The 57,671-nt window shown below is 36.4% G+C and carries 51 protein-coding genes and 1 riboswitch (1 of these 52 running past the window's edge); of the genes, 21 read left to right on the top strand and 30 right to left on the bottom strand.

Going from position 1 to position 57,671, the window contains the following annotated elements; all coding sequences use genetic code 11:
• A protein-coding gene (locus M899_RS08375) for an ammonia-forming cytochrome c nitrite reductase subunit c552 (protein ID WP_021270983.1) crosses the window boundary here: on the bottom strand, window positions 1–1,076 show its 5' portion. It extends 283 nt beyond the left edge of the window; only the first 1,076 of its 1,359 coding nucleotides appear in the window; it begins with the start codon at window positions 1,074–1,076; its stop codon lies off the left edge, out of view.
• On the bottom strand, window positions 1,073–1,525 hold the full coding sequence (gene nrfH / locus M899_RS08370; protein ID WP_034728554.1) for a cytochrome c nitrite reductase small subunit: 453 nt from the start codon (window positions 1,523–1,525) through the stop codon (window positions 1,073–1,075). The genes M899_RS08375 and nrfH overlap by 4 nt, the downstream gene beginning before the upstream one ends.
• A 147-nt stretch (window positions 1,526–1,672) precedes the next feature.
• Between nrfH and M899_RS08365 the strand changes: the two genes are divergently transcribed.
• Window positions 1,673–2,425, top strand: coding sequence for a type 1 glutamine amidotransferase domain-containing protein (locus tag M899_RS08365; RefSeq protein ID WP_021270991.1), 753 nt, complete (start codon window positions 1,673–1,675; stop codon window positions 2,423–2,425).
• Here M899_RS08365 and M899_RS08360 read toward each other — a convergent pair.
• Complete coding sequence (locus M899_RS08360; RefSeq protein WP_021270986.1) at window positions 2,415–2,750, bottom strand: translation initiation factor; 336 nt, start codon at window positions 2,748–2,750, stop codon at window positions 2,415–2,417. The two genes, M899_RS08365 and M899_RS08360, sit on opposite strands and share 11 nt — an antisense overlap.
• A 99-nt stretch (window positions 2,751–2,849) precedes the next feature.
• Between M899_RS08360 and M899_RS08355 the strand changes: the two genes are divergently transcribed.
• Window positions 2,850–3,515, top strand: a complete 666-nt coding sequence (locus tag M899_RS08355) for a thermonuclease family protein (protein ID WP_021271002.1) — start codon at window positions 2,850–2,852, stop codon at window positions 3,513–3,515.
• Here the strand turns inward: M899_RS08355 and M899_RS08350 are convergent, their stop codons facing one another.
• From M899_RS08350 to M899_RS08295, 12 genes are all read right to left on the bottom strand, one after another.
• Window positions 3,516–4,463 (bottom strand): FecCD family ABC transporter permease, encoded by a 948-nt coding sequence (locus M899_RS08350; RefSeq protein ID WP_021270961.1) that lies wholly within the window; start codon window positions 4,461–4,463, stop codon window positions 3,516–3,518.
• Window positions 4,460–5,233, bottom strand: a complete 774-nt coding sequence (locus tag M899_RS08345) for an ABC transporter ATP-binding protein (protein ID WP_021270962.1) — start codon at window positions 5,231–5,233, stop codon at window positions 4,460–4,462. Before M899_RS08345 ends, M899_RS08350 begins: the two co-directional genes overlap by 4 nt.
• Complete coding sequence (locus tag M899_RS08340) at window positions 5,226–6,026, bottom strand: ABC transporter substrate-binding protein (RefSeq protein WP_021271021.1); 801 nt, start codon at window positions 6,024–6,026, stop codon at window positions 5,226–5,228. The genes M899_RS08345 and M899_RS08340 overlap by 8 nt, the downstream gene beginning before the upstream one ends.
• Window positions 6,023–6,532 carry an energy transducer TonB gene (locus tag M899_RS17675; RefSeq protein WP_021270978.1) on the bottom strand — a complete coding sequence of 170 codons (510 nt, stop codon included), beginning with the start codon at window positions 6,530–6,532 and terminating at the stop codon, window positions 6,023–6,025. Before M899_RS17675 ends, M899_RS08340 begins: the two co-directional genes overlap by 4 nt.
• A complete protein-coding gene (locus M899_RS08330) occupies window positions 6,532–8,295 on the bottom strand; it encodes a TonB-dependent receptor plug domain-containing protein (protein ID WP_021271012.1) in 1,764 nt (587 codons plus the stop codon). The genes M899_RS17675 and M899_RS08330 overlap by 1 nt, the downstream gene beginning before the upstream one ends.
• A gap of 14 nt (window positions 8,296–8,309) precedes the next feature.
• A riboswitch (cobalamin riboswitch) is annotated at window positions 8,310–8,426 on the bottom strand.
• A gap of 5 nt (window positions 8,427–8,431) precedes the next feature.
• Window positions 8,432–9,460 (bottom strand): ABC transporter permease subunit, encoded by a 1,029-nt coding sequence (locus M899_RS08325; RefSeq protein WP_021271004.1) that lies wholly within the window; start codon window positions 9,458–9,460, stop codon window positions 8,432–8,434.
• On the bottom strand, window positions 9,457–10,491 hold the full coding sequence (locus M899_RS08320) for an ABC transporter permease subunit (RefSeq protein ID WP_034728550.1): 1,035 nt from the start codon (window positions 10,489–10,491) through the stop codon (window positions 9,457–9,459). The genes M899_RS08325 and M899_RS08320 overlap by 4 nt, the downstream gene beginning before the upstream one ends.
• 25 nt (window positions 10,492–10,516) lie before the next feature.
• Window positions 10,517–12,157 carry an ABC transporter substrate-binding protein gene (locus tag M899_RS08315; protein ID WP_021270994.1) on the bottom strand — a complete coding sequence of 547 codons (1,641 nt, stop codon included), beginning with the start codon at window positions 12,155–12,157 and terminating at the stop codon, window positions 10,517–10,519.
• 90 nt (window positions 12,158–12,247) lie between these two features.
• The gene (locus M899_RS08310) at window positions 12,248–12,931 is read right to left on the bottom strand and encodes a hypothetical protein (protein WP_021270993.1); all 684 of its coding nucleotides are present in this window, start codon (window positions 12,929–12,931) and stop codon (window positions 12,248–12,250) included.
• Window positions 12,932–12,946: 15 nt separating this feature from the next.
• A complete protein-coding gene (locus tag M899_RS17670) occupies window positions 12,947–13,654 on the bottom strand; it encodes a class I SAM-dependent methyltransferase (protein WP_021271010.1) in 708 nt (235 codons plus the stop codon).
• On the bottom strand, window positions 13,651–14,319 hold the full coding sequence (locus M899_RS08300; protein ID WP_021271008.1) for a hypothetical protein: 669 nt from the start codon (window positions 14,317–14,319) through the stop codon (window positions 13,651–13,653). Before M899_RS08300 ends, M899_RS17670 begins: the two co-directional genes overlap by 4 nt.
• 11 nt (window positions 14,320–14,330) lie before the next feature.
• Window positions 14,331–14,762 (bottom strand): hypothetical protein, encoded by a 432-nt coding sequence (locus M899_RS08295; RefSeq protein ID WP_034728548.1) that lies wholly within the window; start codon window positions 14,760–14,762, stop codon window positions 14,331–14,333.
• Window positions 14,763–14,902: 140 nt separating this feature from the next.
• Between M899_RS08295 and M899_RS08290 the strand changes: the two genes are divergently transcribed.
• From M899_RS08290 to M899_RS08270, 5 genes are all read left to right on the top strand, one after another.
• On the top strand, window positions 14,903–15,733 hold the full coding sequence (locus M899_RS08290) for a trypsin-like serine peptidase (protein WP_021270998.1): 831 nt from the start codon (window positions 14,903–14,905) through the stop codon (window positions 15,731–15,733).
• Between the two features lie 421 nt (window positions 15,734–16,154).
• On the top strand, window positions 16,155–16,454 hold the full coding sequence (locus M899_RS18375; protein ID WP_231370265.1) for a hypothetical protein: 300 nt from the start codon (window positions 16,155–16,157) through the stop codon (window positions 16,452–16,454).
• A 176-nt stretch (window positions 16,455–16,630) separates the two neighbouring features.
• Window positions 16,631–17,110 carry a hypothetical protein gene (locus M899_RS08280; protein WP_021270997.1) on the top strand — a complete coding sequence of 160 codons (480 nt, stop codon included), beginning with the start codon at window positions 16,631–16,633 and terminating at the stop codon, window positions 17,108–17,110.
• 165 nt (window positions 17,111–17,275) lie between these two features.
• On the top strand, window positions 17,276–18,049 hold the full coding sequence (locus M899_RS08275; RefSeq protein ID WP_021270964.1) for a transcriptional regulator: 774 nt from the start codon (window positions 17,276–17,278) through the stop codon (window positions 18,047–18,049).
• A gap of 5 nt (window positions 18,050–18,054) precedes the next feature.
• Window positions 18,055–18,573 (top strand): hypothetical protein, encoded by a 519-nt coding sequence (locus tag M899_RS08270; protein ID WP_021270973.1) that lies wholly within the window; start codon window positions 18,055–18,057, stop codon window positions 18,571–18,573.
• Window positions 18,574–18,606: 33 nt separating this feature from the next.
• Here M899_RS08270 and lepB read toward each other — a convergent pair whose 3' ends face one another.
• The 3 genes from lepB to M899_RS08255 form a co-directional block, all read right to left on the bottom strand.
• Window positions 18,607–19,368 (bottom strand): signal peptidase I, encoded by a 762-nt coding sequence (gene lepB, locus M899_RS08265; protein ID WP_021271014.1) that lies wholly within the window; start codon window positions 19,366–19,368, stop codon window positions 18,607–18,609.
• Between the two features lie 218 nt (window positions 19,369–19,586).
• Window positions 19,587–21,230 carry a chaperonin GroEL gene (groL, locus tag M899_RS08260; protein ID WP_021270984.1) on the bottom strand — a complete coding sequence of 548 codons (1,644 nt, stop codon included), beginning with the start codon at window positions 21,228–21,230 and terminating at the stop codon, window positions 19,587–19,589.
• A 40-nt stretch (window positions 21,231–21,270) separates the two neighbouring features.
• Complete coding sequence (locus tag M899_RS08255; RefSeq protein ID WP_021270960.1) at window positions 21,271–21,558, bottom strand: co-chaperone GroES; 288 nt, start codon at window positions 21,556–21,558, stop codon at window positions 21,271–21,273.
• 219 nt (window positions 21,559–21,777) lie between these two features.
• Between M899_RS08255 and M899_RS08250 the strand changes: the two genes are divergently transcribed.
• Window positions 21,778–23,598 (top strand): chloride channel protein, encoded by a 1,821-nt coding sequence (locus M899_RS08250; RefSeq protein ID WP_021270974.1) that lies wholly within the window; start codon window positions 21,778–21,780, stop codon window positions 23,596–23,598.
• An 82-nt stretch (window positions 23,599–23,680) separates the two neighbouring features.
• Entirely contained in the window at window positions 23,681–25,405 is a 1,725-nt protein-coding gene (locus M899_RS08245) for a FecR family protein (RefSeq protein ID WP_021271022.1), read from the top strand.
• Here the strand turns inward: M899_RS08245 and polA are convergent.
• Together polA and M899_RS08235 are read right to left on the bottom strand one after the other, a co-directional pair.
• Window positions 25,397–28,120, bottom strand: coding sequence for a DNA polymerase I (gene polA / locus M899_RS17665; protein WP_021270956.1), 2,724 nt, complete (start codon window positions 28,118–28,120; stop codon window positions 25,397–25,399). The genes M899_RS08245 and polA overlap by 9 nt on opposite strands.
• Window positions 28,121–28,169: 49 nt before the next feature.
• On the bottom strand, window positions 28,170–28,667 hold the full coding sequence (locus tag M899_RS08235) for an RDD family protein (protein ID WP_021271000.1): 498 nt from the start codon (window positions 28,665–28,667) through the stop codon (window positions 28,170–28,172).
• Between the two features lie 153 nt (window positions 28,668–28,820).
• On the opposite strand from M899_RS08235, the gene trxA reads away from it, so the two are divergent.
• The 6 genes from trxA to M899_RS08205 all read left to right on the top strand — a co-directional run bounded on the left by trxA (window position 28,821) and on the right by M899_RS08205 (window position 32,672).
• Window positions 28,821–29,144 carry a thioredoxin gene (trxA, locus tag M899_RS08230; RefSeq protein ID WP_021270990.1) on the top strand — a complete coding sequence of 108 codons (324 nt, stop codon included), beginning with the start codon at window positions 28,821–28,823 and terminating at the stop codon, window positions 29,142–29,144.
• 74 nt (window positions 29,145–29,218) lie between these two features.
• Window positions 29,219–29,800: a D-sedoheptulose 7-phosphate isomerase gene (gene gmhA / locus M899_RS08225; RefSeq protein ID WP_021270967.1), complete on the top strand. Its 582-nt coding sequence runs from the start codon at window positions 29,219–29,221 to the stop codon at window positions 29,798–29,800.
• A 105-nt stretch (window positions 29,801–29,905) separates the two neighbouring features.
• Complete coding sequence (locus M899_RS08220; protein ID WP_034728543.1) at window positions 29,906–30,826, top strand: ChaN family lipoprotein; 921 nt, start codon at window positions 29,906–29,908, stop codon at window positions 30,824–30,826.
• Window positions 30,827–30,925: 99 nt separating this feature from the next.
• The gene (locus M899_RS08215; protein WP_021270958.1) at window positions 30,926–31,585 is read left to right on the top strand and encodes a MotA/TolQ/ExbB proton channel family protein; all 660 of its coding nucleotides are present in this window, start codon (window positions 30,926–30,928) and stop codon (window positions 31,583–31,585) included.
• A 31-nt stretch (window positions 31,586–31,616) separates the two neighbouring features.
• A complete protein-coding gene (locus M899_RS08210; protein ID WP_021270965.1) occupies window positions 31,617–32,147 on the top strand; it encodes an ExbD/TolR family protein in 531 nt (176 codons plus the stop codon).
• 9 nt (window positions 32,148–32,156) lie between these two features.
• The gene (locus tag M899_RS08205) at window positions 32,157–32,672 is read left to right on the top strand and encodes a biopolymer transporter ExbD (RefSeq protein WP_021270996.1); all 516 of its coding nucleotides are present in this window, start codon (window positions 32,157–32,159) and stop codon (window positions 32,670–32,672) included.
• On the opposite strand, the gene M899_RS08200 is transcribed toward M899_RS08205, so the two are convergent.
• The 9 genes from M899_RS08200 to M899_RS08160 form a co-directional block, all read right to left on the bottom strand.
• On the bottom strand, window positions 32,669–33,106 hold the full coding sequence (locus M899_RS08200; RefSeq protein ID WP_021270976.1) for a hypothetical protein: 438 nt from the start codon (window positions 33,104–33,106) through the stop codon (window positions 32,669–32,671). The genes M899_RS08205 and M899_RS08200 overlap by 4 nt on opposite strands.
• 129 nt (window positions 33,107–33,235) lie before the next feature.
• Window positions 33,236–35,302, bottom strand: a complete 2,067-nt coding sequence (locus tag M899_RS08195; RefSeq protein ID WP_021270972.1) for an AgmX/PglI C-terminal domain-containing protein — start codon at window positions 35,300–35,302, stop codon at window positions 33,236–33,238.
• An 8-nt stretch (window positions 35,303–35,310) separates the two neighbouring features.
• Complete coding sequence (locus tag M899_RS08190; RefSeq protein WP_021270971.1) at window positions 35,311–35,562, bottom strand: hypothetical protein; 252 nt, start codon at window positions 35,560–35,562, stop codon at window positions 35,311–35,313.
• Window positions 35,559–36,476, bottom strand: coding sequence for a tetratricopeptide repeat protein (locus M899_RS08185; RefSeq protein ID WP_021271015.1), 918 nt, complete (start codon window positions 36,474–36,476; stop codon window positions 35,559–35,561). Before M899_RS08185 ends, M899_RS08190 begins: the two co-directional genes overlap by 4 nt.
• Window positions 36,473–39,349: a tetratricopeptide repeat protein gene (locus tag M899_RS08180; RefSeq protein ID WP_021271019.1), complete on the bottom strand. Its 2,877-nt coding sequence runs from the start codon at window positions 39,347–39,349 to the stop codon at window positions 36,473–36,475. Before M899_RS08180 ends, M899_RS08185 begins: the two co-directional genes overlap by 4 nt.
• A complete protein-coding gene (locus M899_RS08175) occupies window positions 39,346–40,761 on the bottom strand; it encodes a hypothetical protein (RefSeq protein ID WP_021270959.1) in 1,416 nt (471 codons plus the stop codon). Before M899_RS08175 ends, M899_RS08180 begins: the two co-directional genes overlap by 4 nt.
• A 10-nt stretch (window positions 40,762–40,771) precedes the next feature.
• Window positions 40,772–41,473, bottom strand: coding sequence for an outer membrane beta-barrel domain-containing protein (locus tag M899_RS08170; RefSeq protein WP_021270952.1), 702 nt, complete (start codon window positions 41,471–41,473; stop codon window positions 40,772–40,774).
• A gap of 102 nt (window positions 41,474–41,575) precedes the next feature.
• On the bottom strand, window positions 41,576–44,851 hold the full coding sequence (locus tag M899_RS08165) for a UvrD-helicase domain-containing protein (RefSeq protein ID WP_021270985.1): 3,276 nt from the start codon (window positions 44,849–44,851) through the stop codon (window positions 41,576–41,578).
• Complete coding sequence (locus M899_RS08160) at window positions 44,848–47,208, bottom strand: PD-(D/E)XK nuclease family protein (RefSeq protein ID WP_021270988.1); 2,361 nt, start codon at window positions 47,206–47,208, stop codon at window positions 44,848–44,850. The genes M899_RS08165 and M899_RS08160 overlap by 4 nt, the downstream gene beginning before the upstream one ends.
• A 77-nt stretch (window positions 47,209–47,285) precedes the next feature.
• Between M899_RS08160 and M899_RS08155 the strand changes: the two genes are divergently transcribed.
• Window positions 47,286–48,137: an Hsp33 family molecular chaperone HslO gene (locus M899_RS08155; protein WP_021270987.1), complete on the top strand. Its 852-nt coding sequence runs from the start codon at window positions 47,286–47,288 to the stop codon at window positions 48,135–48,137.
• Here the strand turns inward: M899_RS08155 and M899_RS08150 are convergent.
• Window positions 48,134–49,150: a hypothetical protein gene (locus M899_RS08150; RefSeq protein ID WP_021270999.1), complete on the bottom strand. Its 1,017-nt coding sequence runs from the start codon at window positions 49,148–49,150 to the stop codon at window positions 48,134–48,136. The genes M899_RS08155 and M899_RS08150 overlap by 4 nt on opposite strands.
• 171 nt (window positions 49,151–49,321) lie before the next feature.
• Here M899_RS08150 and M899_RS08145 point away from each other — a divergent pair, with 171 nt between their 5' ends.
• The 5 genes from M899_RS08145 to M899_RS08125 all read left to right on the top strand — a co-directional run.
• A complete protein-coding gene (locus M899_RS08145) occupies window positions 49,322–51,349 on the top strand; it encodes a heterodisulfide reductase-related iron-sulfur binding cluster (RefSeq protein WP_021270954.1) in 2,028 nt (675 codons plus the stop codon).
• Window positions 51,303–53,243, top strand: a complete 1,941-nt coding sequence (locus M899_RS08140; RefSeq protein ID WP_155897153.1) for a hypothetical protein — start codon at window positions 51,303–51,305, stop codon at window positions 53,241–53,243. The genes M899_RS08145 and M899_RS08140 overlap by 47 nt, the downstream gene beginning before the upstream one ends.
• Complete coding sequence (locus M899_RS08135) at window positions 53,230–54,294, top strand: hypothetical protein (RefSeq protein WP_021270953.1); 1,065 nt, start codon at window positions 53,230–53,232, stop codon at window positions 54,292–54,294. Before M899_RS08140 ends, M899_RS08135 begins: the two co-directional genes overlap by 14 nt.
• Window positions 54,291–55,190: a hypothetical protein gene (locus M899_RS08130; RefSeq protein ID WP_021270975.1), complete on the top strand. Its 900-nt coding sequence runs from the start codon at window positions 54,291–54,293 to the stop codon at window positions 55,188–55,190. Before M899_RS08135 ends, M899_RS08130 begins: the two co-directional genes overlap by 4 nt.
• A gap of 82 nt (window positions 55,191–55,272) precedes the next feature.
• A partial coding sequence (locus tag M899_RS08125; protein ID WP_021270969.1) for a valine--tRNA ligase occupies window positions 55,273–57,671 on the top strand: 2,399 nt, incomplete at its 3' end.

The following is a 57,671-nucleotide window of genomic DNA, read 5'->3' as shown; positions in this document are numbered from 1 at the left end:
TTTTCAGAAACATTGTGACATGTTTGACAAGCTCTATTGATATTAAGCATCGGGCTTCTAACATGGTGATCAGAATACTTCTTCGCCCCAACTCTCTTATATGGCATATGACAATCAGTACAACTTACACCGGCCTTTGCGTGAGTTCCCTGAGACCACATTTCAAATTCAGGGTGCTGGGCCTTTAGCATATTAGCACCTGTTGTTTTATGAACCCAGTCTTTGAACTTTACGTCTTCGTAATAAGATAAAATCTCGTCTGCTTTAAGACCTTTATGCCAAGGAAACGTTAGACGTTTATCTTCACCTTTAAAATAGTACTCAACGTGACATTGAGCACAGACAAAAGTACGCATTTCTTGTCTTGTAGCCATTTTATTAACGTCATAATTATGAACACCAACTGTCTTCTTATATTCAGCGATACCTTCAATAAATCCAGGTCTAGTTACACGCAAAGACATATCTTTCGGATTGTGACAGTCAATACATGAGACGGGGTGTTTAACGTTTTTAACGGCCTCATGATAAGGCAACTTATTTAATGCCTCGAAACCTTTATTTAAATTCCCATCACCAAGAACAACCATCGCCTTATATGTTGAGGCGTGACAGTTTAGACAGGTCCCAGGCTGAGGAACACTTTGTCTTCCTGTATAAATTTGATCTTCAAGCATATAAGCGTGGCCTCTTTCTTCTCTAAAATCTTTTGAGAATGCATAGCCGAGCCACATCGTGACTAGTCTGTGATCTTCTTCAAGTTTTGATTGAGAGACCTGAACTCTTGGATCATTTTTTGTTGGCATTTGAGGAAGGGCCTCACTACCACCATGCTTAGTTCTGACTTGGTCAACAGTCTTTAAATAATCTTCATACTGTTGCGGAAAGCTTTCTCCCCAAACTTTAGGATCATCCTCTAGATCTCCTATCTCCTTAATGATGAAGTTAGAATGTTTTGCTTCATTCTTTTTCTCCATGATATTCAAAGCGAGAAGGAAAATTCCTCCAGAAAGAAGTGAAACAATAATTCCGAGGAAGAAGTACTTTGTACTTAAGAACACGATAATTTTTTTCATAAGTCATGACCTACTTTTGAATGGCAATGTAAACAATTTATTGGTTTTGATTTATCTATAAACATATGGTCCGTCATACTGTTGTGACATTTCAAACAGGCCTTATTTGTGATGTCTTTATTGAAATCTTTAATTTGAATTGGGTATTTAAAATCACCAGTAGTGAAGGCATATCCATGATTCCAACCATTGACGGCCTTGCTTAAATATTTGAGAGCAAAGTTATCTGGTGTATGACAATCATTGCAAGAAGCAACGTGACGGTGAGTTGATTTTCCCCAAGCGTGATATTCTTCGTCCATAATATGACAATTTACACAGGCCTTTGGATCATCCAGTAAATAGGAATACCCTTTACTGTATGTAAACGTCGCCACAGCGAACCCTGTTGGCACAGAAATTACAACGAGCCATATCAACATCGTTGTTGAAAAAAATATACCAAACATTCTCATAAAATTTCTCTCTCTTTGCCCCCTATTCTATTATGAGCAAGAGGAAAATTAAAATGAGATATGTCATATAACTTTTTTATTTTATTCAGAATCAAGAAAACTTAACCTTGAAAAACAAAGCTTTTAATTTAAAATCAAAGAATGAATCGTAAAGTTTTAGTACCAATTCCCAGTTTTGATTTCGACCCAACAGAAGTTGCCATTCCTTGGCAAATTTTAAAGAATAACGGCATCGAAGTGGTCTTTGCGACACCCAATGCAAAATTGGCACAATGTGACCTTATTATGCTCAATGGCCGAGGTCTTGGGCCATTTGCTTCTACGCTGATCGCGAATAATGATGCTAAAAACGCCTTTGAAAAATTAATGAATGATCGTAATTTTCAAACCCCTATTTCTTGGGATCAAATTGTAGATTTCAAATTTGATGCACTCTTACTCCCTGGGGGTCATGCACAAGGTGTGAAGGAATATTTAGAATCAAAAATATTACAAGTAGTCGTATCAGATTTTTTTGAAAAGGATTTACCTGTAGCGGCCATTTGCCATGGCGTTGTGCTGGCAGCAAGAAGTAAAGACAAACAAGGTAATAGTGTTCTAAAGGACAAAAAGACAACCGGACTTCTTAAGACCCAAGAACTCCTTGCTTGGTTTATCACTTACCCCTGGATGAAAAACTACTATCGAACATACAAAATGACAGTTGAAGATGAAGTGAAATCTTTTTTAAAAAGTCCGAAGCAATTTATTTTGGGACCAGTCCCTTTGCTTCGTGATAGTGCTGAAAATTTAAAACCTGGATTTGTTGTTGAAGATGGGAACTATATTTCTGCCAGATGGCCGGGTGATGCCCATGCTTTTGCACAGGCCCTCGTTGATAAACTTATCCCTTAACTTTGAAACCTTTTTTAATAAGAAGTTCTTTAACTTGATTCTTCTTATCACCTTGAATTTCAATAGTCTCGCCCTTAAAGCTTCCACCCGTTCCACAAGCGGCCTTTAAATCTTTTGCTAGTTTTTGAAAGTAAGTTCCATTTTGAGGAAGGTCATAGACTACGGTGACAGTTTTCCCGCCACGACCATTTTTTTCTAATCTTAATTTTAAAGTTACATTGGCCGGGACAATTTCGACTTCAGTTAAAGTCTTTTTATTTTTATCAATGAGATTCTTTCCTGAACCATCAGATGAATAAACAATTTCATAGTCTTTATCGCTCATACTCGACCCCTTCGCTTGAAAATCTTGTAAATTTTACCACATTATCGCCTTAACGCGTCTCAAAAAGTACACTGGCGCCAAACTCACCAAGGACAATGAATGTTTAAATTTTCTCAATTAATCCTAGTACTTAGTTTTCTCTTTTCTTTTACCACGAACGCGATTGTTGTTGAAGGAACTGTTGCAAGTATTCATGACGGCGATACTCTTAGAATGGTTGTTCCTGGTATGACAAAAGAAGTTCGTGTTCGATTCATGGGAATTGATACGCCAGAAATTGATTTCAAAGGATTTTCTCAAGGAGATATTTCTTTTGAAGCCAGAGACTACCTAAAACAACTACTACCAATTGGGGCGACAATCCAAGTTGATACTGGTGACCAACTAACTGATAAGAACAACAGGCTTCTTGGTACAATTTATTATGATGGTATTAATATCAACAGAGAATTATTGAGATCGGGTCTCGCAGCGATGTATTTTATTGCCCCATATGAAAAAGATATCGTGGCAGAATATGTACAAGTTGCAAAAGAAGCTTACCTTGCAAAAAGAGGAATGTTTCAATATGAAAAAAATGAAGTCGAACTTCCTTATCAATTTAGAATGAGAGTACAAGGGTTCATTGGAACAAATATTGTAGGAAACTACGAAACGAAGAAGCTCTATTCTCCAGAAGATATTGAAAAAGTACCTCCTTATGCGAGAGTATTTTTCAAGTACGAAGAAATGGCATTTCAAAGAGGATTTAAGTGGAGGGACTAACTAGTCCCTCTTTTTTTGCAATAAAAAGTAGATAAAAAATGGACCGCCAAATAAAGAAGTAATAACTCCTACAGGTAACAAAAAGTCCGCAAAGAAAACTCGTGAAATCAAATCACATAAAATCAAAAAGGCACCACCAAACACAGCAACAAATGGAATAAGTCTTTTGTGATTATGTCCTACAATAATTCTTCCAAAGTGAGGAACAATCATTCCCACAAAACCAATTGGGCCACACTCTGAAACAACACCGGCCACAAGAAATGAAGTCATAAGAAAAATTTGAATTTTAAGATTATGAATATTAATACCCCTCGTTTGAGCGATATCATCTCCCATAGATAAAAGATTCAACTCCAAAGGCCTTCTTGATAAGTAAACGAGAGCGATGACATAAAATGGAAGAACATTTAAAGGTGTTTCCATTCCCACAACTTCAATTGATCCCATAAGCCAACGGATAATTCTTACTGCATCCATTTCTCTTACAAGAACTTGAATTAACAAAATAAGACTAGAAAAAGTCATCGAAAGTGCAATTCCCGTCAACAGAACCGTATTCATATGAAGTTTATTTTTACGACTTCCCAACAAATAAACCAAAAGAACTGTTGCAAAAGACCCTATTAAGGCAAAAATTCCAGCACCAGAAAAACCGATTAATGAAAAGCTCAATCCCAGTGCAATATAAAAAGCGACCCCGAGCGATGCACCTGAAGCAACCCCTAAAGTATAGGGTGTCGCTAAGGAATTGCGAAACAACGCCTGGAAGCTCATTCCGGCAAGAGCAAGTGATGATCCGGCTATAAAAGTAAGTAGAGTTCTTGGCACCCTTAGATTTTGAAAAATATAACTATTTACATCACTAATGCCAAAAATGGTTTCTCCAAAAAAAGGTGAAACTAGAACGAAAAAAATTAAGGCAATAACAGACAACCAAAACTTCACACATCCTCCCAGCCGACGAGAAATGGAATATGTGTTCCTTCATCTGAATACATTTTAAATCTTAAATTAAAAAGCTCATTCATTTGAGAGTCGCGAACAAATTCACATGGACCACCAGAATAGAAAACTCTTCCATTCTTAAGAGCTATTAAATGCTCTGAGATCTGAAGGGCCATATTGATATCGTGAGAAATCATGATGATTGTTTTACCACTACTTTGCTCTTGTCTTAAAAGTTTCATGATCTCAAATTGATGACCAGGATCGAGAGCGCTTGTAGGCTCATCCAAGACAACATACTCACTGCCTTGAAACAACGCACTCGCAACATAAACCCTTTGTCTTTCTCCACCACTTAAAGAATTAAGTGAACGATTTAAAAGAGGTAATATATCGAGTTTTTGAAGATACAACTTAGCGAGTTCGACTTCGTCACTTGTAAGTTTTTTTGAACTATCCCAGAATGGGTATTTTGATAATTCCATCAAATCCCAAACTGAAAAATCTGAAAGAGCATCAGAGTTTTGTGACACATATGAAACTTTTCGAGCAAGTTCTTTTGCATCATAATTTTGTAATAACTTTTGATCTATTGAAAGATTTCCACCCGAATGATTTTGAAGACCACATATCATACGTGCAAGAGTCGTTTTCCCTGCGCCACTGGGTCCAATAATTGAAGTAAAACTCCCCTTTTGAATATCCAAAGAGATATTTGTAAGAATTTCCTTATTATCAATTTGATAGGTGATATCTTTAAGACTAATCAATTCGATAGGCTCCCATAACTTCAACTAACTTTGAGATATTATGATCGGGCACTCCAAACTCGGCCCCAGAAATCTCAATAACTCTATTATTAGAGACAGCATTAATACCTTTTATTGATCTCATGGCATTCGAAAAATCTTTAGGCATATCTTTTGATGACAAATAGAATATGATATCAGGATTTAATTTTATCAAATTCTCAAGATTAATCTTCGGATACCCTGTTGCTAATTCAGAGGCAACATTCAGATGTCCAGCAAGTACTACAATCTCTCCATAGAGCCCTCTTCTACCCGCAACATACATATCTTTGATTTTTCCATTGCTAACATCTGCACTAACAACAAATAAGGCCTTCAAGTTGGAACGTTTTCTTTTTTTAGATTCAGTAATCATTCGATCAAAAATAACCTGTCCCTTTTCTTTAACATCAAGGGCCTCAGAAATTTTTAATACACTCTCCATAACTCCTGAAATACTATCGTGATCGACAACAAGAGTTGGGATGTTCATTTTTTTCAACCTCTTATCGAGATCGGATACGGCCAATTTCGGAATAATAACAAGATCGGTTTTTAAAGAAAGAGCTCTTTCATAATTAAAAGCAAGACCCGTACCAACAACAGGTAATTTTTCTGAAATTTCACAATATGGAGAAACTCCAACAATGAGTTCTTCTTTACCAAGGGCCTTTATAATATTTGTCACACTAGGTGCTGTAGATATAACTCTTTGTGCAGAATAGGCCGAAAGAGATGTAAAAAGAGATAAAGTAATTAATAAGATTTTCATTTTAGTTTAAAATTAAATTCAAGAGTTTCTCTACTCTCGATATTTTCTCCGTCTAAAGTTGCTGGGGTAAAGCTTGTTTCTCTAGCGGCCTTTAGGGCCGCTTCATCAAGTCTAACATGTCCACTAGAATTTTCCACTACAGCAGATTTGACTACACCCTGACTATCAATCTCAACTAAAACAGTCACTATGCCCTCTTCTTCAAAAAGAACAGATCTTGCAGGGTATTCTGGAGCTATATTTACCTTTGCAAGGGCGCCTTTTAAAACACCACTTTCTTTCACAGACTCTATTGGTGTTGGATGAATCGTTTTTCTTTTTTCACTCACATTCTTTTCTTTAAGAACTTCGCGAGGACCACTTATTTTAACTTGAATTGAAGAAGGTCCCTGTTTAAATGACACCATTGCACCCTGAGTTTTTCTCTCAATCATACCTGCTGTAAAGAATAATCCATGCAGGCCTAATGAAATGAATAAAGAATAAAAAAGTGCTGTGTTTTTCATTAAAAGCTAAACTCCCCAGTAACTAAGAAATTGCGACCTGCTGTAGAATAATTTTTTATTTGTTCATATTTTTCATCAAAAATATTATTGATACTAATCTTCAAATTAAGCGTCTCATTGATTTTTGCTTGAGTATAAAAGTCTGAAAGAATGTAGCTCTTTAAAACATAATTATCTGTTTCATTTCTTTTACCAACATATCTTGTACGCAGTCCAAATAGATAATTTTCAAATTTTAGATATTCCAATCCGAAATTCCAAAAATGTCTCGCTCTTCTTGCTAGGTATTTACCACTACCACTTTCAATGGCCCTCAAATAAGTATAACTACCGTCAACTCTGAAAACTCCTGCAAAAAAGTAGTCTAGTGAAGTTTCAAGGCCCTGAGATTTAGACCTATCTCTATTCTCGTACTTTGAAGAATAAACAATTTGATCTCTATAATTAGTATTAAAGTATGTTAGCTCAAAAGAACTCGGTCCCATTTTTTTTGTTAAAATAACATCAACACTTTCACTTTTTGTTGGTTTTAGATTTGAATTACCACCAAAAGGAGAATAAAGTTCATCAAGTGTCGGGGCCTTAAAGGCCGTTGCATAATTGGCCTTTAGAGTAATCTGCATCGGAAAGTGATAACCAACTCCAAATTTTGTAGTCACCTTTTCTGCTTCAGAAATTCCAGAAGTTATACGTACACCTTGATCTGAAAATACATTTTTCCATTTAATAAAATTTAACCAAAATGCACTTCTCTCATTATCATGACGATTGTTGTAAGAACCGGATGCCGTTACTTTATTTCTTTCAAAATCAAAACCAAGCATAGTCTTCCAAGAATTATTGATCTTATAGCTAGAATCAACTGTAACCTTTTGCTTTCGTCCGAAATATTCTAATGAATAAAGCTCATACACTCTCTTTGTCGATGATTCACTTATTTTTAAACTACTTTGTAATGAATCAGAGAATTTATAATGATGGGCAATTGAATTTGACCACTGCTTAAATGTAGAACTATCTTTGGCCCTAACATCAGCATTATTGTTATCAATTTCAGCGTCGCTATTTATCATTTTAACGACAATCGTTGTTTCTGATTTTTCACCATGGTAGGTAATTTTCCCAGTAACATTTGTCTGAGCATATGAATCTTTCTCCAAAAGATTACCCACACTTGAAGAAGAAAATGAATCTGATTGCAGTGTACTGGCATTCAAATGAAAAGACAGATTGTCCTTTCTTGTACTCATGGAACCACCAATTTTTTTAGTATTGTATGATCCATAGCTACCATAAAATGATGAACGACTCTTATTTGCGGCCTTTGTCGTAATATTAATTACACCAGAAAGAGCATCGGCCCCATATAGAACTGTTTGAGGGCCTTTAAGAATCTCGATACTTTCAATTGAATTTAAATCAAGATGCTGTAATTCAAACTGGGCCCCTATTGAACTTGGATCATTAACTTCTATGCCATCAACTATAACAAGTAGGTACTCGCTCTTAGCACCACGAATATAGGTGGATGTCGTCTGACCAATTCCACCAGTACTCCCCATTTGAATTCCGGCCCTGGCCTGTAAAAAATCGGGTAAATTCATCTGGTTACTATTTTGAATATCTGACTCAGAAAAATAACTTACTGAGCTTGTAACATCATCTTTCGATTTAGAAATTTTCTCTGCGACAACATCAACCTCAACTAAGGCAGAAGTTGAAAGTGAGAGAATAGAAAGGGAGATCGGTATAATTTTTTTCATGAAAGTCCTCCTCGGGAATTCATTTCATCTTAGGGATCGGACTTAGACAGTTGTCATCACCGTTGCGGGACAGTCCTGGAATCAAACCAGGTTCACCTAAAATAAAAGGGCCCAGCATTTAGCCGGGCCGTATTTTTTAATCTACTTGAGCTTTTGGATCAAAGGCATCTCTTACACCGTCACCAACAAGTACGAACATAAATAATGTCGTAAAGAGGGCCGCTGAAGGATAAACCGCTAACCACCATGCGATACTATAATTTTTTTGAGCTTGAGAAAGTAGCTCTCCCCATGAAGGTGTTGGAACTTGAAGACCAAAACCTAGATAATCAAGAGAGGCCAAGCTTGCGATCAAACCAGCAATAGTAAATGGTGCAAATGTAATCAATGGAGTCATTGAATTTGGAAGAATATGCTTAAAAAGAATAGAAGACGTTGATGCTCCCATACTTCTTGCAGCCTCAACAAATTCAAGCTTTCTATTTTTTAAGAACTCTCCACGAACATAGTAACTAATACTAATCCATCCAAAGATAGATGTAATAAGAACAAGAAGAATCAACGTTGGTTGAAAAATCGATACGAGAATCAATAATAGAAAGAAAACAGGAATAGTACTAAATACTTCCACAATTCTCTGTCCTACGATATCCACAGTACCACCGAAGTATCCCATGATCCCACCAAATATCGTTCCTAGAACTGTTGAAATAATCCAAACAAGTACAGCATAACTGATCGAATATTTAAAACCATAAATCAATCTTGTTAAAACGTCACGACCACGATCATCTGTACCAAGTAGGTTTGCACTAGTCGGTTCACCAGGAAACTCATATACATCATTATTTGATTCATAGGGATCCCATTGAATCGCTGGCCACACTGTCGTAATTTGCGGATTATCTTTAGCAATTTTTCTGTAATCTACAACTAGGGAATCCGTAATACCGAAGTCTTTTGGATGGTAGTCATTGAAAACAGGAAAAAACACTTTTCCTTCATAAGTCATGAAAAGTGGTTTGCTGTTCGCGATAAGAGGCGCTGAAAATGTCATGATTGTCATAACAACAAGAACCACGACTGCAAAAACAGCAGATTTTCTTGCCTTAAAACGCTTATATCTTTTTAAAGTAAGTTCGTTTTTAATTCTTTTTTCTATCATGCGAAATCAATCCTTGGGTCAACAAGTGTATAGATAATGTCACCAAGAAGGTTTCCAACTAACATCAATACTGACTGAATAAAAATCAGTCCCATAATAACATTGTAATCTCTTGCCAAGATCGAGCTATAACCAAGTAGCCCCATTCCATCCAAGTTGAAAATAGTTTCAATTAGGAAAGAGCCTGCAAAGAAAACAGAAAGGAAACCACCAATACCTGTTACAACTGGAATTAGAGCATTTCTAAGAGCATGCTTTAGGTAAACGGCCTTATCTCCAAGACCCTTAGCTTTAGCTGTTCTGATATAGTCATTCTGGATAACATCTAACATTGAGTTCTTCATTAGAAGAGTTAGAACAGTGAACTGTCCAATCATGTAACACACACACGGTAATACAAAGTGGTGAACACGATCCCAAAATCTTCCTAGCGTCGTTAGTTCTTCATAATTGTCAGAGTAAAGCTCGCCAATTGGGAACCACTCAAAAAATCTTCCACCAGCAAAATATACGATCAATAAAATACCAAGCATAAAGCCAGGAATTGAGTACATTGCAGACAGTAGAAAACTAGAAACTACGTCGAATGCTGTTCCACTTTTAACTGCTTTAAGCACTCCGAGAGGAATACACACAATATAGGAAAGGAATAAAGAGATAATCCCAAACTGAAGTGACACAGGTAACTTTGAAGCGATAACGTCAATGACTGGCTCTTCGTAAGTAAAACTCTCACCAAAGTCTAATTTCGCTAAGTTCTTCAACCAAATGAAGTAACGAATATGCATAGGCTTATCAAAACCATATTGCTTATTTAGAGCTTCGATAACTTCTTCTGAAACACCAGAGCTGTTTGAGCTACCACCAAGGTTCCCGCCGCCTTTATCACCAGCACCTGAAAATCTTAGCTGTTGAATCTTTTGTTCAACAGGTGAACCTGGAGCTAGGTTAATTACAGCAAATACAATAACAGTGACCCCGAACAATGTCGGGATCATCAGTAATAATCTTCTTAAAATATAGTTTAACAATTCGTCCTCCGAACCTTTACCTTAACTACTTTTCAATCCACCAGTAATCAGTTCCAAGACCATATGTAAACGTATCTTTTACTTTCTTCATTCTTTTTGTGTGAGCGTAAAAAGTAAATTTCTTGTTAAATAAGAATACGTATGGAGCATCGTCAGCAATTGTTCTGTAAACATCTTTTAAAAGAGGAATTCTCTTGTCTCTGTTTAGCTCAACTCTTGCTTGATCAATTAGCTTATCAACTTTTGGGTTTTTGTAGCTAATAAAGTTCGAACCACCACCATCAGCAGATGATGAGTGCCAAATTTGCTTTGGATCCCAATCAAGTCCACCACCAGACCATGCAAGTCTAACGGCTTCGAATTTCTTTTCATTTAATAGAGTGATGAAAGTGTTCCACTCGATGAACTTAACGTTAACATCAATACCAGCTTGCTTTGCATCTTCTTTGAAGATTGTTAGGTATTTTACGAAATCTTGAAGAGGCTCAAGAATTGTAAATGAGAAATTAACTTTTTTACCATCGATCACTTTATCAAGGATCATATCGCCATCAGTATCTTTCCAACCTTCAGCTCTCAAAATTTCAAGGGCCTTTTTTGGATCAAAAGGAATTGGCTTTACTGACTCATCAGCATACATAGATGTCTTATAAAGAGGACCAGTTGCTGGTTCAGATAAACCATACTGAAACTTCTCAATCATAAGTTCTCTATTGAATAGATAAGTAAGGGCCTTTCTTACGTTTTTAGATTTGAAAAGTGGGTTATCCATGTTCCAACCAACAAATGCATATCCTTGAGGACCTTTGTTTGCTGTTTGAACTTTGAATACTTTTTTACCCCAAGCTGCACCTTTTGCTTTTTTAACATATTCTTCTGGTTGAAGACCTAGGAAATCAATGTCTCCCTTTTCAAGTCTTTGAAGAGCAATAGTTCCATCCTTAACAAATCTCATAAGGATTTCATTATAGTTGTAAACACCAGCGTAATCGGCAACAGAGTTCCCCCACCAGTCTTTATTCTTTTTAAGTTTTAAATATTTCCCACGAATTACTTCATCAAGAATATATGGTCCTGTACCAACAAGAGATTTGTTTAACTCTTTTTCTTGTTCAGCTGTTGGGTTTTCATAGATGTGCTTAGGAACAATTGAAAGTCCTGTAGCAACAGTTTCAAAGTTATTGAAGTATGGAGTCTTAACTTTGAATCTTACTTTATTTGGAGCGATGATCTCACAGCTTCCAATATTTTCGTAATATGGTTTCTTAGTTGCAGTCTTGTATTTATTCTCTGGGTGCATAATTGCATCAAAAGAGAATTTAACGTCTTCAGCAGTTAATGGTTTTCCATCGTGCCACTTAACTCCGTCTCTTAGAGTAAATTCAAAAGTGTTTCCATCTTTTGAAATTGTCCAGCTCTGTGCAAGAGATGGCATGTACTCTAGGTTGTCTTCGTTTTGATTGACTAGAGTTTCATTAATATATCTTTGAACAACTGAAGCGTAAGCATCAGTTGACGACAATGGATTTAATGTCGTCGGTTGTGTTTCAAGGTTGTACTTATAAGAACCACCTTTAACAGCTTTAGCATTTCCAAGAGGCGCTGCATGTGCCCCAACGCTTGCAAGAAGCATAGTCGCAATAAGAGACTTTCTAAAAATTGTCATAGTCACATCCTTTGCTAAGAACAAAGTTAATTTTTGGATATTTGTATTTACTTAATATTACACGATCTGACCAGTAGCAAAATGACACCGCTACTTGCGGTAGTAGAGATTAGGATCAAGTGACCATCTGTCGAGAGCAAGGTTCTCGTCTTCAACACGATACTTTTCTAGCTTGTGATTTACTTCATCAAGCCTAATTTCAAGACCTTTATAGTTACGAAGCGCATTAATCTTATCTTCTTCGAGGTTTTGGAGTTCTTTTTGCCATTCGGCCATTAGTTTCTCGCGCAAAACTTCGTAGCGCAAATTTACAGCGTTGACCTTCTCAATATGTGCGTCAATTTCTTTTTGGCTTCGCGACATTTTGCTTTGCAAGGCCAAACGTTTTTTAAGAAGGATCTCCACGACCTCGCGACCCATCTTTAAATTATTAACTAAATCCTGGCTGAAAAATTCCAGATAGACACCGTGATCAAGTGAGACAGTTTTGCTACAGTCCTCAGCATTTGGCACTTTTAGCAAGACATAATCGCTTGTTCTGCCGGTAACGTAGGCCAAGCATCTGCGGCCCATGCGTTGTTGATTCCACAATTCTACACGATCTTTTTTATTGATGTATTTCACATTCGGAAACTCAACCTTCACACGCAAAAGCCCAGCTTCTAAATTAAATTTAGAAACGCGCCCCGCGAAATGTCCTTCATCGTCTTTGTAAGTAGCAAAGACAGAAAATGAAAGAAAAAAGATCAGGTATTTTATACTAATGTTTCGCATCAATTCCATTTGACACTATTTTTTGACTTTTTTAAAGGCAGAAGAAGATTCCTTGGTCTTCTGCAAAATAATGCTCGCTCTATAATCACGCTCGTGAATTGGTTCTTCATATTTTAAAATTCTAAAACCTGGAAACAACTTTAAAAGCTCGCTCTCTTTTAAAAGAGCTCCATTATCTGATGGGTCAAATCCTTTTACTGATTTTTGGCGCTCAGTGAATGCTTCAAAAATTACAATCCCACCAGGCTTCAACCATTTCATAAATCTTTCATTCATATTCTTTTCGACAAAATAAAAACAAATGATCCCATCCAATGATTCATCAGGAATATTATATTCTTCAAGTGGTGTTAGAGCAGTATCGATCCTCACCTCAAATTCACGAGCAAGCATACGGGCCTTTCTGATTGCTTCAGAACTTATCTCAACACCTGTTACTTTATAACCTTTAGAGGCCAAGAATACAGCGTTTCTCCCCTCACCCATTCCAATGTCGAGAATCTTGCCACCAAATGGAAGAAACGTATAATTGTGAGCTAGAAAAGATGAGGGGGCCTTGCCATAAACATAGCGTTTCTCACTATATTTTGTGTCCCAAAAAGCTTTTGTATTGCGATCTTTTCTGATCCCAGACAAAAGTTCATAACGATTTCCTGATACAGGTTGCTTTGCAAATGTATTCGCACAGAATAACAGAGAAAGTAAGACGAGCTTTAAAATCATTTAAGATCCTTCAAATCGTCTTTATTGAAAAGTCCTAACAAGGTATCTTCACCGTTCAAATTCTTTGTTGGAGATCGCTTGTCCTCTTCAGTCATTGTCTCAATTTCTTCTTTTACATCTTCTTCAATTCCAAATTCCAAAGATTCGATATCAACAAGTCCGCTATCTTCTTCTGTATGAAATTCAATATTAAAGCTTGTGGAAGTAAAGTCTCCAACTGTTTCATCATCTGTTGTTTCAAAATTATACTCTTGAGAAAATTCATGTTCTGAACTTTCCTCTTCCTCTCCAATTTGCAATTCTGCATTAATAAATAGAGAGAGCGTATTATAAAGTGCTTTTAATTCTCTGAGAAACATTCTGACATTATCATCAACAGAAACGGGCATATCTTCTGTATGATAAAGATACCATCTCATGTCATCTATCTTTCGATAATAAGCTTCAAGTGCCATGATAACATCTTCTGAACAAAACTTTAGATCAGAGGGAGAAATAAGATCATAACGAGATTTAAAAACTTCTTTGAAGTGATCTCTAGTTCTTTTTTGAGAAAAGATATGAAGGTACTCAACTTCCCTTTCTTTTAAACGCGTATAGAGTCTTTCGGCATCTAATTTTAAAATTGTTAAAATCCTACGAGTATAAATCTCTTCACGTTCCATTTAATCCTTCCTTACATTGGGAGTTTGGCCCTCCTACCGCCAGGCCAATTCTCTGCACGCTTTGACTTCTCTTGAAAAATCATAAGAGCAATCTCTCGTGCAAGATCATCCATCTCTATAGGTAATTTTATATGGATATAAGATTTTTGGCGATATATGTTTGCGTGTATTGGATGGGGAGCAAAAGAACTCACGTCAAAAACGGCCAATTTACCTGATTTCATTGCAAAATCTAGGTATCTATTTTTCACTTTCAAAAAGTTATTTCTAGTTTCAATGTTTTTTTCGATACACAAAATATAGTCACGACCAGTTAACTTCATATTTATAAGATCAGAAACCCCGATTGGGACGAGGGTTATAGAATACTGTTGAAAAACTCTACTTAAGTAGAAGAATTTTTTGTCTAGTTTAGGTTCTGTCTGTAAATATAAAAGGTGCATAACAATCCTCCACTCTCCTCTTCGGAAAAGGGAAAGAGCCTTTTAAGTTGTTCAATTTACACAGGAATTTTTTGCCTACACAGGGCCATAAAAAGTTCACTTTCACTATCAATTTTCAAGTATTTTGCTAGATTCCCCCTATGAAATATTTAATCCTCTTACTCACAATTTTAAATGCGAATGCTGACATATTTGATCAAGATGATCGTCTACAGATAAAAGACGCTCCTCTTGAAATTCAAAACATTGGTCAATCTGTTGGTGCACTTATTAGAAAATCAAATCTTACGAATTTGCCAAGTGGGGATTTTGCACTTCAAGGAATGCCACTCATTGAAAAAATGAACTTTTGTCCTGACGAACGCTTTGCTCATGAAAGTATAATTGCCAATTGCTCCGGTGCACTTATTAGTGAAAATACTTTCTTAACAGCTGCTCATTGTATTGATGAAGACAATGGCGCCTCCTGTGATCAGTATGCTATCTCATTTGATTATGTTTCAAATACTGATCAACAAAAGAATTTCACTTCAAAAAAAGAAAATACATATTTCTGTAAAAAGGTAGTTAAAGTCCTAGCAGACAAAAACTATATGGGACGAGATCTTATTGTGATTGAGCTTGATCGCAATGTTGTAAATAGAAAACCTCTGCATGTTAGAAAAGAAAAACCTGAAATTGGCGAAGAGATATTTATGATTGGATTTCCTCTGGGAATCTCTCAAAAGTATACTCACAATGGTTTCATCGAAAAGAATGACATCTTTCGTGACAGTTTTATCCACCACCTGGATACATTTAGTGTAAATTCTGGCTCACCAATTTTTTCAACAGAAAATAACGACATCATTGGTGTTCTCGTAAGAGGAACTGGAATGAATACTGTCAAAGATGGTGAATGTTATCGCTGGGGTGTTGATGCTAAATCATCAGGCTATGGTGCTGGAAACTTTTTAAATAATTTCTTCTAAATAAAAAGGGCCCTTTTTCCTTGCCGACTCAAAACTTGGAAAAAGGGCCCGATTTACATTTCTACTGGGAGCGAATGGAGAAAATTCGGGGAGAGAGGGAATGAAAAACTCATTTTCTCACCAGTAGTATTTCTAATTCTTCCGTGAATTAATTAGGCATTTTAGTAGAGTTGCTTATTCATCCTTGAAGCGGCTTCTCTTGCCTTTCTACTTTTATATAATGCGAATACAATGCCAACTTTTTAGACAGCTAAGTGATGAAATCTTCGACAGTGGTGTCAAAACAGTGACTGACGTTTTTTGACAAACTGGCCCTAGGGCCTTTATTCATGGGCTTAGTGGCACCATCTAAAGTATATAATTTCATTTTTTTGACACCATTTGCTTGTCGAAAATCTTCTTCTCAAGTAAAAATCTCTCTATGGAAAATACAACGACACAACAATGTTACATAGTAACTAAACCATCATTTTTTACTTACTCATCTAGGGCGGGACTCGATCCAAATGATTTAATGGCGCTGCTCAAATTTTCAGAAGAAGATTTTCATCAAAAGAGCAACGGATACATATTAAGCCGTAAACAATATACCGCTATGTTATACAAGGCCGGTGTCCTGAACACATTAAGTGAGCTTAGCGACAACGAGCATGAAATCCTCACGAAAGTCCCAACAACTGAATTAATTCAAGAACTTGAGCGTCGAACTCGCAAGTCTTAGTCGTGACACGGGGCCCTACTTGTCATAAAATTTAGGCCCCTTTTTGACGCTGTCCTGCTTTTTCACAGAAAATGTGAAGTCATTTGGACAAATAAATTAGCACGAATTACTTTCCCTCCAACACAAAAACAAAAACAGTTCACACTGACTGATAAACAAACCTTTTGGAGGATGTTATGAAAAAACTTATCGCTTTAGCTGCAATCGCTCTTTCTATGAACACAATGGCCATTTCTGAAACTGATAGCTGGGAAACAATCAAAGCTACTTCAGGTGTTAAACTTGAAAACACATGGGCATTCGTAGGTAAAATCACTAACGTATTCAACGTATGTGTTGACGGTGAAAACCTAAGAACTCTTAACAAAGAAGCTGTTTACGGATACGGACCACACAGAGGTGGAGATAAGGATCCTGTAAGAGTTATCACTGGTTACAAGTACTACACTTACCCAATCAACTACACTTACGAGTCAAGAGTTTGTACAGGTAAGAACGACAACAGATGTAAAATGGTAACTACTGAAGTTAACCAAAAACTAGATAGAGAAATCACAGTTTCTAAATTCGTAAGAGAAGTTGGAAGCAGAGATAACAAGAGACCTGTTTACAAGACTCTTTTCAAGAAATCTTTCTCTATCCCAAGCTGTCTATAATTAGATCATTAGAGAAATTCTCTGTTGGTTGTGTGTTTTGATAAGAGAGGGCCAGAATCTGGCCCTTTTTTTATATAAAATTAGCGACTTAACAGTCTGTAGAACTTTCACAGCGACTCAACAATTTTTTTAACTATGATATAGATTTGGAATCATGGAGAAAAAATGGAGATAGAAACTTCAAATCAAGAAATTGATTTAAAAAGACAAGTCGCAATCGACTTGAAAAAGAAGCTATCTGAGTTTCGTGATCCCAAAATTGGGATGCGTCTTCTTGCGGAAAAAGTCGACGTAAGTGAAAGAACTCTTCATCGCCTACTTAATGAACAAAATAGGCCGACATACCAAACTCTTTACAAACTTTATCGCGTTCTCTTTTCTACAACTAATGACTCACTCCTTTTAGAGTTAGTCCCACCGGTAGTTAAAGACGAAATTGAAAAATATAATCCTAATACACAAGATAAAAGCATTATCTATTCTGCAGACATAGAAAGTGAAATTCTCTACGATCGCTGTTTTGCTGAGATTTATTTCATGGCCTCATGTTACCCGATCTCTAGAGAATTTATTCAATACCGCTATGGGCTTTCTGGACTTGAAACAGTCGAAAAGATGATTGAACTTCGTGCCCTTAAACAAACACGCGATGGCAATTATACGCTCGGGGACAATCAAGCTAATTTCTCTGGAAAGACTCTTAAAAGAGCTGGACTTGCTATTGCAGAAAAATTTGCAAAACCAGAAAATGCAGAAACTGGTGGAGAAAATGTTATTGCTTTTTATGCTGAAGGATTAAGCGATGAAGCATACGAAGAATGGCTGAAAATTGACGAAGAGGCATTTCATAAAAAAGTCGAACTCGCAAATAAACCAGGTGCAAAAGGAACTAAGCGTGCCTTTACATTCGCCATTACAGACACGCTTAATACAAAGTAGGAATAATGAAAAAGTTATTAATAATTACGGCGTTGATTTCTTTAAATACTCTAGGTGGTTCTGGTGGAATCGCTGGTGGAAGCTCTACTGGAACGAAGCCTTCTTCAAAGAGTTGGGAATCAATCAGAAAAAGAGCAGATTACAAACTTGCTAATACTTGGGCATTTGTTGGTAAAATCTCTAACGTATTCAACGTATGTGTTGATGGGGATAATCTAAGAACAATCAACAAAGAGCCTGTTTATGGATTTGGTCCAAGAAAAGGTGGAGATAAAGAGCCAGAGAGAATCATTACTGGCCATGAATACTACTCTTATCCAATTGTTTATACATCTTACAGAGAAGTGTGTAACGGTAAAGATAAGAACTGTAAGAAAATCCCTTACACTATTGAGCAAGATCTTGATCGTGATATTACAGTTTCAAAATTTGTGAGAACTGTAGGAAGTAGAGATAATAGACGTGACGTTTATGAAGAAGTCTTTACTAAGCCATATTCAATTCCATACTGCGAAAATGAATAATAAAAAAGGGAGCGAAAGCTCCCTTTTGTTTTTTTAAAGTAGTGTTCCAATTCTCCAAGGTCTGAAATGAAATTTTTCTTGTGACCATGGGTAAACCATACTAAACCACACCATAAAAGCACGTCCGTGCATATGAGAAAATGGAACAAATCCCCATACACGTGAGTCACTTGAATAGTCGCGGTTATCACCAAGAGCGAAGAAATGTCCCTCAGGAATTTTTGTTCTTGGAATGTTTAAGTGCATTGGAAAACCTGTATTTTCGGCAGTAACAAATGTTCTACCGTTATCAAGTTTATTTTCATAGAAATCAAGAAACTTGTGATCAAACTTTGGTTCATCAAAAAGCTCTAAATACTCATCAGTATTTTCAAGTTTTTGTTTCTCTACTGCTTTTCCATTGAGGTAAACCACATTGTCTTGAACTTCAATTTCATCTCCAGGAAGACCGATAATTCTTTTAACAAAAAGAATACTTCTGTCTCTTGGATATTCAAAAACTACGATATCCCCTCTTTCTGGACCATCATTTTGAGTCAAATAAACGGGATCACCAAAAAGATCTGAGTATGGAAGTTTAAATCCATAGGCCATTTTATTAACTACGATGAAATCACCGATGGCATTTGTTGGAAGTAATGATCCAGATGGAATGTGATTTGGCTCTAGAAAAGAAGACCTAAAAGCAAATACAGTAACGATAATAATCGCATAAGATTTGATCTCTTTAATTACCTTTTCTTTTTTCGTTAAAGTGGGCTCGGCCACAGGCACCTCTTTTTTATTCCAAAGCATGGTTTGTCCTTAAGATTAGATTAATGGAGATATTTTAGGGGAAAAAAGGTGGAATAGAAAGAGGGAGCGTAGCTCCCTCTTTTTTAGAATATACTTCATTTAGTTGTCGTCGCGTCAAACGATGTTCAAACAAGGTCGCCCCTTATTGCGAAGCAGGCGCTTACGCTTCTGCTTCTCACTAAGGCTTATGCAGCGTCAAATTGCGAAGCAATTTGCCGCTACATCATCCCAGGCATTCCGCCCATTCCACCCATTCCAGCACCGCCCATAGGAGCGTCATCTTTCTTAGGTAGATCAGCGATCATTGTTTCAGTTGTAAGCATTAGACCAGCAACTGAAGCAGCGTTTTGTAGAGCAGATCTCGTAACTTTAGTTGGATCGATGATCCCAGCAGCTACAAGGTTCTCATATTTTTCTTCACGAGCGTTGAAACCAAAGTTTACATCACCCTTAGTTCTTACTTCATTAACAACTACTGAACCTTCAAGACCAGCATTTGTAGAAATTTGTCTTAGAGGCTCTTCAACAGCTCTTCTAACAATTCTGATACCGAAAGCTTCTTGCTCATTAGCACCTGTAATAGTGTCTAGAACAGTAGAAGCATGGATAAGAGCTGAACCACCACCAACAACAATACCTTCTTCAACAGCAGCTCTTGTTGCGTTAAGAGCATCTTCTACTCTATCTTTTTTCTCTTTCATTTCAGCTTCAGTTGGAGCTCCAACATTGATTACAGCGACACCACCAGCAAGCTTAGCAAGTCTTTCTTGTAGTTTTTCTTTATCGTAATCTGAAGTTGTTTCTTCAATTTGCTTTCTGATTTGAGCAACACGAGCATCAACTGCATCTTTGTCACCAGCACCATCAACAATTGTTGAATTTTCTTTATCAATTGTTACTCTCTTAGCTGAACCTAGGTGGTCTAGAGTTGCAGTTTCAAGACTCATTCCTAGCTCTTCAGAGATCACTGTACCACCAGTTAGTGTTGCGATATCTTTTAGCATTTCTTTTCTTCTGTCACCAAATCCTGGAGCTTTAACTGCAGCGATTTGAAGAGTTCCTCTTAGCTTGTTAACAACTAGAGTTGTAAGAGCTTCACCTTCTACATCCTCAGCGATGATTACAAGTGGTCTTGAAGTTTGAACAGACTTCTCAAGGATTGGAAGAAGTTCTTTCATGCTAGAAATTTTCTTATCTGTAATAAGAAGATTAGCGTTATCGAATTGGACTTCCATTTTTTCTGGGTTTGTTACGAAGTATGGAGATAGGTATCCTCTATCAAATTGCATACCTTCTACAACGTCTAGAGTTGTTTCAGCTGTTTTTGATTCTTCGATAGTGATAACACCATCTTTTCCAACTTTTTCCATTGCTTCAGCAAGAAGTTTTCCGATTTCGATATCGTTGTTACCAGAGATTGTACCAACTTGAGCGATCTCTTCAGAAGTCTTAATTTCTTTAGACATTTCTTTTAGCTTAGCTACAACTTTTTCTACAGCTTTATCGATACCTCTTTTAAGGTCCATTGGATTGTGTCCAGCTGTAACAAGCTTAACACCTTCTCTATAGATTGCTTGAGCAAGTACAGTTGCAGTAGTTGTACCGTCACCTGCATCTTCGTTAGTTTTCTGAGCAACCTCTTTAACCATTTGAGCGCCCATATTTTGGAAATTATTTTCTAGTTCAATTTCCTTAGCAACTGAAACACCATCTTTTGTAATGTGTGGAGCACCAAAAGATTTTTGAATGATTACGTTTCTTCCCTTTGGTCCAAGTGTAACTTTAACTGCATTAGCAAGTTGGTTAACACCTTCAAGGATTAGTGCTCTTGCGTCTTCTGAATACTTTAATTCTTTAGCCATATTTAACTCCTGTATATTATTTAAATTATTTTTAGGTTAATTATTGAAGGATTCCGAAAATATCGTCTTCTTTCATGATCAGGTATTCTTGACCAGCAACCTTTACTTCTGTTCCAGCATATTTACCGAAAATAACTTTATCACCTTTTTTAACAGTAAGGGCCGCAAATGATCCATCCTGGTTTCTGTAACCTGGACCAACTTCTACGACTTCACCTTGAACTGGCTTTTCAGCGTGGTTATCTGGAATGATAATTCCACCAGCTGTCTTTGTTTCTTCGTCTAGTCTCTTGATCACAACGCGATCCTGAAGTGGCTTAACTTGCATAGGTCCTCCTTAATGAGTTTTTATTGGAAAAATCGAGTTTAATTTCTTTTGTCGCCAAGTTGGTAAGCATTTAATCAGTGTCAAGGGTGATAAGTCCAAATTTTTTTCAAAATCCCCTTTTTTTAAGATTTTCCCCCTTAACTCAAAGGCCAAATGGGTGTAGCTTCAGTATTAGGGAACAAGTGTCGCCCCCTAAATAAATAAACTGGATATTTCGCAATGCTCAACGAATCTCAAAGTAGAAAGTACTCCCTTATTGGTAGATTTATTAAAACCGAACAAGCGGAAGAGAGGACGTATTTAGCCCTAACTTTGCTGACAGGTGTTATTTCTGCGCTAGTGGCCGTTGCCATTGACGTGAGTACAGAAAAGTTGACGCATTTACTCGGAACAAATGAAACCTTCACACTCAAATCATTCGCTCTTGGTGGACTTGTTCTTTTTATCTCTGGTTGGTTAACGACAAGAAAATTTCCTTCGACTTCCGGCTCAGGTGTACCTGGAGTTAGAATTGCGCTGGCCGTACACCACGGTAAAATGCCCTTCAAAAATACTATAGCGAAACTTATCGTTTCAATTCTTAGTTTATCTTCAGGTGTATCGCTTGGACGAGAAAGTCCAACAATTGCTGTAACGGCCGGTGTTGGATCATATCTTGGTTCATTTTTTCAAATGTCGAAAAAAAGAGTAAAGGCCCTACTTGCAGTTGGTGCGGCCGGTGGTCTTGCTGGTGCCTTTGGAACTCCTATTACTGCTGTAGTTTTCACCCTTGAAGAAGTTGTTGGAGATCTGAACGCCAAAATCCTTGGTTCAATTGTTATTTCATCTGTTGTGGCATCAATCACTGCGATGATGTTAACGGGTAAAGAATCTCTTTTTTCGCAACTCCACTATAGTTTAAATGATCCAAGAGAATTGATCTTCTATCTTTTCATCGGTCTATTTGCCGCAGGCTTTGGTCCACTTTGGATGAAGACTGTTCTTTTTCTACGTGAAAAGAGTCTTCTGATTTTTAAACACCACAAGCTAACTCCAATTGTCGTGGCCTTCATCATCGTTGGTCTTCTATCTCAAATTCACCCAGCTGCTCTTGGTAGTGGTCACGGTAAACTTGAAGAAACACTTCTTTCTCTAATTCTAGATTGGAAAGTAGTCCTAACTATTTTCATTCTAAAATTCTTGGGAACAAGTATCTGTTATGCATCTGGTATCAGTGGCGGACTTTTCTTCCCGACACTTCTAATCGGTGCAAGTTTAGGCTCACTCGTCGGTGCCCTTGCAGGAACATTATTTCCTGAGATTACTTCAAACACTGGTGCTTATGCACTCGTTGGAATGGGTGCTTATTTGGCGGCAGTTATTCGCGCCCCATTTACATCAATTCTTCTCGCTTTTGAGATGACAAGAGATTACAACATTATCCTTCCAATCATGATTGCCAACATTACTTCATACGTTCTTTCTGGAAGATTAACTGATGGTTCAATCTATGAACAAATCTCTGAACAAGATGGTATTCACCTACCGACAAGAGAAGATAATGATATTCTCGACACCATGACAGTCGAAGAAGCGATGGTTAAAGATGTTGTCACTCTAAATAGTAAACTTACAGTAGCAGAGGCCCTGCAAGGAATTAAAGGTACAGGAATCTCAGGTTTTCCCGTACTAAATAATGGTCGTCTGGTTGGAATGATTTCAAAAAGTGAAATTGGGACAAATTATGCAAAAGGTAATGGTGATACTATCATCGAAAAGCTATCTGAAAAGAAGCTAATCAAAATTCACCCAGACCAATCACTGATGGTGGCCCTTCATAGATTGAATAAGTTTCAAGTATCTCGCCTACCTGTAGTTTCGAGAATTAATGACAAGATCCTTCTTGGGATTATTACTGCAGAAAATATCGTATGCCAATTTGGTTATCACGTTAAAGAAGATGAGGCCGAAAAGAAGATTTCAATTGAGGACTATGAAAAAGAATATGAACTTCGTCTTCAAGAAATGGAAAAGGCAAAGGCCCCTCAAACGACTGAATAAATACTTAATTGCTAGGTCATATCTTTGGCCTAGCATCTCTTTCCTCCTATAAAAGACCTCCAAAAACAAATAAAATTTAGTAATGAAATACACATTACTCTTTCTATTTTTTATATCTCAATGGACTTACGCCAACGTAGAAGTAATCAAAGTGAGAGGCGAAGCTTTTATACAAAAAGAGAATTCCCTAATTCACATCAAGGCCAAAGATAAATTTGAAAATGGAACTATTTTCAAAACTGGCGAAAAAAGTCTTCTCGTCGTAAAAGTAAAAAATGGGCAATTTACATTAAGACCTAATTCAGAAACTCAAATCTCAGCTATTTCAAATAGCGAGATTACATTTGTAAATTTACTCAAAGGGCAAATTCGTGCCCAAATAAATCAAAGAGAAAGCAAAGAGATCAAAACCATTATAAAAACAAAAAGCGTGGCCATTGGAGTTAGAGGTACCGATTTCATTACATCGTATAATGATACTAATTTAAGTACAGGCGTTCTCGGATTCACAGGCGAAACTGCTGTCGTAAAAGTTCCTGAGGATGAATTAATGGCCATTGAAAACTATCATCCCGAAATTGTACTCACAGAGTTTGAGCAGTCCGATAGTATTACTCTCTCTCAAGGGATTTTCTCTCAAGTGTTTATTGGAGACTCTCCTATCGAACTTTACAACACTGATCCAAAACAAATTTCTGCGTTAAGTGACAATGAAATTTCATATCATCAAAAAAATTCTGATGGGCTTGTTGATTTAGAAACAAATTTTTTTATCACAAATGATGACGAGAATAACAACGTTGGAACATTTGATAAAAAAGATGGTAGCTATATTCCACCAGAAGGACTACGACTTGATCCATTGGAAGGATTTGTCCATGCCTTCAAAGAAAATATTGATAAATTAAAAGAACTACAAGAGCGACTGAATACGAAAATTGAAGATAAAATTTTCAGAATTAAAGACCTGACATCTCTTGTTTCAAAAATTGAGAGCTATTATCACTATTCAAATACAGGAATCGAAGATCATTTTTCGCAATGGAGAAATATACAAAAAATTGATCTCCATCAATTTATATTAAAAGGAGATATCCACCATCTAACTTACAAAAGTGAATACTTTGAATGGACGCCACGACTTTACGGAGAGCTTTATTTAAACAATCACCAAAAGAACAAAATGGCGCGTAACTATGATAATGCAAATTTTGGTGGTGCCTTTGACTTCAAGGCAATGTACGATTTATTTGGTAAAAAGGCACAAACTAAAGCGACAGTCTCTGGTGGCTTTATCTATAAAGATTTAAAAGCAAAAGGAAGTATCAGCTATTACGCTGGCCATCTATACACTTCACTTGGAAACAGTATCAATTATTATGGGCAAAAAAGAGTAGGCCTTAAAATAGATCTTAGATTTTTTGAAACCCAAGAGTCTGAAGAAGATGTCGGACATATTCTTGGAATACATAGCTTTATTGATTTCTTTAAAAATAATTCATCGAGTTTAAGGTTTAAACTATCTCTTATGAGAAGAGAGCATTTCTATAAAAGTGAAATCTTTGAAAATTCTTTAATCTTTAAAAAATTTGATCTATTTAGAAAGACAGATTTTATAAGCACATACTCATTTCACAAACAAAACGATCGCGAATCAAAACTGTACCAACATTTATTGGGTATACGATTAGAAAGAAGAAAAGGGCCGTTTTTACGCTATTTTACAGAAGTTGAGTATGGGGCCCTTAAAACGAATGAATCGCTGAACCCCATTAATTTTTCAATTGGTGTTAAAGGACTATTTTAGATCGTACCAATTAACTCCAATTCCCATATCTACTCTTAGAGGAACTTTTAGATCTACCACTGTTTCCATTCCAGTACGAACGATCTGTTTCATTTGCTCTAATTCAGATTCTATTACTTCAAAAATCAATTCATCGTGTACCTGCAGAAGCATTTTAGACTTTAGTCCTGCATCTTTCATACTTTGATCAATATTGATCATCGCAATTTTAATAATATCAGCGGCCGTTCCTTGAATTGGTGAATTGATCGCCATTCTCTCAGCATTGGCCTTAATTGTTCTGTTTTGAGAATGAATATCTGGCAAGAATCTTTTTCTTCCATGGTAAGTAATCGTATAACCATAGGCCTCTGCTTTTTCTTTCAGAGAATCCAAATATCCTTTTACTGCGCTAAATCTTTCAAAATAAACATCAATAAAATCTTTCGCATCTTTTCTAGAAATTCCTAATGCCTTAGCTAAACCAAAAGAAGACTGGCCATACATTAGTCCAAAGTTTACGGCCTTGGCCTTCGCTCTATCATTACTTGTAACTTTATCAAGAGGGATACCCAAAACCTCAGAAGCGGTTTGAGCGTGAATATCGGCCCCTTCCTGGAATGCTTTTAACATTACAGGATCTTCAGAAAAATGTGCAAGAAGTCTAAGCTCAACTTGTGAATAGTCGGCCGAAAGAAGAAGATTTCCAGGAGTCGCTATAAATCCTTTTCTCACCTTTCTTCCCATCTCTGAGCGAATTGGAATATTTTGTAAGTTCGGATTCACTGAAGACAAACGTCCAGTTTGAGCAACATGCTGATTAAAACTTGTATGAATCTTTCCATCTACTTCACTCGCAAGTTGAGGGATAGCTTTAACATAAGTTGATAAGATTTTTCCTAACTCTCTAAATTGGAGAATAAGAGCTGGAACTTCTGAAATATTACGAGAGGCCAGATCCTCTAGAACTTCAGAGTCTGTAGAAAAACCTGTTTTTGTTTTTTTGACAACAGGAAGAGCAAGTTCTTCAAAGAGAAACTCTCCAACTTGTTTTGGAGAATTAAGATTTACTTCTTTTTCACTATGTCTGTTAATTTTATTCTGAATACTCTCTAGCTCTGTAGAAAGTTCGCTTTCAAATTTCTTAAAATACTCGGCATTAATTCTCACACCTTCTGTTTCCATAGCTGCAAGAACAGAGATTAACTTTGCATCAATATCATAGTAGATACTTTCCAACTCTACTTTAGCTAATTCTGCTTTGTATTTAGTCGCTAAATGCCAAGTGGCATCCGCTCTTGCACAAGTAAAATCTCTCGCGAGATCAGCTTCAATATCTGAGATGTGTTGATTCTTTTTATCGAATGAAGGAAGTTGAATTCCCATACCACCTGCAAGATTTTCAATGCTGTGATTACCACCCGTATTCAAAATAAAATGCGCTTGAACAATGTCAAACATCTTTGCTTTAAATTCAATTTTTGAAACGAGAGAGTAGATATAATCCAACTTCGAATGTTCAGAAAAAACTTCTAAATTTTCATTACAAAAAACAGTCGTCAACAGTTCGATGAGATCGTCTTTTGAAAATGTATTATTATAGAAAGGAACATAATAAGTCTTTTCTTCATCAAGAGTTATAGCTGCAGCAAGAATTTCTCTTTGCAATTTATCTTCACTATCATACTCAGTATGCAGGGCCACTGATTCATGACTTGAGATTTTATTCAAAATATCTGAAAATTCTTCTTTTGATGAAATCGTAATGAATTCTGACTTAGAGACCACTGCTTCAACTTCTTCTGATGAAGAAGCAGAAACTGAAAAAGAAGGTGTTGATTCAGTCTTTTGATTCTCTGCTTGATGAACTTGATATTTAATTTCTTTTAGTTTTACTAGCATTGACTTAAAGCCTAGAGATTCAAGATAAGAAATTAAGTCATCTGTTGGATAAAATTTATAAGCAGTATCTTCCGGCTGAAGGTGAAGATCTACATCCGTGACGATTTGTACTAGTTTTTTTGAAAGTAGCCCCTGATCTAAATAATCTGTAAAAGCAGTTATAAGCTTTTTACCTTTTAGATTATCTTTATTGGCAATACAATTTTCTAGAGTACCATATTCTTCTAAGAGCTTAGCTGCTCCTTTGGCGCCAATACCTTTCATGCCTGGTACGTTGTCTGATGTATCCCCAACAATTGATAAATAATCAACGATCTGATCTGGACGCACGCCCATTTTTTCGAAAACGTCTGCAGGTCCAAAAATTTTGTCTTTCATTGTATCGAGAACTTTTGTATTTCCCTCTACAAATTGCATTAAGTCTTTATCACCTGAAGCAATTAGTATTTCGTCAAACTTATCTTTCCACTGAACACAAGCTGAACCAATAATATCGTCGGCTTCATACTCTTCATTCATAGCATATTTGAGTTCCATTTTTTCTATGAGCTTTGCAATGAGATCAAATTGAGGAATTAAATCTTCAGGCGGTTCTGATCTATTGGCCTTGTAAGCATCATAGATTTGATTTCTAAAAGACCCACCCTTAGTATCACGAGCAAGCAAAATATGTGTTGGACGGTATACCGAAAACATTTTCATAAACATGCTTAGAATTCCATGTACCGCATTTACAGGCGTTCCATCGGGTGCATGTAATGGGCGAATGGCATAGAAAGCACGAAATATGAAATTACTTACGTCGATAATAATCAGGCGTGATGGTGATGGCATCTTGGGCTCCTTTAGTAGGAGTCCAATTTAGCAAATCAAAGACCATTAATTAAGCTTTTTCTGTGACATCAAACCAGCTCGTTTTCATTTTTTTGGTAGACATTTCCTTGTCCGCATCCCCTGCAATTACAGTGGTATCGGCCATTACGTCGCCAAGACGATGTCCTGAGTCAAGTTTGTAAAGAAGATAGATTTCTAGAATAATAAGAGGCACTCCGATGATTAACGAAATAACCCAACCCCAAAAAGGGATGATTGCAAAAAACAACGGAACTAATAATGGTAAATTTCTAATGAATGATTGCTTCATAGAGCATGGCTTTCCATCTTCTAGAGAGATCACAGCGAAGCCTATAAAGCGTTTGCCAACAGACTGACCATTTTGTAGAGAGTCAGCAACAGTTAAATAAATAAGGGATAAAATAAGACCTACGGGATAGAAAAAGAGCGACAAAATAAGCACAATAAACATGTCTATCGACTTTGCAATAAGTCGGGCCAGACGTGCCGCTTTGATGCTCTTTTGTAGTAAATATTTTCTTTCCATAACACCTATTGTATCTTGCTGAATTTACTTATGACATTAGGCATATATTGCCAATAATGCAATAACTTAATTTTTCCAACTCAGCTTCACAACACCTCTCTTATAATATAATATTATAAGTCAAAAGCTTGCTACAAATCTTAAGGAGAATATATGAGTAATGTAAATAAAACTGATTCAGCAAATTTTCAAAGTGACGTTCTAGGGTCTGATAAGCCTGTTCTAGTGGACTTTTGGGCAGAATGGTGTGGACCATGTAGAACACTTGGCCCAATTCTAGACGAAGTGGCCGCAGAACTTGGCGATAAAGCTACTATTCTTAAAGTTAACGTAGATGAAAACGGTGAACTAGCTCAACAGTACGGAATCCGTGGTATTCCTACAATGATCTTCTTCAAAAATGGAGAAGCAACAAAAACTCTTGTTGGTGTTCAACCAAAAGAAGAAATCAAAAAATCTCTTGAAGAACTTGCATAGTAAAAAATAAGGGGCTGAAAAGGCCCCTTTTTTTTTGTATAATAGTCTCATAATTAAAATATGAGGAAAAAATTATGTCAGATTTTATTGTAGAGGCCATGCAAAATGCCCGCACAACACTAGATTCTTTTTTAGCAAATCCACAAAACATTAAAACAATGGAAGGTGCAATCAATTCGCTCGTTTCTAGTTTTAAAAATGGCGGAAAAGTAATCAGCTGTGGAAATGGCGGTTCAATGTGCGATGCCATGCACTTTGCTGAAGAGCTTACAGGACGCTTTAGAAAAGATCGTCCAGCACTTCCTGCCGTAGCAATTTCTGACTCTTCACATATTAGTTGTGTTGCTAATGATTACGGTTTTGATTACATCTTCTCAAAGTATGTGGAAGCTTGGGGAAAAGATGGTGATACACTTCTTGCCATTTCAACTTCAGGAAATTCACCTAACGTTTTAAATGCTGTTGAAGCAGCTAAAGCACGTGGAATGAAAGTGATCGGTCTTCTTGGTAAGGGCGGTGGAAAATTGAAAGATATGGTGGACTTCCCACTAGTTATCGATGCTACTGTATCTGATAGAATCCAAGAGATGCACATTAAAATCATTCACACATTCATTGAGGGTGTTGAACGCCAAATCTTCCCTGAAAACTACTAAAATCAGATAGTTAAATGGCCACAGAAGTGGCCATTTTTTTTACAATGCTGAATATTCTTCACTTACCCTAACGAGAAATCTTCTACCATGCTACCTTGAGTGGCCATGAGATTTATATTTCTTGTAACACTCATTCTTTCTCTTTCAAGCTACTCGATCCCAAATGATCGCGTCGCCACTGATAACAACCACTACCTCTATCCCCGCAATAGAGAAGTCCTCTATATCAGTGGAATAGAAAATCCATATTATTCTTTTGATGCTCTCAAACGCGAAAAAAATATCTGTGAGAATTCTACGACTAAGCAAAGAATTTGTGGCCTTATAGAACCCTTATTAAATGAATCACGACCGTCAAAAATGAATTATAAAAACTTACAAGTTGAGGATTCGAATCTTGTTATCATCGGAGAAATGCATCCAAATATCTCCCCTAAAAAAATCGCAATTGATATCATCGAAAAAGACTCTTCTTTCACACATCTTGCGCTTGAAATGTTTAATCAAGCTTCACAAGAAAAAATAAATGATTTTCAGGAAGGAAAAATCACTGCCGATGAACTCGAAACGACACTCTCATCTGAATGGTCTTACAATAGTGCTCCTTATATGGAGCTTATCATTAGGGCCAATGAACTTGGACTTAAAATCACTGCTCTCGACAATAGAAAAAGTGTGACTCAATCTGATCTTTCTCAAAACTTAATTGAAAGAGATATTATTTGGGCAAAGAAGCTCACTGAAATTTTTAAAGAAGATAATTCAAGTAAAGTTCTAATGCTGTCAGGAAAGCTACACTCTTTTAAAAAGTTCCAACAAGAAAACTCAACTAATAAAATTAAAACTGTCGTTGAATTAATAAATGAAAATATCACGATCAAAACAAAATCATTTTTTGTTATCGAAAAAAGAGAAGACAATCTCTTCAGACGCTATATTCAACGCCAAGAAACAAATGAAACCCAACTTCTTTTAAACCACGAACTTCTCCAGCCCTATATAGACGGAATTATTTTCTCTCTCTAAAGGGAAAGAATTACCTCACTAATAAAATTCAAACCCTTACAGTATTTTCTATTAAAATAGAAAAAAGTATTTGTAATAACTAACAGGAGAAGTTCAACCATGGAAGGTTCAACTGTAGTGGGCTCAGTCAATACAATCGCCTCATTTATTCAAAATGGTGGTGCATTCATGTGGGTAATCCTAATCGTTTGGGGATTTGGGATTGCAATTGCTATCGAAAGATTTATTAAATTATCATTTAAATTTGATGTAGATGGAGCTTCATTTATGAATGAACTTCAACGCTATATTCTTTCAAATGACATTCAAGGTGCGATTCGCGTTTGTTCAGGATCTGCGGCAGCACTTCCTAGAGTTCTTAAAAGTGGACTTAAAAGAAGTACTTCAAGCCCAGGGCAAATTCAAAATGCAATCGATGCAACTGCTCTAGAAGTCATTCCAAAAGTAGAACTTAGAATGAATTATCTTCAACTTGTTGCAAACATCGCGACTCTATTTGGACTCCTTGGAACGATTCAAGGTCTTATTGAGTCATTTGCTGCAGTTGCTGCTGCAGACCCTGCACAAAAAGCAGAACTACTTGCAACGGGTATTTCAAAAGCAATGAACACGACATTTTTAGGTCTTCTTGCTGCAATCTCGATTATGATGGTTCACACATTCTTACAGAGTAAATCAGATAAAATCGTTAATGAGATTGATGAATTTTCAGTAAAGCTAATGGATCTTTTAGGAACTAAGAAAGAGAAGGGAGAATAATCTCCCTTCCCCTCTTTTCCAAGGAAATCTCATGTATCAAACGCCAAGCCGTAGAACACAAAGAAAAGAAGTTACAAAACCAAATCTAATTCCGATTTTGGATGCGGTTTTTATTTTCATCTTCTTTCTTTTGATGTCGGCAAACTTTATTAAAGTTTTCGAAATCCCGAGTGATGTTCCTATTATTTCTGATAGAGAACCACCAAAAACAGATAAGAAGCCACTGGCCCTAACTTTAAAGATCTACCAATCATCAATTTCGATCTACACAGGTGTTCCAGGAAGAAACGTTCGTTCATTCCAGAAACTTGCTGATGGGAATTATGATCTCGAAGGTCTAAAGAGTTATTTAATTGGGCTTAAGAAAAGCAATCTTGATGAAGATACTGCTATCTTAGAACCAGTTGTCGATCTATCGTATGAAGACATTATTAAAATCATGGATGCTATCAGAATGCTTCGTAATACTGATCCAGACATTTATGTAAAAGACAGACAGGGCATGGATGTAAAACTCAAAACTCTGTTTGGTAAAATTATTTTTGGAAATATTCAAAGCTAGGAAATACCTATGGGATATGCTCGTTCAATTCGAAATCGCGGGAAAAGAAAGAAGTCAAAAGTTTTTGATCTTGATATTACTTCCCTACTCGATATTCTCGTTATTCTTCTAGTATTCTTACTAAGAAGTTATAACAGCTCAGGAATTGTGCTTAATGTACCTAAGGGTGTTGAGCTTCCAAAGTCTGAGTCTGCAAATATCAATTCGACAGGAGTTATGGTTCAAGTTGCTCCTGATAAAATTTGGGTTGATGACAAACTCATTATCGACAACTCGTCAAATGGTGGGGCGCTATCAAATACAGATAGAAGGCTCATTCCCCTATTTAACGAACTTGTTCGTAAGAAAAATGAGATTAAGCTTATTGAAAAGACAACTCCAAATGCGGAGAAATTCTCAGGGAATGTTAATTTAATTATTGATAAATCAATTAAATATACATTCATCAAAAAGTTAATGCTTACCTGTGCAGAAGCAGGATTCAAGAGCTACAAATTTGTTGTTCTTGGTGAAGAGCAGAACTAGAAAAAGAAAAAAGAACTTAACATTACGCCAAGGGCAAGATTTACTTGAATTAGCTTTGAGTACTTCTTGCCTTCTTTGTATTCTTTGATACTGAAAAAAAGTAAAGCAAGAGACCAAACAATTACACTCGCTCTAATGATTCCCATTGAAAATGGATCAAACGGCACGATATCAAATAATGTCCCTAATAAAAAAAGACCACCAATAACAGCATTGGCAATTATTCTAAAATAGCGATCGCGTGGTTTCACGGCAAGAGCAGGAATATCCCTCTTACTGGTATTAATCTTATGGTTATAGGCCAACACAACAAGAAAGAAACTTAGGATATCCGTCGGATCCATCAACCCATCAAGAAGCTCAAGTACACACAAGATGCTAAAGAGCACGAGCAATGTCACTGAAATGGTTGTCTTACTAAGATATCTCTTCATAGCTTTCCTTCCTGATAGGATTATAACTGCTCTATGAAGATGTTTTCACAATAAACTATAAACCATTGAAAATATGATAAAAAAGGGAGGCATGGCCTCCCTAATATAGACAATAAATCGTGGCAATCACTATAGATTTCTAGGATAGAAGTTCATCGGCTGGTTAACTGATACCGATCCGCCTCCTCTTGGCTCAGGGAATTTGATCCCCCTAAGAACATTGGCCACACAACTTCTAACTTCAGATGGCATCTTTGCATCATCAGCTGTGGCCGAAACTTTAGTGACGTGACCAGAGGCCCCAATAACAAAATCAAGTCTAATCAAACCATCAAATGACTTTGGTGATTTCTCAAGCTCTTTTTGATAGCAGTATCTAAACTCACTCGCATGGGCCTCGATTAGTCTTCTGATAATATCTGGGTCCATTGACCCAAGCACAACTGTTCTATAAGGAAGACCTGCAGTTGCAATATTCTTTTTGTCTACGATCCCTGAGATCCCTTTAGAGCGATCAACTTTTCCAGTCGCTACACCTTTAAAGTCCCCAACTTCGTTTGAAACTTGAGCTGTTTCTGCAGTCATACTCTCTCCACCTTGGAAGGTAGAACTTGCTGAAGAGTCTCCACTTCCCCCTCTAACACTTGGCTCAAAGCTTTTTGTGCTTCCACCTTTTGCCATGAGTGAACTAAGTGATGATTTGAAATCAATGGACTTATAAGTATCAACGGCACCTTGAGATTTTGTATCAACCTTTTGGCTATTCGCCGTACTAACAGACTTAGAAGCACCGCCTGCTTTAGACTTTTGCGGAGCTACACGAGTTGTCTTATTATTAGTAGGGCCTTTGTTTGGACTGGCCTTTTTAACTGGATCAGTTGTCTTAGCAGTCTGATCTCCTTTAGGCTGAGCAGACTTTTCAGTTTTCTCTGCTGTCTCAATTTTTTTAACTTCCTGCTTCTCTTCTCTTTTTTGAACAGGAGATTTCTGATTAACTTTTGGCGCTTTCTCCGTCTTATCGATAGCAGGATTTTTAGAAACAACTAGTTTTTTAGGTTTATAGAGAATTGTTGCAATTCGCTCTGGAGCCTTTTCTTTTTCTAATTCTTTATCAACAGTAAACAACTGCATTGAACCCAAAAAGAGGAATATAAAAAGAAGTACTAAGAGTAGAATTTTCTTCAGAGAACCATCTCTTCTAAGTATTGGCGCAGCATCTACTCTTGGAGGAGCATCTGTTGAGCGAACAAATACTTGTAAATCCCCTTTTGAAAATCTGAGGATATCATCTCCCCCTAAAACAACTGTACCTGAAACATTTGAGCTTCTTCCAGAGTCTGTAAGGGAAAGCATGTCATATCCAGGAATTGGACTGACAAGGACCTCTGATCCTTTGATGTCTACAAATGGAATTTTTTCTTCTTTACCTAGGTATGGATATTCAATTTCATTGTTTCGAGCATTCCATCCCTTTAAATGATAGATACCATCTTTAATTGGTAAATAATCAACAGAGAGGATTTCCCCTTGAAAAAGAATTAATACTTCAATGGCCGAATAAGAAACATCATAATGAAAAATAGGATAAAGAGTTTCGACATCTTCGAAAATATATTCACTGAACTCAGCTCTAGGATCCTTAGCAAGTGGATAAACAACACTTACCGCAGGAGTAACCATACCAGTTTTCTCAGAAACGCCAGTCGGCCTTACTGGTAATTCTTTAGTTTTTGTTCCCGGAAGAATAGGCGTTGGAGCGACCGCTGCCTCGTTTACATTTTTTGCGATTACTGCTTCTGGCCTTTGAGGCATTTCCATTTTTTGAAGCTCATCAATAGGCTTAATATCTTCCAGCATTTGCAATGGAGCCGCAGGAATATCGATTTTATTAAACTGACGAAGTTCGAATTCAATATTTCCTAATGAAATTTTATCTCCGACATTAAGTGGAGACATAATCGCTTTGTTACCATTTACAAAAGTTCCACTACGACTATTCATATCGTAAATATTAATAGTTCCATCAGTGTTGACTTCCAAAACAGCGTGGATGGCATTCACGGCCTGACTATTAACTACAAGGTCACATGTCTGTGAAGAACCGATGATAAAGCGTCTCTTTTTGACGCGAATCCCCTTCTTCGCATGGCCTGAATATAATTCTAAATCCAAAGGTCTTTGAACGTCCGTGTTCACAGCTACTCCTAACGAATTCTCTCAATGCCCTTTCTTATTTCGGCATTGAAGTTCTTTCTATATGGTAATTTATTTTTGAATGTCTTAATAAATCTTGGAGAAATTGAAATTGATTCTGGAGCACCCGTCTCCCCCTCAATAACAATATCTTCGAAGTCAAACTTTTCAAACTTCTTATACTTATAAATAACTTTTTCATCTTTTGTCTGTGCAATCGATGACATTGAAAACAACATTGAAATTAAAATCAAAAATTTCATTTACCCCCCTTCACAACAGAAGAGACTTGAGAAAAATAAGAGACATCACTTGGGGTTAACTGCGCTTGAGTTTGTGCAAGAACAGTCATCGCCTTATCTTTTTGCCCTGTTTTATATAAAGCATAGCTTAACGAAATAGAAACAGCTGGGATTCTCATCACATCACCACTTAAATGACTAAATGCTGAGACGGCTTTTGAGTAATCATTTTTCATCATATACATATGAGCAAGAGCATTTAAGACATCATTATCGCCAGCATTTTTCTTATAAAGAGCAACTAACAATGGCTCTGCTTTTTCTACAAAACCAAATTGTAAATACATCATTGCTAAATTGAACGAAGGTGTGACTGAAAACTTACTTACTTCATACGCCGTCTTAAAAGCACTAAGAGCTTTACCTACTTCACCATTTCTATAGTGAATAAGACCAATATTATTAATCGCTGGAGCATAGTCCTTCACAAGGTCACGGGCCTTATTATAATAAAGAAGGGCCTTACGAGATTCACCTTGAAGATAGTAACAAGTACCTACTTGATTCCAATAAGCAGCATTGTTTTTCAATTGCTTATAGGCGCGATCAAATTTATTAAAGGCCGCGACAAAGTTCTTTTGATAACAAAGTGAAATTGGCCCTGAAATCGGATCTTCTTCCTCAACAAGTTCTTGCAACTTTGCAGGAGGAATTTTGGCCATTGTCTCTACGGAAATAGCATCTTGGTCTTCGATATTGCCTGTGTAGTGGTCATCACCTTCATCATATTCAATTTCTTTAACTGGTTTAAAGTCATCGTTATTTAACCAGTTAAATGGGATATCTTCCGCAACTTGTGTCTTTGATTCAGACTTTGACGAAGATCCACATGAAACGAGTGTAGATAATAGGATTAATGTTAGAAGATATTTCATTTTCTTCCCCCTCTATCCATTATTACTGGACCTTTTAGAGGTTTAAACTCTGTTACGTTATCAACTCCAGAATTTAGGAAGAACCCATTGTCTGAAGCAAGTACTGTATAGTTCATAATCTTCGATGTCGCTTCCTTTCGTAAGCTTGCGGCCTTTTGTAGGATTGGAGTAGCAATAGACTCCATACTCCCCTTAAAAGACTTAACGTATTCTTCATTCTTCCCAGGAGGAGTAAAGTCACGAACTTCATTCCCAAATGCTTCATAGGCCTCTACAAGTAATTTATAGGCCGAAACCATTCCCTTTCCAGAACGAAGCTCAAAGATTTTCAATGTTCTTTCAGTTAAATCATTTAGCATTGTAAATTTACGTTTCAAAAGATTGTTATAAACATCTTCAGGAAAAGTTAATCTCATATTCTTAAAAGAGTTAAATGTTCCTTGTAATCTTTCAAGTTGATCGATAGCAATGATATCCAACGTTTCAACAGGAAACTGAGCTTTTCTGCGACTATTATTAAAAGTTCTGATAATAGAATTTTTAACTCTATTCGCTTCAGCGACTCTTCCATTATCTTTGTAAACATCGTAAAGCTTAACAAAATGTCCTGAGACTTTAGGTTGCAGATAATCTACACGATCAAGTTCGTTGATAATCTCTTCATACTTTGACCATCTTTTTTCTTCATATAAAGAAGAAAGATATTCAAGCTTCATTTCTTCAACGTTTGCATTTGGCACTCCACAACGAGTCCCCTTATCAATCATGGCCTCAGCTTCTTTCAATTTCTTGTCAGCAAGATTCATGACAATGCTATTTTTGAAGAAAAGATTTTTATTTTTTGCTTTTACAGAGCAAAGCTTATCAAAAGCTTTTTGTGCAATATCTGCAGAATGCTCAACTCTTCTTTGGTTAAATAGATCTCTCGATGTAACGAGAATACTATCTTCAAATTGCTGAACATCTTTGGTGCTCATGTGATAAAGAGCTCTTTCCATCCACTTATACGATCTTTCTGCATCACTAAGCTTATTGAAATATACGGCCATATTATATGCCGCCTTTTTCTTTGCCTCTTCACTACTTTCAGGTGACTTATAAACTTCAAAATAAATTCTTAGGGCCTTGACCTGATCTCCAGAATCAGTTGCTTGCTTAACACCTTCAAATTGCATTGTTAATAGAAGTAAATTTACTTGCTTGGCATATTTTGGTGAAACAGCAAATTGGCGAGCCTTAATTCGTGCAACCCATTTACCAATTCCATCTCTATTTCCAGCTTTCTTATAGTAATCCATAACTTCTGCCAGCATCGCTTCTTGCTTTACAGATGCAGCTGGAATGTTCTTTCTAAATCTAATGAGGACATCTTCGGCCTTATCTACTTGCTTAGTGTCCATATAAGTCGCAAAAAGCTTCTCATAAGCATCCATCGACTTTTTACTTGCTGGATCAGTTACAAGATAGGCCTCAAGTGCAGGAGCAAGGTAGCTATCCTTAGTTTGCTTCGATACACCCTCTTTAGAGAGTGAAGCTAACATCCCTTGACTCGCCTTTATTGCAATTTTCTTATTATTAGTCTTTTCAGCATCATTTTTGGCAACTTCATAAAGTTTGATCGCAGCATCATAATCGCCAATGGCGTAAAGAGTTTCTGCAGATAAGAAACTCGCTTCTGCGGCCTTTGCAGGATTCATTTGTCCAAAAACAGTAAAATAACGAACAGAAAGCTCAGCGCGACGAGTTCTTTCTTTAGGTCTTGTCGCGTAGAGATTACTTACAACTTGTTTTTGTAAAATTGCTGCATTTCTTTTCGTATGGTAATCAAGGGCCTCTTTTTGATCGGGCGTAAGTTCACCCTTCTTAAAAGAAACATTTAAAGTTTCAACTGCAGCAATATGCTTATCTTGCTTTCCAAACCTTTCATAAATACTTAAAAGTTTAATATAAACTTCATTGCGAACTTCTGTACTAGGGTTCTTTGATAATGCATCTTCATAAATATCTTCTGCCGTATCATACTTGGCCTGAGATTCTAGATAATTCCCTAAACTCAACAACTTCTTGGCGACATCTCCACCCGTTTTAGAAAATGATGCAACTGCATTTTTAACGCTACCACTTTCTGCGTAGAAAATGGCCAAATCTCGAGAAGCTTGAGAACTCATATCGATGTACTTACTGTTCTTACTCTCTTTTTCGACCATTTCCATAGTCTCAATCGCACGTGACTTTTGACCTAATCGAAAATATGTCCAAGCAAGATTAAATGAGTCTTTTGTCCACCACTTATCTCTAAGATTCTTTTTAGCAAGGGCCTTCTCATATAAAGGAAGTGCTCTTTCATAATTAGATTTATTGTAATAGATCTCTGCAAGAGCAAGGTAAGACTTAACACTTGTAATACTATCTAAATTTGAGTTTTGAACGGCCAATTGGAAATACTTCATGGCCTTATCGTCTTGTTGAAACTCTTTCGCATTGTAAGCAAGGATATAGTAAACATCCCCTTTTCCAGGGAAATTTCTAAATTTTTTCAGAATATTATTACATATCTTCTGAGCTTGCATAAAGTAGCTATTTGACTGCTTAAAGAAAGTTCTTCTATTTATTTTTTTTCTTCTCGCTGGTTCAATTTGAAGATATTTCATATTTTCATCTTCACGAACAATTCTAGCTTTCTCTAGCCAAAGCTCTGCCATACGAATCATCAAAGCAGGGTTTTTACTATTTTGATTCGCCAAACGTACAACTTCTCTTAACTCTTCATCTATAATTGAAAGCAGCTCTTGTCTTCTATTGCCAACGTCTGCATAAGAAAATGAGTTTATTAGAACAAAAGAAATTAAAAATACTTGGAGAAGTTTTTTCATTCACTACACTCCGACTTTAGAGAAAATACATAGTCACCGAGTTCATCGGCCCAGAATTCCCCATTAAAAGACCAGAAGTATTGCTTATCCGTTCTTTGAAGGTAGGCGATGTCCCCTCTTTTTTCATCTTTTCTAACATCTAGATAAAGCTCTCTCTTTCTTTGAGCAAGAACTTCAAGTTTCATATAACTCATACTCTCGAATGAGTTATCAATTTGTTTAAGTGCATTGATTAGTGACTTTCTCACATAAGCACCTACAAGATTTCTCTGAGTGAGAAGGGCCTCTCTTAAGTTTTGAGAGAAAACTCTTTTCATCCCTTTACTATTCATTGAGCTTGTTTTTTGAATTTCACTATTACCATTTTGGAATGCTTCAAATAATTCAATATAAGCGGGATCACGATTGATATAGTTCATCAGTGTTGCAAGTAAGTCATTACCTCTAACTTTTCCCTCACGACTTGATTTTGCTAGAAGATAGAAATACTTATAGTCCTTCCCTTTTTCTCTAATTAGTTTTTTCAGAGATAATGAGTCTGATTCGTATTTGCTATAAAATCCATCAACGACATTTTTAACGTCATTCCATAGACAAAGTTCCATATAAGTAAGACCCCTAAGGACTTCGATTTCCGCATTGAACATGTAGTTCAAAACAGGGGCCTTGTATGTTACAAGTTTACCAAGGGTTCTATTATAGTCTTTTAGATAAAAACTGTTCCATGCTTCTTCAAATAGGATCTCAGGCCATATATAAGAACTTTTTGGCAAATCTAAATATGCAAGATTGGCTTCAGTATTTTTACCCCATGCAAATAGTGCTCTCGCTTTTCCAACAATACAGTAGTCTCTATTAACTTTTAGCTGACGAATCCTTTCGAAATCGTTTTCGCTAGAGATACGTCTTTCACTCACATCTATACATTCTTCGTAAGCAGTAATTGATGACTTATATTTTTTATTTATTGAAAAAACTGCTGCTTCAAGAAATAAAGCAAATGGTTTTACTGGGTGTTCTTTAGGAATAGTCCCATTCAAATAAGCTAATGTTTCCTTATATTTTCCATAGCGAAAGTTTTTCTTAGCAAGAATATATTTAACAACAGGTGAACTCGATTGTTCCAAGGCCTTGCTTGGAAGAATCTCAAATTGTTTAACACCAACTTTTGTTATAACTTCATCAATAACTAAGTCGAATTTCTTATCAAGCTTTCCTTCATGTTGGTACATATATTCTTTAATATAAGGTACGGAAGTGAAGTATAGCTGCCCTTCAACTAGGTGATTTACAACTTGCGGGTAATATTTGATATTCCCCTTACTCTTTACAAGTATATCCCACGCTTTATATGCATCTGCACTGGCCTGAAAAGAAGCTAATGCGATGAGTGTTATAAATAATTTTCTCATTGCCTACTCCTTAAAAACTAGCACTTAAAGATAGAGCTAAGTCATAATTTGTATACCAAATATCAGCTGGATTATTGGCCTTGGCCTCTTTCGCTTGATAGTGAATTGTTGTTAAATCAAGACGAATGCTCCATCTCTCATCAAGGTAAAATTTAGCCCCAGCATTCCACATTAAACCCGTGTGTGTTTCTGTTGTTAGAGTCTTATCACTAGAAAGCTCTAATTCTTTCCTGTTATTTTCTTCTTCAATTTTTGCTAGACCTAGACCAAAGATCCAATCCATATAAATGATTTTATTGAATGTATTAATTTTACTGTAAAATGGAGACCAAAGAACCATTCCACCCATGTAATTGTTTACAATTCTTCTAAAAGGAACTGAACCACTACTCACACCAGAGTTACGAACAGAAGACGCCGTTTCATTTTCTTTTCCACTATTCATCGCATAAATAAATTCAAATCCGATTTCTTCTTTAAAAAAGTAACCGATTCTTCCTTGTAATGAAGTAGCATCAACGAAAGCTCCTGAAGTTGTAAAACCGTAACCCGCATTTATGTGGAACTTATTCACTTTTCTAAACTTTCTATTTTGTAAAACGTAAACTTTTTTATCTGGATCGAGCCAAGAGAAGTCGTAGGTGTCTGTCTCTGAAGCATGAATTGTGATTGAACCTAAAATTAAGGCAGCAAAAAGAAAAAATGTTCTCATAGTCGTCGCATCCTGCGTTAAGTTGTCAAAAGGGAATCCTTCCCAATTTTCAATGCTCAAATAACTGAATTTGGCATAAATTCATATATTTATTTTAACACTTTAAAGTTCCTCTGCAACTGGGACACAATTGTAATAACAAATCTTCCTATAAGAACATACCTGACAATGTGACTCATTTACTTGTGCAAGATTAGATAACTTTTGCCATTCATCTCTCAGATATTGAGTCACTTCATTTTGTGAAATAGTTTTCTCAAGTATTTTTTCTTCATCAACGAAGAAAAGTTTGAGCTTTATCGTTTTTAGATTTTTATTAAACCCAAAATAAGCATGGGCATAGCAATAAAGCTGAAACCAATAGCCCACAAGTTTGTCATCAGAAAGTTTTCCTGTTTTATAATCCCAGACTTCGGCATTATTACCTTCTTTTTCAAGAAGGACTAAATCAGCAATACCTGAGATCATTTGTCCAAAAATAGGAAACTTCACCATTTGTTCGGCCAAAAAATTAAAATTTTCGCGATAGCACTCCATTTCTGAAGCGGCAAATTTTACCGCTTTAGCTATTCCAGCATTCTCAATTTTTGGCATATCCATTTTTTTTGCAATCATTTCAAGAAGCTTGTGTACTTCACTTCCTCGCTGCGATGAAGAATATATTTTTATTTCATCGTCATTTTCGATACGCTCACGAACGACTTCGCCTTCAATATCATCCAGGAAGTCTTTATCAATTTTACAAATATTTTGTAGAAAAAACTTTCTCGGGCATTCTGCTAGACTTGAAAGTTTCGTCACAGAAAGCTCTGAAATAAGGCCAAAGTGTGATTCTCCCAAGAGTCTTTTTGAAAGACCAATATCATCAATATGAAAAAGAGGAGTACTCACTTCTGTGCTATCCTCTTCTCCAGATTCGCAATGAGTTACTTCCTTAGTTAAGGTTTCGGCCCCCTCTAATCTTCCAATTCGCAAACCATCAACCCATGAATTTTTCAAATAAGAAACTTCTCCAAAGCGATGAAAAATATTTGCAAAATATAGACCTTTTACTGCTCGTGTTCCCGCTACATAAAAAAGGCGCTTTGATTCTGAAAAATCTTTTTGACGAGAAAGTAAATTCTCATAAATGTACATTGGCGCTTTATATGGTTTTTTCTGTGTCGTATGTTGTTTCCACTTAAAGCTTCCTGGCAATTTACCAATAAAGCTTGTATCAACAACATTAAAGCCATTTGTATGAATACCACCCAAAATGACGTGATCGAACTCTAAACCTTTTGATGCGTGAGCGGTCATTATTTTAACACGAGGAGAATTTAGAAAGTTAAAATCAACTGAATAGCTTCCATCAACAGATTCTCCGATAAGTTTTAAAATTTTATTAAAATCATCTCTTCCAAGTAGAGAAATAATTCTTATAACTTCTAAATTGTTGGAGTAGTTAGAGTTTGCTATCCCTAATTTAAGAACAAAATTGCTGAAGGCATAATAAGTATCATAAACTTTTTGCTCTTGCTCAAATCCAAGAACAAGGGCCTCAACATCGCGAGCTTGTTCAATTCCTAAAATGGTACAAATGCCATCAACACGATACTTAAATAGACGAATATCTTCTTTCTTTCTATCCAATACCCTTTCCACGAGAGCAATAAAAAGAGCAACGACAGGATCTTCTTCAAGAGTGATTTTTACTTGGGCCCTAAAAGGAATCCTCTTCTCAATCATTTTAGAAATAAGCTTTAGAGAAGGTTTCAAATTCTTATAAAGTATACAGACTTTGTCTTCAGTATCTTGAAGAATTTTCTCTACCTTCTCTAAAATATAATTTGATTCAATTTCTGTAATTTCGGAATTGGAAATTCGAGGGGCCTTTACAAGATCCTCATCTAATAATATTTCTATTTTAGCTTCTTCAACACATCCGAGCCCTGCAGTTTTTACATCGCTGGGAAATTTCTGATACTTTACTTCAACACTATGAAGATCATCTCCTTCAAAACCTGGACCGAGCTTAAAGACATCGTCAAAGAAGACATTGTTAAAATTAATAACTTTTTCTTCAGAGCGATAGTTATTTAAAAGAGAGAGGTTTTGATTGATATTTTTAGAGCACTCGAGAAATACTCCCAGTTCTCCCCCTCTAAATCCATAGATCGCCTGTTTTTCATCTCCAACGCAAAAAAGTCGTGAGAAGTCATTGGAGATAACTTTTTTAATAATATCAAACTGAACCCAGGAAGTATCTTGAAACTCATCTACAATAAGATATTTGAAATCTTCAGATACACGCTGTGCTGTTTCTTCATTACCAAGCCCCTTTAGGACATAATACTCTAAATCAGAAAAGGTGATCCCACCAAAATTTTTATATCGATCGCTGATATACAAAAAGGCGTTTTTAAATAGCTTCTCCCACTCAAAAACTATTCCATCTCTATTTTCATAGAAAGAAATATAATCTTCACCATATTTGCGAACGAAACCCTTCAGGTTTGTGAGAAATTTCATTCTCTCAGTTATTTCACCTTTTTTTGGTGGAGTACGAACAGTTCCGTATTTTTTATCCAGTTCACTAATCGCCTTTAAAGTTGAATAGTCCCTAAAACCATAAGAGCTTAGTAAACCTTCAAATTCTTCTAGATAAGGAAACCATTTGTTTTTTCTTTCTTCCTCAAATTCAGAAAGATCCAGTCCATGTGATGCCTCATCTAAAGAGACACCTTCAAAGAAAGCAACTTCTTTTATATGCTCAGCAAAATTAAAATCATCTTGTCCTTTTACTTCCCACTCTTCCCAAAATAGTCTTAATTCTGGATTACTGAAGATAAAGGACATTGATGATTTAATATTTTTCTCATTAAGCAGAACTATATTATAAATTTCTTCTGATACTTCACTCTTCACATTGATGATCCACTCATCAAAAAGTTCAGCTATTTTTTGACTAGATTGAATATCAAAGATTACTTCTTCACTAGGGTTAAAATCCGTGAAATAGCCAGCACTCAAGAGTTTGAAACAAAATCCGTGAATTGTTGATATCGTCAAAGCACTAATAGCTTCAACGGCAACATTCCAATGAACATCACCTCTACTTTTGGCCTCTTCTTCTATTCTTCTTTGTACTCTTAGAGATAACTCTCCAGCAGCTTCATTGGTGAATGTCATCAGTACTATAGAACTAAGATATGATCTTAATTTAAATAATCGGTCTTCATTATCATTGAATATATTTTCTTTAAAAAACTCGTCAATAAGATAAACAACGTGCTCGACGAGAACAAATGTTTTACCAGAACCAGCACCGGCAGAGAGGAGAACGCCACCCTTATGTTCTATGGCCTTTTTTTGCTCAGGATTTGGAGTTCTACTCATAGTGCTCTCCTTGGACACACTTTATTTACGATGCAATATGTACAAACTTTTTCAGTCAGTGGTTTTGGTAAATATTTATTCTCCAATTGCACCCTTTCAATTAGATCTTTTAAAAATTCTTTAAATTCGTCATATGATTCAGCGAAATCAAAGCCTCTCATCTCTTTAAGACTTCCTTGTCCAAATTCTTCTTCGAGTAATTTTCCAACAATACTTTTATCCGAAATCATAAACAATGATTCTTCTACGCTATTAAGATTTAAATATCCGCCGAAAAGAAGATTTTTATTATCTCCTTTTAGAACTTCATTTAAATAAAACCAGAGTTGTATTTTGTTAAATTCCTTTAGATCAGTGGCACTAGGAATACTACTTGAACTCCTTTTAAAATCTAAAACGATAACACCAAGAGAAGTTTCTGCATAAAAGTCTATGCTTCCACTAAATCCCCCAAAATCTCGAAGAGATTTTTCAAACTTCCAAGACATTTTTGGAAAGACATTTCTGATTTTATAAAGTTCAACAAGTCCATTTTTTGCATAACTCGAAATTTCAAGTAAGGCCTTTTCGTAATCATTCACTCTTACGGATTTTTTTTCTTTTGCTAGAAATTCCTCTAAGCACTTCTTTGACAGATCATATAATTTACTTTGATCAATTTCTTGATTTTGGTCGAAGTACTCTCCAATCACTTGGTGCTCAATTTGACCAAGCTCGAAAGGAAGAATTTCATTATTCGCATCTATTTCTTGTCTTAATCTTTCGACATATTCAAAATAAAATTTTCGAGGACAATCTAAATAACTTTGTAACGAAGTTGCAGAGAACTTCGTTGGTTTATCTTCACAGATGAGTTTCCCATAAAAATAATCACTCGTTCTTACACCTTCAGGGATTTCATATTTGATTTCTTCCACATTTTTTAATCCATCAAAGATATCCGCCCACGCGAGATCATGATTTACAAGTCCTTCTTCCACAAAAACATGTAGTTCTTTTCGTCTTGCAAGTTCATTAATTTTTCTTTTAACTTCAAGAAACTCTAGCTCTTTACGTCTTACTGGTCCCAGGCCCGCTAAAACATTTGTAATTTCAGCATTAAATTTCTGGCCACTCGCTTTTAATGAATTTTGATCAGAACTGACCACAAGAACAATATTCTTATCGTTCTCACTCAACTCTTCCAATCCACAAACGTGGACATTTTCTTCACTATCAGATATAGGTACAAAATATGTTCTAGGCAAATCAAGCGCTGAAACTTCTTTTAAAATTTTAAAATCAAATAACTTAAAACTTTCATTTATTTCACTCAATTCGTAATATTCTTTTAACAAATCAATGAGAATTTTATTCACTGTCAGTGATTTAAAGTTTTGTTCCTTAATATCTCTAATATTTTTTTCTTTAAGAAATTGAATAAGCTCTGAAGTTACTTCAGTCTCTCTTAGTTTTAATTTTATTTCATCAAAACATTTTTCTAACTCTGTAGCAAAGACATCCGCGCTCGCTCTATAGCCTAAATTCTTGATAGGAATCTCGCACAACATTTCTAGGTCTGGATTTTTTTGTCCGATTATTATCTTTGAAATGCCAACTTCTTTTTCAAGTTTTTGTCCTAAGTAGCCCGCGAGTCTTCCCTTTGGAAAGTAAGTTACTTTATAATCTATAGCTTCGTTATCACCTTCTCGCTCTAGTTTTTCAGGTTTAATCCAACGAATCCAGTCCTGTCGATTTGTTTTTGCAAAAACCTCTTCAGAAAAAGGTATATAAACTTCCTGCCCCAGGGCCAAAGATTGAACAAGGTCTAACTGGAGAGCATTTAAGTGTGAGAAACTCCAAAAAATAATATTACGTTGAGTATTTTCAAAACTTTTATCACGAAGCTTAGCGACAAGAAGCTCATAAGACTTCTGTTCATCAATAATTCCTTCTTGCTCCATATAGAACCAAAAGAACTTAATCATAACGACAAGCTCTTCATCTAATTTTTCAAAAATATCATCGAGTACAGAAATATCTAATGTATAGCTTCGAAACTCAGTAAATAAATTAAAGGCCTGCATGAAAACTTCATGAGAAGGCGACTCCATCTTCATTTTCCAAATCGTAGATAAAGTAAAAATAAGGTCAGACTTTCTTTTTACATTCCACATCTCACCTAGTTCTTCTTTAAGATCATTAACAAATTTAGAAATTGTAATGACATTAACATTTATTGAGTCATGTAATTTAGATCTGATGCCATCGGCCTCTTTGGGACTGGGACAAATGATGAGTGTTTCACATGTTTTATTTTGAACAAATTCAAGATCAAAGACTTCTTCTATATCTTTGAATAAATTTACGCTTAGCATAACCCATTTTCCAATGACACTTTACGTCCAATTATGTTACTGAGTACTTTAGTTTATCCCCCAAAAAGGATTAAGTCATGTCGCTAACTGAAAGTAGACTTTATAAATTTATTGATGCCAAAAATGGATTCACTCTCTCATTTCTTGAGGGACAAAAACTCATTCACGACCTTGCCCTTATTCATGATCTGAAAAGACAAGGTTTCTCATATTTCCGTGATTGCGTGCTTGGTGTACAACCCATGATTTCATTTTTAAAAACAGGTGAAGGCTTCGGGCTATTTGTAGACTCCGAATTCCCTTATTTTCGCTTAAAAATTGAGACAAACTCACATGGGATGATGAGAACACTTCTTCTTCCGGAGAACTTTGAACAATTTCCAGACAGAATTACAGGAAAGGCGCGTTTATCAAAAACCTTTCCGAACAATCCTCAACCCTATACTTCTATCATTGAACTTGCTGATATTAATTTCGGAGATATTACTAACAAAATTATGCGCGAGTCTTACCAAGTAAACGCGGAGACATTTTTAAGTGATACTTCTGATCAAAGCGTTTTGCTTCTTAGACTTCCAGATAGAAACGTAAATAAAGAAGAAAAAGAAGAAAGACCAACTTTGAAAGAGTATTGGATGCAAATCCAAGCAAAGATCAATACTATTTTTGACAAGGCCCTTAACGATTATGAAACTATTCAAAAAGAGTTTGAGGCGTTAGGACTTGAATTTCTTGGAGCAACAGATGTTCAATTCAAATGTTCGTGCTCTAGAGAAAGAATGGTTGCAGGTGTTGCCAGTCTTTGCATGAGCCACAGTGTTGAAGAGATTTTTGAAAATAAAGATGATCTTGAAGCGAAATGTGATTATTGCAAAACTCACTACCTCATTACAAAAGAGGAAGTGGAGTCTGCAACTAAATTAAACTAAAGACCTAGGTATTCTAAAATAAGTTTTGTCTCTGTAGGAGTCCATAAAAACCTTTGAAGGACTGTGGACTCCTCATAAATCCCACAGAAATTCTCACTCAACGCCCCATATGAAAAAACAGGCGACATTAATGCAGGTCTTTTATAAGATATTCTCTGTCCAGATTTTTCATATTGAAACCAATCTTTGCCATCATTTGGGAATTCCAATCTCTGTGCAGCACTAGAAGAGATCACAACCAAATACTCACGTGGGTTTGATTCACCAATGATTGACGCAACAAGCTTTTCGAGATCAAGAAGAATCTGTCTGGCCTTTTTAACATCTTTTTCTTTCAGTGCTTTTTCATATGAAAAATCTCTGACCAATAAGAAGACCTGATTCTGCCTTTTTTTCAAATTATCCCAGATACTGCTGAAGTTCTTCTCTAAGCTTGAAAAACAAGGTCCATTTTGGCATGACTTATCATAATAAATGGCACCTTCTTTCACTTCTTGTTTTTCTTGGAAATGAAATAGTTCTTTGCCACTGTCGGCCTTGCTCATTGACCATAGAGTCGACTTTGATAAAAAATCAGACTTACACTTTAGAGCACTATCAAAAGAAGTTCCTTTATCATTGCCGTGCTCGAGGATTCCCGTCACAAATCCTTTTTCTTCTAAATATTTCCAGATTGGTCGATTTTGATAGTCTTCACAAGTGCCTGCGATATTTTTAGAGCCTACAAGTTGTGAGATTGTCCCCTTGAGAGAATTCGGGCGCAGCTCAGTATAGTTATAATTCCAACTCTTTCCTACACAGTTCATTTTATCAAAAGCAGTTACTGCATTGACTGGAATATTAAAACGCACCATGGCCAAATGCTCTTCATCAAGACCAGGAACTTGAATCCAAACAATTTTGCTCGGATTTGCATTGAATTGATGGCGCTTCATACCAATTGTTTCAATTCGCGCACAAGAGATCAACAAAAGCGATGGCACCAGCATCGCATATAGAAATTTCAATTTCATTACAACCTTCAATTTAACCTTAATGCCTATCATACCTACGAATAGTAAATTCTCCAATATTAGGCAAAGGTAATAAATTTCTCATTCATTTATTAGCCGAAATCAACTATCCTATAAACAAATTGATAAAAATAGACAAGTTTACTGAATCACAATTTCATAGGGGTAATTATGGCGTTTGAGTGTATGCCTGGCGACACATGTCGTGAAATCATGATGAACATTCCACCAAGTTTCAAGGTGGCCATGTACGTCCTACTTTTTGCTAGTTTAGGAGTAATGGTAAAAGGTCTTTACGACAAACTTCTCTTTATAACTTCGGGAGAAGGATTTAAGGGAATAAAAAAACTCCTTCCAGAAAAACTTAACTGGGGAAGTTTTCTTAAGACGCTATTTCTCACTGGTAAAGTTCCACGTTTTAAAGAAGTTGCTATTTTCCACGGCCTTATTTTCTGGGGCTTCATGATTCTTTGGATTGCCACTGATGTTGTTGCGATTCACTATGACACTCCACTAAAGATTTTTCACGGACCACTTTATATTGTAGTTTCATTTGCAGCCGATATTGCAGGTCTTATGGTTCTTGCAGGTATCTCAATGGCCTACTACAGAAGATACGTTAAAAAACCTGAGTACTTATCTGCAACTAAACCAAAACAAGAAATGTTCATGTATGCCATTCTTGTTTCACTTGTTGTTATTGGATATTTGATTGAAGGTGTTCGTATCTATATCGCTGGTATGCCAATTGGTGAAAAGACTTGGGCCCCAGTTGGTTGGGCGCTTGCTTCTCTTTTCCAGAGTATGGGGTTATCGCAAGGCTTCTGGTCAATCACATATAAGTCAATGTGGTTTTACCATATGGCAAATACAATGGTATTTGTTGCGGCCATTGGTCACACTAAATTCTCACATATCTTCTTCCTTCCTTTCAGTGCTCTTGTTACACCGAAAAGAAGAGGTGCTGTTCTAAATCCAATGGACTTCACATCTGAAGATGCTGAGACTTTTGGTTTAGCTAGACTTTCTGAACTTACAGCTAAAAATAAGCTAGATCTACTTACATGTGTTGAGTGTGGTCGTTGTACTCAAGTTTGTCCTGCTAACAACGCTGGAAAACCACTAAATCCTAAAACAATCATTACAAAGCTTAGAGATTTCACTTTCGAAGCTGCTAAAGAAAATAAAACAGATGCTGATCTTTGGGAAAACCCACTATACGAATCAGCAGAAATTGACTCTTGTACAACTTGTGGTGCTTGTATGGAAGAGTGTCCTGCAAATATTGAACACGTTAATATCATCATGGAAGCTAAGAGATATAAAGCTCTTACTCTTGGAGATATCCCTGCTGACGCAGCAACTGCTGTTCAAAAAGTTCAACTTAACGGTAACCCATGGGGTATCACTCAAGATGATCGTTTCAAATGGGCCGATGGTATGGACGTTCCAGTAATTGAAGCTGGTAAGAAAGTTGATTTCCTTTACTACGTTGGTTGTGCAGGTTCTTACGATGCTGCTAACCAAAAAGTTGTTAAAGATACAGTTGCTCTTCTTATGAAAGCAGGTGTTAGTTTTGCGGTAATGGGCAAAACTGAAAAATGTAATGGTGACCCAATCAGAAGATTTGGTGATGAATACTCATTTACTGAAATTGCCATTGAGAATATTGCTAATATGAGACAGTACGATTTCGACAAAGTTGTAACTCACTGTCCACACTGTTTACACACAATCGGTAAAGAGTACGGTAAATTTGAAGACGGTCAATTCGAAACAGTTCACCACACTGAACTTCTTGCAGAGCTTATTAAGTCTGGAAAAATTGTTCCAGAAAAGAAAGCAAAACAAGAACTTACTTTCCACGATCCTTGCTACCTTGGACGTCACCATGGAGAATACAATGCTCCTCGTGAAATCCTTAAGGCCGCAGGTGTTGAAATTAAAGAAATGGAAATGAATAAAGACAAGGCCCTATGCTGTGGTATGGGTGGTGGAAATATGTGGTACGAGATTCACGAAGGTGAACACTTGGCCGAAAAACGCCTAGAGCACGTCGGTGAGAAAAAGGTAGAAAAGTTGGCGACAGCTTGTTCTTTCTGTATGATTAACTTTAACTCCTCTCGTGGGGAAAAAACACATACAGAGAATCTTGAAATTGAAGATGTTGCCTCAATTCTTGCAAAAACAGTTCTTTAATATCGCTGTCATCAGTCTGGGTGCCTTAGTGCCCCAGACTGTTTTTTCAAATTCTCCCTTTACACCAGTCTCATCGCTTGAAGTACTTCTAGAAAAAGAAAGATCTGAAATAGAAGATTTCAAAAAAAATTACGCTCAAAACTTTACCGAATTAGTCAACAATATCCAAAATATTGAAGATATTAAAATTCATCCAAAATTTTACGAGTCACTTCTCTTTCATTCTGAGCAAAAGTATTTTAATGAGGCCATCTCAAAAGATCAGTGCTTTTTCACACATATGTATGAGCAGGATCTTATCAAGCCTTCGGCGGGATATGCAGACAATTTACTCGCTGTGATTAAATATAAGGACAAAGAGCAGATAAGCTTTATGTCTAAAGATAATTTTTTTGAAGTTTTATATAAAAAGAAGTGCTTTGAGAAAAAAGAAATCAACAATAGATTTGAAGGTTCAAATTTAAAGAATATGGCCCAGGCCATATCTTTAACACTTCCAAAGACCACAGCTGATTGTCGTACCCTCTTTGAAAACTGGAAAGAAAATCAAAATCTTCCAATGTACTGTAGTATTTATGAAAATGTTGAATATGCTCTAACAAGAGAGCGTATCTCCATTAGAACCAATAAACCCCTATCAGAAAGACAAAAGACTCAGCTCAATGCGGCCAAGGAAAGAATGAACTCATTCACACCAACCGTATTTAGTTTCATTTCAAATTTTTGTAATAATCTAAATAACAATGAAAAATTCTGCGTCCCTTATCTTTCGAATGATATTTGGACAAGTATCGCCAATAAAGAATACCCAAGCTACCTTATCGATCACACATGCCGCCTAAGTGGCAAGGCCAATGTCCTAAGCGATAACAAAAGAGACTTATGTCTCAATAAATTTAAAAATGACAAGAATGCTTGCGCCACTTATCAGGCCCAAGGCTTTAACGGCCTTTTCCCGCATATGAATTGCAATATTGTTTCAGATCTTTTAGCGAAAGGAACACTATTTACCGACTATAAAGACTGTCCTGGAAATTTTGACAATCTTAGCATTATAAATGTGGCCAGAATTGTTTCCCACAAGGAAAACCTAAAAAGAGAAACAACCGGACTAACATGTATAAATGAAACAAATGATATTTTTGCAAATCTCTACAAAAGATATGACAACATGAGAGATTGGCCTCTTGAGATTTGCTTTCCCAATAAGGTCACAAAGGAAAAAGAATGTAATAAGTACATTCCAGGGAATAATCCAAACGATCCCGCATCGGAAGGAAATATTGTGGCCAATATTCTCTACCGTAATGAAGCGGCACTTTCCAACCTAAAATGCAGCCTTGTGGATAAGGACCATTATAATCCCGATCGCCTCCAATATGCCTCAGGATGTTTTATTGTCTACGACTCTAATCGTTGTTCACCCTTATTTTGTCCAAAGAAAATTTATTACAATAAAAAAGAAATCAGTTATTTGGAATACAGAGGTATACAAACTTTTGATTACTTCCCTTCATCGTTTTCAAATTCCAAATTTGCTATCACAACAATGATGGATGAAGTTCTAAAAATTGAGCCTAAAAGTGTTAAAAATTATACAGAAGTAAAATACTTTTTTGATAAGAACAAAAAAGGAATTATTCACGGCATTGGTTGCGCAGAGGATATTCACCCTGAGTATTTTGGACGTTTATCATTTAACCAATGTTCACCCTTACCGTTTATCATTGATGGCTACATTGAAAAAGGAAATGATAAATGGCTTTCTTTGAGATCCACTTTAGAAGATATACATTTTCCGCGTAGGGCAAATTGGGGGAATATTTTTTCAAGTGTAAAAAATTACCAACAACATCACCCTCTTAGAACATGGTTTTTTTATGGAATTAAGTAAACTTGCTCTCATCGCTCTCATATTTTCGGTATCAAGTTTTGCATCAAAACTTCCTGAATTTGCGACTAAGCAAGATGTTACAAATTTGCGTTTTATTTCTAAGGATGGAAAATTCACTTACTATCAAAGATCTAATGGTGAATTCCTTCTATCTACAAATTTTGCCGTAACAAAAGCTCTTTCCTATAATCCTGGAACAAATTTTGAAGTCGTCTCTTCACCAACTAGAAAGTATGTCATCGTAAGTGCAGATGATTCTTTTCATACTTTTTACTCAATGAAGAAAGTTAAAAAACTTCACCTTATTGAATATGGATCGAGCCGCCCAGAAGATATTGGTCAAGGTCAATCACCAAGACTTCATCAAAAAGATGAGATCGCATCATTTTATGATCCTTATAATAAGACGATTACATTCTTAGAAACAAAATTTAGAAGAGTCATCTCAACTATAAAAATGACTATAAAGTCTAATCCTTACTTTAGGCCTAATGTCGTTATGATTGATAATTCACAAATTCTTTATACAGACATTAATTCGAGTGGGAATCAGGCCGTTCTACTATTAAATAGAAAAGAAAATAAAACGAAGGTTCTCTTCAAAACGGAGGCCCCTACTTTTAAAATTGAACTTTGCGAAAGTGACGACACTATTTTCATGGGTGAATTCCCTTATCAAAATGTTGAAGGTGAAGTCATTATCTCAAAAATCGAAAAAAATAAGTTTGATATCGCAAAGAGAGACATTCTCTACACTTCAAAGACCAACGATATTGGAAATATTCTTTGTAATTACGAAAGTGGTAAAATTGCCTTTATCAAAGAAATTGGCGCTGGAAAAACAGAACTAGCAGAAATAGATCTTGTGACCAAGAATATCAAAATTCTTAGTGATCTTGGCCATGTTTCTAGCGCAATTAATATTGATCAACGCCTATTAATTCCTCACTATGGGAAAACATACCTCGTGAAGGGTGATAACAATATCCCATTAGTTGATACGCTTGAGGCCCCTAAAAAAGATGAAACAGCTGAAGAGGAGACTCTGTGAAACCTTTTCTCTTTGCACTTATCATAGGGTTGAGTGGACCAGTTTATTCTAAAGAGATAATCTCTTTCGATGTTGATAAAGTACCACCAAAACTTCACAAGATCTTCCAGTCTATTAATCCAGATAGTGAACAAGACAAAGACCTTGTGGCCTTGGCGCTCGAGTTTAATAACATCATTTCTCTTCCAATCAATGCTGAGATTTTTGAAAATATTATCGATATAGAAATGACTAAGGCGATTCTCACAGCTCACTCACCAAAGAAGATTGATATTTCAAAAGTTCTTGATGCTCTAAAAGAAATCAACGCTAAAAAAAGAGAAGAAGTTGATCCCTTTTTCACCGAACTTGAAAATGGAATGATTAAAGAATTCAACGACCTTTATGAAACCCCATTTTTCAGAGACTTCATGAGAACAAAGAGAAATGACCTGGCCGTTCAAAGTCGTGAAGTCAGCGTTATTGAAAAAAAGATAAGACTAATCTTCCCTTGGATAAGCTATATCAACAAGACCCCTACTCCTGAAAAGAAGCTTCTCTCAATCAAGATCAGAGAACAAATTCTGCGTGATCTTATAAAAAGTGCGAGCTTTCTTGCCAAATATGAAGACAAAAAGTCCAAAGGCATTGGCCAATATATTTCTGTTAAATTAGTACCGAATGAGGACGATAAAGTTCTACCTGACGGACTTCCACTCTATCCAACGGCTTCAAAACACTACAAAGCACCGGAAAAATTACCAGAACCAACTGACGCATGGCGCCCTCTCGGAGATATTTTTGACCTCGATGGTCTACCAATGACTAAAGAGGACTTGTTTCCGGCCCCTGTTGAAAATTATGTAGCGCCACAAACACTTCCCGAGCCAACAGATGAGTGGATTTTATCCCCTTAGCATAGGCAAAATGCTTATCCTTGTAGTATAAAGAACACATCGCGATAATCGTAGAATTATAGTTTTTATCAATGGAATTTTTATGAGTGTAGAATCAAAAATGAATGAGCTCTCGACAACTTATTCATCTGAAAATGTTGAGTCGAAATGGTACAAAACTTGGGAAGACGGAAAATACTTTGCCCCTAAAAAAGGTAAAACTGGTGAATCTTTTTGCATCATCATGCCTCCTCCAAACGTCACTGGTATTCTACACGCCGGTCACGCTCTAGATATTACAACTCAAGATGCTCTTATTCGCTTCAAGAGAATGAAGGGTTTTGAAACTCTTTTCCTTCCAGGAATGGACCACGCAGGTATTGCAACTCAATCAAAAGTTGAAGAGCTTGTTTGGGAGACAGAAAAGAAAACTCGTCACGACTATAATAGAGAGGATTTCCTAAAACTTATTTGGGAATGGAAAGAAAAATACGGTGGCTCAATCGCTCAGCAACAAAGAGTTATGGGTGCTTCAGCTGATTGGGATTACTCTATGTTCACGATGGACCCAGAGGCCAATGAAGCTGTTAGGAAATGTTTCGTAAATCTATACAACGAAGGATTGATTTATCAATCTGACTATATCGTTAACTGGGACCCGGCCCTTCAATCAGCTATTTCTGATGCCGAGGTTGATCACGTTGAAGTTCAAGGAGCTTTCTATCACATCCATTACAAAGTAAAAGGAAGTGACGAGGTTCTAGAAGTTGCGACAACAAGACCTGAAACTCTTCTTGGAGATACGGCCGTTGCCGTGAACCCAAATGACGATCGCTTCAAACACCTAATTGGTAAAACTGCTATCGTTCCAATTTGTAATAGAGAAGTTCCAATTATTGGTGATGAACACGTTGATATCGAAAAAGGAACTGGTTGTCTAAAGGTAACTCCAGGTCACGACTTCAATGACTTTGAAATTGGAAAGAGACACAATCTTCCAATCATCAATATCCTAAATAAAGACGGTACTCTTAATCACGAAGGACTTGAGTTCCAAGGTCTAACTTGTAAGAAGGCCCGCAATAAGGTTGTTGAAAAACTTAAAGAGCTCGAACTTTTCGTTAAAGAAGAAAAGCATGTTCACCAAGTTGGGCATGGAGAAAGATCAAAAGTAGTTATCGAGCCAATGGTATCTAAGCAGTGGTTCGTTAATGTTCAAGATATGGCAAACGTTGCGGTTAAGGCCGTTGAAGATGATGAAACTCGCTTCTACCCTAAAGGTTGGGAAAATACTTACTTCTCTTGGTTACGTGAACCAAAGAACTGGTGTATCTCTCGCCAACTTTGGTGGGGGCACAGAATTCCAGTTTTCACATGTACAAACTGTAACCACGAATGGGCCGACGAAGCTCTTGAGCCAGCGGGATGTCCGAAGTGTCACGCAGCAAAGATCACTCAAGACCCAGACGTACTAGACACATGGTTCTCTTCAGGACTTTGGCCAATGTCCACTCTTGGATGGCCAAACCCAGAGCGTATGAAAGAAAGAGGTTTTGACCGCTTCTTCCCAACGAGTGTTCTTGTAACTGGTTTTGATATTATCTTCTTCTGGGTAGCGAGAATGATGATGATGTCTTACAAAATGGTAGATCAAAAGCCATTCGATAAAGTTTATATCCACGCAATCGTTCGCGATAAGCTTGGTCGCAAAATGAGCAAGTCTCTTGGTAATGGAATTGATCCAATCGACATGGTTAATCAATACGGTGCCGATGCTTTCAGATTCACTCTTGCGGCCGGTTCAGGTTACAACAGAAATATCAACCTAGACCCAGACAGAATTGCTGGTTTTAGAAACTTCATTAATAAAATCTGGAACGCTTTCCGTTTTATTTACCCATCTCTTGATCTTGCAAAAGCTGAGCTTCCAACAGATCTTGACCACCATGAAAGATGGATTCTATCAGAGCTAAATACTGTCACAAAAGTTATGAACGAATCAATTGAAGAGTTCCGTTACGATGACGCTTGTTCTGGAATCTATGCGTTTGTTTACGACAAACTATGTTCATGGTTCATTGAAGTTTCAAAAAATATTCTTAATGGTGATGATGAAGCGAAAAAAGCAAATCGTGCGACAGTACTTAGATACTGTTTCAGACAAATTGTTGCTCTACTACACCCAATCACACCATTTATCACTGAAGAGCTATGGCAATATCTGAAAAACGACGGAGAAGACCTTCTTATCCAAGTGGATTACCCAGAATTTTCAGAAAAACTTGTTTTCGAAAAAGACCAAGATGATATGAACAAATTCATTGAAGTTGTAACAGGAATCAGAAACCTAAGAGCTTCAATGAATATCAAACCAAAAGAAGAAGTGACTGTGAACCTTTTCACAGACGATGAAAACTTATCAAAGTACTTCAATGCTGAAACCCAAGGCTTCAAAGACCTTGCAAAGCTAAGCACTCTTTCAATTGATAAGAAGTCAGCAGA

The organism is Bacteriovorax sp. BSW11_IV (assembly GCF_000447755.1).
GTDB lineage: Bacteria > Bdellovibrionota > Bacteriovoracia > Bacteriovoracales > Bacteriovoracaceae > BSW11-IV.
The sequence above is the reverse complement of the archived record's forward strand: the minus strand, read 5'-3'. Positions and strand labels throughout refer to the sequence as shown.

Bases quoted from the DNA above. Each gene is read 5' to 3' on its own strand.
- nrfH (WP_034728554.1), bottom strand. From the start codon at position 1,525: ATGTTTGGTATATTTTTTTCAACAACGATGTTGATATGGCTCGTTGTA.
- M899_RS08365 (WP_021270991.1), top strand. From the start codon at position 1,673: ATGAATCGTAAAGTTTTAGTACCAATTCCCAGTTTTGATTTCGACCCA.
- M899_RS08360 (WP_021270986.1), bottom strand. From the start codon at position 2,750: ATGAGCGATAAAGACTATGAAATTGTTTATTCATCTGATGGTTCAGGA.
- M899_RS08355 (WP_021271002.1), top strand. From the start codon at position 2,850: ATGTTTAAATTTTCTCAATTAATCCTAGTACTTAGTTTTCTCTTTTCT.
- M899_RS08340 (WP_021271021.1), bottom strand. From the start codon at position 6,026: ATGAAAATCTTATTAATTACTTTATCTCTTTTTACATCTCTTTCGGCC.
- M899_RS17675 (WP_021270978.1), bottom strand. From the start codon at position 6,532: ATGAAAAACACAGCACTTTTTTATTCTTTATTCATTTCATTAGGCCTG.
- M899_RS08330 (WP_021271012.1), bottom strand. From the start codon at position 8,295: ATGAAAAAAATTATACCGATCTCCCTTTCTATTCTCTCACTTTCAACT.
- M899_RS08325 (WP_021271004.1), bottom strand. From the start codon at position 9,460: ATGATAGAAAAAAGAATTAAAAACGAACTTACTTTAAAAAGATATAAG.
- M899_RS08315 (WP_021270994.1), bottom strand. From the start codon at position 12,157: ATGACAATTTTTAGAAAGTCTCTTATTGCGACTATGCTTCTTGCAAGC.
- M899_RS08310 (WP_021270993.1), bottom strand. From the start codon at position 12,931: ATGCGAAACATTAGTATAAAATACCTGATCTTTTTTCTTTCATTTTCT.
- M899_RS17670 (WP_021271010.1), bottom strand. From the start codon at position 13,654: ATGATTTTAAAGCTCGTCTTACTTTCTCTGTTATTCTGTGCGAATACA.
- M899_RS08300 (WP_021271008.1), bottom strand. From the start codon at position 14,319: ATGGAACGTGAAGAGATTTATACTCGTAGGATTTTAACAATTTTAAAA.
- M899_RS08295 (WP_034728548.1), bottom strand. From the start codon at position 14,762: ATGCACCTTTTATATTTACAGACAGAACCTAAACTAGACAAAAAATTC.
- M899_RS08290 (WP_021270998.1), top strand. From the start codon at position 14,903: ATGAAATATTTAATCCTCTTACTCACAATTTTAAATGCGAATGCTGAC.
- M899_RS18375 (WP_231370265.1), top strand. From the start codon at position 16,155: ATGGAAAATACAACGACACAACAATGTTACATAGTAACTAAACCATCA.
- M899_RS08280 (WP_021270997.1), top strand. From the start codon at position 16,631: ATGAAAAAACTTATCGCTTTAGCTGCAATCGCTCTTTCTATGAACACA.
- M899_RS08275 (WP_021270964.1), top strand. From the start codon at position 17,276: ATGGAGATAGAAACTTCAAATCAAGAAATTGATTTAAAAAGACAAGTC.
- M899_RS08270 (WP_021270973.1), top strand. From the start codon at position 18,055: ATGAAAAAGTTATTAATAATTACGGCGTTGATTTCTTTAAATACTCTA.
- lepB (WP_021271014.1), bottom strand. From the start codon at position 19,368: ATGCTTTGGAATAAAAAAGAGGTGCCTGTGGCCGAGCCCACTTTAACG.
- groL (WP_021270984.1), bottom strand. From the start codon at position 21,230: ATGGCTAAAGAATTAAAGTATTCAGAAGACGCAAGAGCACTAATCCTT.
- M899_RS08255 (WP_021270960.1), bottom strand. From the start codon at position 21,558: ATGCAAGTTAAGCCACTTCAGGATCGCGTTGTGATCAAGAGACTAGAC.
- M899_RS08250 (WP_021270974.1), top strand. From the start codon at position 21,778: ATGCTCAACGAATCTCAAAGTAGAAAGTACTCCCTTATTGGTAGATTT.
- M899_RS08245 (WP_021271022.1), top strand. From the start codon at position 23,681: ATGAAATACACATTACTCTTTCTATTTTTTATATCTCAATGGACTTAC.
- polA (WP_021270956.1), bottom strand. From the start codon at position 28,120: ATGCCATCACCATCACGCCTGATTATTATCGACGTAAGTAATTTCATA.
- M899_RS08235 (WP_021271000.1), bottom strand. From the start codon at position 28,667: ATGGAAAGAAAATATTTACTACAAAAGAGCATCAAAGCGGCACGTCTG.
- trxA (WP_021270990.1), top strand. From the start codon at position 28,821: ATGAGTAATGTAAATAAAACTGATTCAGCAAATTTTCAAAGTGACGTT.
- gmhA (WP_021270967.1), top strand. From the start codon at position 29,219: ATGTCAGATTTTATTGTAGAGGCCATGCAAAATGCCCGCACAACACTA.
- M899_RS08220 (WP_034728543.1), top strand. From the start codon at position 29,906: ATGAGATTTATATTTCTTGTAACACTCATTCTTTCTCTTTCAAGCTAC.
- M899_RS08215 (WP_021270958.1), top strand. From the start codon at position 30,926: ATGGAAGGTTCAACTGTAGTGGGCTCAGTCAATACAATCGCCTCATTT.
- M899_RS08210 (WP_021270965.1), top strand. From the start codon at position 31,617: ATGTATCAAACGCCAAGCCGTAGAACACAAAGAAAAGAAGTTACAAAA.
- M899_RS08205 (WP_021270996.1), top strand. From the start codon at position 32,157: ATGGGATATGCTCGTTCAATTCGAAATCGCGGGAAAAGAAAGAAGTCA.
- M899_RS08200 (WP_021270976.1), bottom strand. From the start codon at position 33,106: ATGAAGAGATATCTTAGTAAGACAACCATTTCAGTGACATTGCTCGTG.
- M899_RS08190 (WP_021270971.1), bottom strand. From the start codon at position 35,562: ATGAAATTTTTGATTTTAATTTCAATGTTGTTTTCAATGTCATCGATT.
- M899_RS08185 (WP_021271015.1), bottom strand. From the start codon at position 36,476: ATGAAATATCTTCTAACATTAATCCTATTATCTACACTCGTTTCATGT.
- M899_RS08180 (WP_021271019.1), bottom strand. From the start codon at position 39,349: ATGAAAAAACTTCTCCAAGTATTTTTAATTTCTTTTGTTCTAATAAAC.
- M899_RS08175 (WP_021270959.1), bottom strand. From the start codon at position 40,761: ATGAGAAAATTATTTATAACACTCATCGCATTAGCTTCTTTTCAGGCC.
- M899_RS08170 (WP_021270952.1), bottom strand. From the start codon at position 41,473: ATGAGAACATTTTTTCTTTTTGCTGCCTTAATTTTAGGTTCAATCACA.
- M899_RS08165 (WP_021270985.1), bottom strand. From the start codon at position 44,851: ATGAGTAGAACTCCAAATCCTGAGCAAAAAAAGGCCATAGAACATAAG.
- M899_RS08160 (WP_021270988.1), bottom strand. From the start codon at position 47,208: ATGCTAAGCGTAAATTTATTCAAAGATATAGAAGAAGTCTTTGATCTT.
- M899_RS08155 (WP_021270987.1), top strand. From the start codon at position 47,286: ATGTCGCTAACTGAAAGTAGACTTTATAAATTTATTGATGCCAAAAAT.
- M899_RS08150 (WP_021270999.1), bottom strand. From the start codon at position 49,150: ATGAAATTGAAATTTCTATATGCGATGCTGGTGCCATCGCTTTTGTTG.
- M899_RS08145 (WP_021270954.1), top strand. From the start codon at position 49,322: ATGGCGTTTGAGTGTATGCCTGGCGACACATGTCGTGAAATCATGATG.
- M899_RS08135 (WP_021270953.1), top strand. From the start codon at position 53,230: ATGGAATTAAGTAAACTTGCTCTCATCGCTCTCATATTTTCGGTATCA.